Raw genomic sequence first — 57,292 nt, 5'->3', positions numbered from 1 at the left:
AGCAGGCGTCGTACCCCAGTCCTCATGCAGCTTCAGCGACGAAGCTCCACCCAAAACCATTTCCTCGAGTGCACCGGGAAGCGAGGCATTGCCCTTGCCGGCAAAGGCCAAGTTCATCGGAAAGGCGTCCGCCGCCTCGATCATCCGGGCGATATGCCAGGGGCCGGGCGTGCAGGTGGTGGCGAGCGTGCCGTGCGCCGGCCCGGTGCCGCCGCCGAGCATGCAGGTGATGCCCGACATCAGCGCCTCTTCGATCTGCTGCGGCGCAATGAAGTGGATATGGCTGTCCATGCCGCCGGCCGTGATGATCTTGCCTTCGGCGGCAATCGCTTCCGTGCCGGGTCCCACGATGATGTTGACGCCGGGCTGCATATCCGGATTGCCGGCCTTGCCGATGGCAACGATACGACCGTCCTTGAGGCCGATATCGGCCTTGACGATGCCCCAGGTGTCGACGATCAGCGCATTGGTGATGACGGTGTCGACGGCGCCGTTGGCGCGCGTCACCTGGCTCTGCCCCATGCCATCGCGAATGACCTTGCCGCCGCCGAACTTCACCTCTTCCCCATAGGTGGTGAAATCCTTCTCCACTTCGATGAACAACTCGGTGTCGGCAAGGCGCACTTTGTCGCCGGTGGTCGGCCCGAACATGTTGGCATAGGCAGCGCGGGAGATCTTGTAGGCCATCGTCTTTTTACCTCTGGAGCTCGGAAAATTGTATGTCTTTGGCTTAGGCCCTGTCTAGGTCGTCGCTGTCGTACGGTGGTCGCTCGATGTCTTGCTCGTACGGCTCGGGAAATCGGAGAGGCCACCCGGGAGCCGACGCATCGGAGCGCGCGAAGCTACGGTCCCGACAGCATCCCTATGCGTGCCGCCGGCCCTCAATTGCCCGGACCTTCCGCCAACTCCTTAAGCTCCTTCGTCCGCAGGCGGGTCATCGTCGCCTTGCAGCCGGACACCAGCATCGGCTCCATCGATCCGCCCCGCACCTGAAATCCCTCTGCCTCGCATTCGCCGTCGCGGTAGGCAATCCAGCCGCGCTGCCCCGCGAGCAGCGCTTTTTCGGCGCCTTTCATGTCGCCCTCAAGATCGGCATCAATTTGCTGCAATCCCGCGCGGGTCTTTTTGTATTGCGCGTTCAGCGCCACATCTGCCGTCTCGAAATCCTGCTGCGAGCAGATGTTCATATCCATTTGCGTCACTGAATTGCTGCAGTCCGGCGTGTCTTCCGCCAAGGCAACACCGTGGGCCATTCCCATCATCACGCCTGCCGCAGCCATCATCAGGATCGAACGCATCTGAAGTCCTCGGTTGCTTACGGGCTCACAGCTTGCCCATGACCAGCTGGCGGAAACCGTAGACCTCGCGCTTGCCGGACAGGGGAATGAGCGTCACCGACCGGGTCTGGCCCGGCTCGAACCGCACGGCGGTGCCGGCCGGGATGTCGAGGCGCATGCCCTGCGCCTTTTCCCGGTCGAAGTTGAGCCCGCCATTGGTCTCGGCGAAATGGTAGTGGCTGCCGACCTGCACCGGCCTGTCGCCGGTGTTCGACACATCGATCGAGACAGTCGGCGCGCCGGAGTTCAGTTCGATATCGCCGCTGGCGGCAATGATTTCACCGGGGATCATCGGATGTTCCTCTTCATGCGGCCTTGGGCGCACAGCCCTCGGCCTTCAAAACGCGTTTTGTCGAGGCCGGATTGGCCGCAAGCTTGGCCGCCGGCCGCACCGGGCGGCGCACCAGTTCACCGCCGCAGTTCGGGCAGATGCCGTTGAGCGTGCCCGAAGCGCAATCTGCGCAATAGGTGCACTCAAAACTGCACATCATGGCCTCCAGGCTATCCGGCGGCAGATCTCGATCGCAGCACTCGCAATTCGGCCTGAGCTCCAGCATGACAGCCTACCTAATCGGTTCGTGGACGGTCACGAGCTTCGTGCCATCGGGGAACGTCGCTTCGACCTGCACATCGTGGATCATCTCGGCGATGCCTTCCATCACCTGGTCACGACCGATGACATGGGCGCCGGCTGACATCAGGTCGGCAACGGACCGGCCGTCGCGGGCACCCTCGACGACGAAGTCGCTGATCAGCGCGATGGCTTCCGGATAGTTGAGCTTGACGCCCCGCTCCAGCCGGCGGCGCGCCACCATCGCAGCCATGGAAATCAACAGCTTGTCTTTTTCTCTCGGAGTGAGGTTCATCGTCTGCCTATTGCTTGAACTAGAGATTCCAGACTTTCGGCACTGGCGCGCCATTGCGCAAGGCCGAAATGATCGGGATGAGGATTTTTCTGAGCGCGAAGCCGTCCGATGCCGCAAGCCGGATGACCAGCTTGTCGTTCCACTGGCTGACCCCGCCATTATGCCCCTCCAGCATCGGCCGAACGGTCGACAAATAGCGTTCCGCAGAAGGTCCCGCGTAGAGAACGGTGACGAAAGCCACCTGCCCGCCCAGCACCGCCTGCTCCGCCGTGAGATCAGTCACATCGCCATCGAGCCTGAGATCCTCGGCATGGATCAGCCTGCCGCCCCGGCGCACCCGCCAGCGGTCCCGGAACAGCCCTGTTGCCATCGTCTCGCCCATCGCCTTGCGGCCGAGCAGAACGGCTTCGACGGCCAGGAATTCGGCGCTGTCGTCGAGTTCGACATCCAGCGTCCGCGACAGCGCCGCCCGATCGAACAGGATCGTTTCCTGCGGCAGCCAGTCGACCCGGGCCCCCGCGCCGACCTCGATCCGCGTCCTGATCTCGGCGACGCCCGCAGACGCCTTGTAGATCTTCTCGCAGGCCTGCGTCGTCACGTCGATCCGCGTCTGCGGCCGCGCCGTCACGCTCCAGTCCATGCGATCGCCGCCGGTCAGGCCGCCAGCCGTGTTGATGATGACCGCTTCCATCGAGCTATCGAAGGTATCAGGCAACCGGATCTTCGCAGCACCTTCCTGGAAGAATTCGGCCAGCCGCGTGCGACCGCCGATCCACTTGGCGGCCAACTGACCGCGTCCCTCGGCCCTTTGCGGCCTGGTGCTCGCTGCCATCGTCGTCATCCCGCCACTCCTGCGATCAGCTTATACAATAGCCGCCATTCAACCCCGCAAGCCTCTGAATGCAAGCTCTTTTTCGCGCCTCCACCATTCCCGGTGGTCACCGTCAGACCGTCAGGTGGCGCCGCGCCTCCGGCGTATCCAGCGTCTCAGCCAGCCCCTCATGCACGATCTCTCCCCGGTCCATGATGTAGACATAGTCGGCAAGCTCGCGGCAGAAATCGAGATATTGCTCGACCAGCAGGATCGCCATGCCGGTGGAATCGCGCAAGTACTGGATCGCCCGGCCGATATCCTTGATGATCGACGGCTGGATGCCTTCCGTCGGCTCGTCGAGCACGAGGATCTTCGGCCGCGTCACCAGCGCCCGGCCGATCGCCAGCTGCTGCTGCTGCCCGCCGGAGAGATCCCCGCCCCGCCGCGACAGCATGGATTTCAGCACCGGAAAAAGCTGGAAGATATCCTCCGGCACATGCCGCTCCCGGCGCGCCAGCGGCGCAAAGCCGGTCTCCAGATTTTCCTTCACCGTCAGCAGCGGAAAGATCTCGCGACCCTGCGGCACGTAGCCGATGCCCTGCTTGGCGCGGGCATAGGGGGCGAGGCCGTCGAGCTTGCGATCGTTGAAGCTGATGCTGCCGGCACTCAGCGCATGCTGGCCGGTGACGGCGCGCAGCAGCGAGCTCTTGCCGACGCCGTTGCGCCCGAGCACGCAGGTGATCTTGCCCATCTCGGCCTTGATCGAAATGCCCCGGAGTGCCTGGGCGGCGCCGTAATGGAGATTTGCGTTTTCGACGGTCAGCATGGTGCGGGTTCCTCATTCATCGGGGTAGGCTTACCCCCCTCTGTCAGCTGCGCTGACATCTCCCCCACAAGGGGGGAGATCATTCTTTTCCCTTTTGGGCCCAAAGCTCTCGACCAATCTCCCCCCTTGTGGGGGAGATGTCCCGGAGGGACAGAGGGGGGTCGGCGCCGCAAACTCGTATCCATCGCGGTCACCGCCCCAGATAATTCTCGATCACCTTCGGATCGCTGCTGACAAAATCGATCGAGCCTTCAGCCAGCACCGAGCCTTCGGCGAGGCACGTCACCTTGACGCCGAGATCGCGGATGAAGCCCATGTCGTGCTCGACCACGACCACCGACCGGGTCCTGGCGATTTCCTTCAGCAGGATCGCCGTCTCGGCGGTCTCCGCATCCGTCATCCCGGCCACCGGCTCGTCCACCAGCAGAAGCTTCGGCTCCTGCGCCAAAAGCATGCCGATCTCCAGCCACTGCTTCTGTCCGTGGCTGAGGTTGGCCGCCAGCTCGTCGCGCCGGCGATGCAGCCGGACGGTGTCGAGGATCTCGTTGATGCGGGCGCGGTCCGTCTCTGTCATACGGTAGAACAGCGTAGAGAACACGCCGCGACTGCGGTTCAGCGCCAGCTCGAGATTGTCCCAGACCGTGTGGCTCTCGAAAACAGTCGGCTTCTGGAACTTGCGGCCGATGCCGAGAAGCGCGATGTCGGCCTCGTCCTTCTTGGTGAGATCGACGGTGCCGTTGAAGAACACCTCGCCTGAATCGGGCCTGGTCTTGCCGGTGATGATGTCCATCATCGTCGTCTTGCCGGCACCGTTCGGGCCGATGATGGCCCTGAGTTCGCCGGGCTCGATCACCATCGACAGCGAATTGAGCGCCTTGAAGCCGTCGAAGGAAACCGAGACGTTGTTCAGATAGAGCATGCTGGTGGGTTTGCCGTCGGTGATCATGCTCTTACTCCGCTGCCTTCAGGGGTTCGTCGCTCTCGCCCTTTTCCGCCGCCACGGATGTGCGGCGCGATCTGCCGGCGCCGGTGCCGTAATGGGCGATGGTGCCGACGACGCCGCGCGGCAGGAACAGCGTCACGGCGACGAACAATCCGCCCAGCGCAAACAGCCAGACCTCGGGAAACAGGCCGGTAAAGATCGTCTTGCCGCCATTGACGAGGATCGCCCCGATGATCGGCCCGATCAGCGTCCCGCGCCCACCGACGGCGGTCCAGATGACCACTTCGATGGAATTGGCAGGCGCGAACTCGCCGGGATTGATGATGCCGACCTGCGGCACGTAGAGCGCACCGGCAATGCCCGCCATCATCGCCGAGACGACGAAGGTGAACAATTTGATGTTCTCGACACGGTAGCCTAGGAAGCGCGTCCGGCTTTCGGCATCGCGCACGCCGACCAACACCTTGCCGAATTTCGAGCGGACGATGCCGGACGAAATCAGCAGCGCCAGCGCCAGGAACAGGGCTGTCAGGGCAAACAGGGCAGCGCGGGTGCCATCGGCCTGGATATTGAAGCCGAGGATGTCCTTGAAGTCGGTCAGCCCGTTGTTGCCGCCAAAACCCATGTCGTTGCGGAAGAAGGCAAGCAGCAGCGCGTAGGTCATCGCCTGGGTGATGATCGACAGATAGACGCCGTTGACGCGGGAGCGGAAGGCGAACCAGCCGAACACATAGGCGAGCAAGCCGGGCACCAGCAGCACCATCAGCGCGGCAAACCAGAAATGATCGAACCCGTACCAGAACCACGGCAGCGCCTTATAGTTCAGGAACACCATGAAGTCGGGCAGGATGGGATTGCCGTAAGAACCGCGGGCGCCGATCTGGCGCATCAGGTACATGCCCATGGCATAGCCGCCGAGCGCGAAGAAGGCGCCGTGGCCGAGCGACAGGATGCCGCAAAAGCCCCAGACGAGATCGAGCGCCAGCGCCAGCAACGCATAGGTGAGATACTTGCCGAACAGCGACATGATGTAGGTCGGCACATGCAGCGCGCTCTGCGGGCTGGTCAGGAGGTTGGAGGCCGGGACCAGGATCGCCAGCGCGACCAGGATCAGGATGGCAATGATGATCTTACGGTCGAGAGACCGGAGCAGGAAGGCCGTTATCATGCTTCCACCGCCCTTCCTTTGAGTGCGAAGAGCCCACGCGGTCGCTTCTGGATGAACAGGATGATGAGGACGAGCACCAGGATCTTGCCGAGCACGGCACCGGCATAGGGCTCGAGGAACTTATTGAGGATGCCGAGCGACATGGCCCCGACCAGCGTTCCCCAGAGATTGCCGACCCCACCGAAGACGACGACCATGAAGCTGTCGATGATGTAGGCCTGGCCGAGGTTCGGCGAGACATTGTCGATCTGGCTGAGCGCGACGCCCGCCATGCCGGCGACGCCGGAGCCGAGCGCGAAGGTGAAGGCATCGACCCAGGCGGTGCGGATGCCCATCGACGAGGCCATGCGGCGGTTCTGGGTGACGGCCCGCATCTGCAGACCGAAAGCCGAACGCTTGAGGAGAAGCAGCAGCGCGAAAAACACCACCAGCGCAAAGACGATGATCCACAGCCGGTTCCAGGTGATGTCGAGGCCACCGAGATCGAAGGAGCCGGACATCCAGGAGGGATTACGAACCTCGCGGTTGGTCGGGCCGAAGATGGAGCGGATCGTCTGCTGCAGGATGAGCGAGATGCCCCAGGTGGCAAGCAGCGTCTCGAGCGGCCGCTTGTAGAGGAAGCGGATGACCGTGCGCTCGATCAGGAAGCCGACGGCGCCCGTGAACAGGAAAGCGGCGGGCACGGCGAAGGCCAGCGAATAATCCGCCAGTCCCGGTGCATAGCGGGTGATCGCCTCCTGCACGACATAGGTCGTGTAGGCGCCGAGCATGACCATTTCGCCATGCGCCATGTTGACGACGCCCATGACACCGAAGGTGATGGAAAGGCCGATGGCAGCCAGCATCAGCACCGAACTCAGCGACAACCCGTACCAGATGTTCTGCGCGACATCCCAGAGCGCCAGCGTGTCCTTGATGGAATCCATGTCCTTCTGGATGGCAGGCTGCAGGTCTGCGGGCGCCGTCTGCAGCGCCGCCGTCAGGATGGTCAGCGCCTCGCGGTCGCCGCGCGCCGCAATCGTGTCGATGGCCGCCTTCTTGTCCTCCGGGCTCGCGTCGGTCTTCAGCAGCACGACAGCGCGCGCCGCCTCCATGGTCTTCTTGACCTCGGCATCCTTTTCCTCGGCAAGAGCCGAATTCAGGAGATCGATATTGCTCGGATCGGCATCCTTCAGCATGCCCTCGGCCGCTGCGAGCCGCGCGGCGCGATCCGGGCTCAGCAGCGTCAACTGGCCGATCGAGGCGCTGATGACGCCGCGCAGCGAATTGTTAACCTTGACCTTGACCATCGTGTCCGGATCGATGTCGGCGACGGCTTCGCCAGTGATCGGGTCGGAAAAGGTCGGGGCGTCGTCCGTGCCACCCTGCAGCAGGACGGGACCGCCATCGGCGTTGACGAACAGCAGACCGTCGCTCAGTTCCTTGAGGATCTTGCCGACATGCGGATCCTTGGAGGCAACCAGCGCCTTGATCGCCGCTTCGCGTTCCGGAAAGTCGCCGACGCCGAGCGCGTCGACCAGCGGGTGGACCGCATCTTCCGCCTTCAGCACGGTCGAAAAAGCCGGCAGGGCGAGGCAGAGGGTCAATAGGAAAATCTTGATGGCGCGATACATCGGCTCTTTCGCCTCGGTTATCGTAAACCTACGGGCCGGTTAGGCCAGGCGGAGGTTTGTTTTCTAGTGTCGTTGCAGCGTCTCTGCCGTCATCCTCGGGCCTCATCGCTGCGGTCATCCTCGGGGCATGGTCGCTGCGGTCATCCTCGGGGTGCCGTCGCTGCGATCAGCCTTGGGGCACCGCCTCTGTCGTCATCCTCGGGCTTGACCCGAGGATCCAACCCAGTCGAGAGGCCGCAGATGCTCGGGACAAGCCCGAGCATGACGCCGGAGAGGTTTAGGCAAAATCTTGGCCGGTGATGCCCGGGGATATGACCTCCCGGGCATCAATTGCCTTACATGCCCTTGCCGCCGCACTTGCCGGTGGCAACGTTGAAGTTGCCGCAGGACATCGGCTTGCGCCAATCGGAGATCAGGTCCTTGGAGTCGGGCAGGTAATCGGACCATTCGTCGCCGACCACGGCCGGCGTCTGCTGGACGATGTCGAACTGGCCGTTGCCCTGGATTTCGCCGATCAGCACAGGCTTGGTGATGTGGTGGTTCGGCATGACGGTGGCATAGCCGCCCGACAGGTTTGGAACGGTCGTGCCGATGATCGTATCAAGGACCTTGTCGGTGTCGGTCGAGCCGGCAGCCTGAACAGCCTTAACCCAGGCGTTGAAGCCGATATAGGCCGCTTCCATCGGGTCGTTGGTGACGCGCTTGTCGTTCTTGGTGTAGGCATGCCACTGCTTGATGAAAGCCTTGTTGGCAGGCGTTTCAACGGATTCGAAGTAGTTCCAGGCAGCGAGATGGCCGACCAGCGGCTTGGTGTCGAGACCGGCCAGTTCTTCTTCGCCGACCGAGAAGGCGATGACCGGGATGTCGGTTGCCTTGATGCCCTTGTTGCCGAGTTCCTTGTAGAAAGGCACGTTGGCGTCGCCGTTGATCGTCGAGACGACGGCGGTCTTCTTGCCGGCCGAACCGAAGTCCTTGATCTTCGACACTTCGGTCTGCCAATCGGAGAAGCCGAACGGCGTGTAGTTGGTCATGATGTCTTCTTTCGGAATACCCTTGGAGATCAGGTAAGCCTCGAGAATTTTGTTGGTCGTGCGCGGATAGACGTAGTCGGTGCCTTCGAGAACGAAGCGCTTTACGCCTTCCTTCTGCATCAGGTAATCGACGGCAGGAATGGCCTGCTGGTTCGGCGCGGCGCCGGTGTAGATGATGTTGCGCGAGGATTCTTCGCCTTCATACTGGACCGGGTAGAAGAGCAGCGAATTTAGCTCTTCGAAGACAGGCAGGACCGACTTGCGCGACGAGGACGTCCAGCAGCCGAACACGGCCGAAACCTTGTCCTTCTGGATCAGTTCGCGGGCCTTTTCGGCAAATAGCGGCCAGTCCGAGGCGGGATCGACGACGACGGCTTCGAGCTTCTTGCCGAGAAGGCCGCCCTTCTTGTTCTGCTCGTCGATGAGCATCAGCATGGCATCCTTGAGGGTGGTCTCGGAGATGGCCATGGTGCCGGAAAGCGAATGAAGAATGCCAACCTTGATCGTATCGTCCGCAGCATAGGCGGCGCTGGAGACCAAAGCCGACGTCGACAGGACGGCGCCGAGAACGGCACCCGTGACGTAGTTCTTGAAATTCATTGTTTTATCCCCTCTTCGAATTTTTACAACAGCAGCGGGAAACCGCTGTTAACTGTTGCTTAAGGGACTATGGTTTGCCGCGCTGCAAAACCGTATACGCAATTTGACGTAGGTCTCGGGGCGAAACGTGCATCCGGCCCGTGCTGGCGCTTTAAGGCCGGCAATGACCGTGTTAGCTAGGTCAGCAGGCAATCGCAGAGGACGTCGAGCAAGGCATGGCCGCACGGCAACGTATCATCCCGGTCAGGCGCGAATACAACCGCTGGGTGGCCAACCAGACGCTTGAGGACTATGCCCTTCGCTTCACGGCGAAAAGCGCCCGGCAATTCTCCTCGGCGCGCATCTCGCAGACCGCGATCGGCGCCATCTCCTTCCTGGCGCTGGAGGCGATCGGCGGCGCCATCACGCTCTCCTACGGCACGACCAACGCCTTCTACGCCATCATCGTCGCCAGCCTCGTCATGCTCGGCATCGGCCTGCCGATCAGCCGCTACGCCATCCGCCACGGCGTCGATATCGACCTACTCACCCGCGGCGCCAGCTTCGGCTATATCGGCTCGACCGTCACCTCGCTGATCTATGCCAGCTTCACCTTCATGCTGTTTGCCATCGAGGCGTCGATCATGTCCGGCGCGCTGGAGCTGACGCTCGGGATTCCGCTGTGGATCGGCTATATCATCAGTGCCTGCATGGTCATTCCGCTGGTGACCCATGGCGTGCGCCTGATCAGCCGCTTCCAGCTTCTGACGCAGCCGTTCTGGATCGTCCTCAACGTCCTGCCCTTCATCTTCATTGCCTTTTCCGATTGGGAGAAATTCGACATCTGGCGGGCCTTTGCCGGCCTCGACCGGCCGTCCGCTGCGGCCGGAAGCGGTGCGCCCTTCGACCTCATCGATTTTGGCGCGGCCTCGGCCGTCATTCTGGCGCTGATCTCGCAGATCGGCGAGCAGGCCGACTTCCTGCGCTTCCTGCCGCCCGAGGGCCATCGCAAGCTGCGCCACCGGCTGGCCATCTTCCTTGCCGGCCCAGGCTGGGTCATCATCGGCGCGCCAAAGCTGCTCGCCGGCTCCTTCCTCGTGGTTCTGACACTGAGCGCCGGCGTGCCCGCCGACCGAGCCGCAGACCCGGCGCAGATGTACCTCACCGCCTTCGGCTACATGATCCCCTGGCACAATGCCGCGCTGCTGCTGATGGCCGCCTTCGTCATGGTCTCGCAGCTGAAGATCAACGTCATGAATGCCTATGCCGGCTCGCTCGCCTGGTCGAACTTCTTCTCGCGCCTGACCCACAGCCATCCCGGCCGCGTCATCTGGCTGGTGTTCAACGTCGCGATCGCCCTGCTCCTCATGGAGCTCGGCATCTACAAGCTGCTGGAAGAGACGCTCGGCATCTTCTCGATCATCTCGATGGCCTGGCTCTGCACCATCTCGGCAGATCTGTTCATCAACAAGCCGCTCGGTCTCGCCCCAGAAGGCATCGAGTTCAAACGCGCCCACCTGTACGATATCAATCCGGTCGGCCTCGGCGCCATGACGCTGTCGGCCGGCATCGCGCTCATGGCCCATTTCGGCCTGTTCGGTGCGGTCGCGGCCTCGCTCGCCCCCTACATCACCCTGATCGTCGCGCTGATCGCCTCGCCGGCCATCGCCTGGGCGACGAAGGGCAAATACTATCTGGCGCGCAAGCCGCGACACAGCTGGAAGAACCTGACCGATATCACTTGCTCGATCTGCGAACATCCGTTCGAGCCTGAAGACATGGCCTGGTGCCCCGCCTATGCGGCGCCGATCTGCTCGCTATGCTGCTCGCTCGACAGCCGCTGCCACGACATGTGCAAGCCCAACGCCCATCTCAACGCCCAGATCGGCACCGTCGCCCGCGCCGTTCTGCCGAAGACTGTTATCGCCAAGCTGACGACCCGGCTCGGCCGCTACGGCATCGCCGTCGTGCTGGCGCTGGGGGCGGTCGGCGTCATCCTCGCGCTCATCGCCCATCAGGTGGCGTCGGCCTCGCCGGAAACGGCCGAGGTCGTCAACCGCACCATCCTCATCGTCTTCTTCGTCTTCGCCGTCATTGCCGGCGTCGTCTGCTGGTTCTACGTGCTCGCCCATGACAGCCGGGTCGTGGCGGAGGAGGAATCGTCGCGGCAGAACACGCTGCTCCTAAAGGAAATCGCCGCCCACAAGAAGACCGACGCAGCACTGCAGACGGCCAAGGAGACGGCCGAGAGCGCCAACCGCGCCAAGAGCCGCTACGTCGTCGGCCTCAGCCACGAATTGCGCACGCCGCTCAACGCCGTGCTCGGCTACGCACAGATCCTAGAGCGCGACGAAACCATCCCGGCGCCGCGCCAGTCGTCCATCCGCGTCATCCGCCGCAGCGCCGAGCATCTGTCAGGCCTGATCGACGGGCTGCTCGATATCTCGAAAATCGAGGCCGGCCGGCTGCAGGTCTATTCGAACGAGATCAACATCCGCGATTTCCTCGATCAGATCATCGACATGTTCCGGCCGCAGGCACAGGCCAAGGGCCTGAGCTTCATCCACGAGCGCGCCGCCGCCCTGCCGGACTACGTCCGCACCGACGAGAAGCGTCTGCGCCAGATCCTCGTCAACCTCCTCTCCAACGCCATCAAGTTCACCGACGAAGGCACCGTGCGCTTCGACGTCGCCTATCGCAGCCAGGTGGCGACCTTCTCGCTGTCAGATACCGGTCGCGGCATTGCCGAGAAGGACCTCTCTCGCATCTACGAACCCTTCCAGCGCGGAGAAGCCGAGACTGTCCGCCCCATGCCCGGCCTCGGCCTCGGCCTGACGATCACCCAGCTTTTGACCAACACGCTCGGCGGCGAGATATCGGTGACCAGCGAGAAGGATGTCGGCTCGACTTTCAAGGTGCGGCTGATGCTGTCGGCGGTGCAGCGACAGATGAAGCCGGTGCCGCAGGAGCGCAAGATTATCGGCTACGACGGCACACGCCGGACGATCGTCGTCGTCGACGACAATGAGGACCACCGCGAGCTGATGCGCGAGATCCTGGCGCCGCTCGATTTCGTCGTCTTGACCGCCGTCAGCGGGCCGGACTGCCTGACGCTGATCGAGGGCATCAAGCCGGATCTTTTCCTGGTCGATATCTCCATGCCCGGCATGAACGGCTGGCAGCTGGTGGCAAGGCTGCGCGAAAGCGGCCAGGCAGGGCCCATCCTGATGCTCTCCGCCAATATCGGCGACGGCACGGTAGGCCGGGAAGCGAGCGGGGGGCACGACGATGCCATCTCGAAGCCGGTCGACATCCGCCAGCTCCGCGACCGGCTGGCCCTGCATCTCGGCCTCAAATGGATCTATGCCGATACCGTCGCGGCCCCCGTCGTGAAGGCGTCGCTGCCGATGAAGAGCCCCGGCCCCGACCCGATCGCGGAGTTGATAAGCCTCGCCGAAATCGGCTATATCAGGGGCATAGAGGCAAAGCTTGCCGACCTCGCCAAGGTTGACGACAACCAACCCTTCATCGATGCGCTGCGGGTCTACGTCCAGGCCTTCGATCTCAGTGGCTTCGTGGCGTTCCTGCGAGACTTCGACACCGAAAAGGTAGAACCGATTGGCTGATCCCGCCCTGCCCCGCGACATTGTCCTGCTGGTGGACGACTCGCCGGAAGCCCTCGGATTCCTCACCGACGCGCTGGAGCAATCCGGCTTTTCCGTGCTGATCGCCACCTCCGGACAGGCAGCGCTTTCCATCGTCGAGCGCATCACGCCCGACCTCATCCTACTCGACGCTGTCATGCCTGACATGGATGGCTTCGAGACGTGCCGTCGGCTGAAGGCAAACGCGGGCATCTCGCAGGTGCCCGTCATCTTCATGACCGGCCTGACAGAGACAGAGCATGTGGTCCACGCGCTCGAGTCAGGCGGCGTCGACTATCTGACCAAGCCGATCAACATCGACGAGCTGCGCGCCCGCATCCGCGTCCACCTGCGCAATGCCCGCTCGGCGCAGAGCGCCAGGGTGGCGCTGGATGCGGCAGGCCGGCATTTGCTGGCCGTCCGGGGCGACGGCAGCATCCACTGGTCGACGCCCCAGGCGACGCGGCTGGTCAACGCCGCCACCGGCAGCGACGACGGCCTCGACATCGTCGTCGCCGAGATTGCCGCCTTCATGCAGAAGGCCGGCCGCCCGCTTGCCGCCCGCGACAATCTTCTGTCCATCAGCAATAGCGGACACGCGGCGCTGCAACTCGCCTTCCTCGGCACGATCGGCCCGGACGAGCACCTGTTCCGCCTGACGGCCGCAAGGCAGCACGCCGACGACAGCATGCTGCGCCAGCATTTTTCCCTGACCCAGCGGGAATCCGAGGTGCTGCTCTGGATCGCCAAGGGCAAGGCCAATCGCGACATCGGCGAGATCCTCGGCCTCTCCGCCCGCACCGTGAACAAGCACCTCGAACAGATCTACGTCAAACTCGGCGTCGAAAACCGCGCCTCCGCCGCCGTCAAGGCGGCGCATGTGCTGCGCGAGATATAGCACGCCGCTTACGGCCACCATTTTGGAAGGAAGGATTAGCACGATGAACAACCGTGTCGTTCTCTCTGGCTGCTCTGGCGGCGGCAAGTCGACCCTGCTCGCCGAACTTCAGCGTCTCGGCCACGGCGTCATTGAGGAGCCGGGCCGGAAGATCGTCATCGAGGAGCGACAGGGCGACGGAAGAGCCTTGCCCTGGGTCGATCTTGCGGCATTTGCACAGCGCGCGATGATGATGGCCAAGCAGGACTGGAGCATGGCGCGTGACCTCAACGGCTGGGTGTTTTTCGACCGTGGCCTTGTGGATGCTGCCGCAGCGCTGGAACATGCAACCGGCGAGGACGCGCTTTCGTCCCTTACTGACGGCTGGCGCTACCATCACCGGGTTTTCCTGACGCCTCCTTGGCCGGAAATCTTTCATAACGACGCAGACCGCCAGCATGCATTTGCCGATGCATTGGCGGAATACGAGCGGCTACTGAGCGCCTATTCAAAGCTCGGCTACGAAGTCATCGTCCTGCCGCGGTTATCGGTGGCAGAGCGTGTCCGCTTCGTGTTGGAGGCGCTGTCCCAAACCGGCAACAGGACATCACCCATTTAAAACGAAAGAAGCCCGGTGATTAACCGGGCTTCCCATGTCGTGACTTATACCTGCAGGCTTACATGCCCTGCGGGAAGTAGCTGATCTTGCCGTCCGGACCCTTCTTCCATTCGTACATGATGTAGCCTGGGATCTTCGGGTCGCCCTTGGCGTCGAAAGAGATGTCGCCGAGAGCGGTCGGGAACGGACCCTTTTCCTTGAGAGCCTTGGCAACAGCTTCAGCGTCGGTCGAACCAGCGGCCTTGGCGCCGGCAGCGATCGTCTGAACAGCTGCGTAGGAATAGAGCGTGTATGCTTCCGGGTTGAAGCCGGCGGCCTTGAACTTGGCAACCAGGTCCTTGTTGGCAGGGTTCAGGGTCGGATCAGGGCCGAAGGTGTTGAGCGTGCCGATGACGGCGTCGCCAGCGATCGAAGCCAGTTCGTTCGACACGATACCGTCGCCCGAAACGAGCGTCGCCTTGACGCCCTGGTCGGCAGCCTGACGGATGATCAGGCCGGCTTCCGTGTGCAGACCGCCCCAATAGATGATCGAGACGCCGGCTTCCTTCATCTTGGCGATGAGGGCCGAGAAGTCCTTGTCGCCGACGTTGATGCCTTCGTACATGGCTTCCGTGACGCCACCGGCGTTCATGGCCTTCTTGGTTTCATCGGCGAGACCCTGACCATAAGGAGTCTTGTCGTGAATGATGGCGATCTTCTTGTCCTTGAAGTGCTCGACGAGGTAGGCGCCGGCAACGCCGCCCTGCTGGTCGTCACGGCCGCAGGTGCGGAAGGTGTTCCACAGGCCACGTTCGGTGAACTTCGGGTTGGTCGCGGCAGGGGTGATTTCGAGGATGCCGTTTTCAGCGTAGACTTCGGAAGCCGGGATGGAAACGCCCGAGTTGAAGTGACCGACAACGTACTTGACGCCATCAGCTACGAACTTGTTGGCAACCGAGATGCCCTGCTTCGGATCGGAAACGTCGTCGCCAAGTTCAATCTTGATCTTTTCGCCGTTGATGCCGCCGGCAGCATTGATATCAGCGGCTGCCTGTTCGGCACCCTTCTGGAGCTGCGCGCCGAAAGCTGCGTTCGGACCGGTCAGGGGACCGCCGACGCCGATGATGATATCGGCCCGAGCAGCGCCGCTGAAAGCGACGAGCGCTGTCAGGGCCACTGCGGAAAGAAGAGACTTCTTCATATTATAACTCCCAATTTTTGAGCGGGGACCGATCGAAGACCCAACGCAGTACCCACCTATTCCGCGTCGGGGAAGCTGTTCCACACGGGCAATTCATGCCCAGTTTCAACGGGCTGTCAATCTTTGTCCTTCCACGAAAACGCGGAAGTTCGTTCATACAGCCAGTAATAGTTATTCACCATCTGGTTCGTCCGGCGATAGCGGAAGCCGGCGAGCGAGACGATCAGCAGAACGACGAAATCGATCCCGAAAAACAAGGGGCTCAGCATCGGTCCGTCGAAGAGAGCATGGTGGAGGAACTGCATCACCCAGGCGAGCAGAAAGGTATAAGCGATCACCAGGCCATAGCCATCCCAGTTCTCGGCGACAGCCCTGCCGGCCCGCGATGCGGTCCACAGGCCGATCAGGAAAACGAGTGCGCGGATGATCATGCGAACACCGGTGTCAGGCTCGAAGAAAAGTCCCTGCATCTTAAAACTCCCTTCTATCGGCTCAATGCCGCCCGCCTTCGAGATAGGCCGCGCGGACTTCGGGATTGGCGAGCAGTTCCCTGCCGGAACCGCTCATCGTCACCTTACCGTTGACCATCACATAGGCGCGATGTGAAAGCTTCAGGGCTGCAAATGCGTTCTGCTCGACCAGGAACACCGTCAGGCCTTCCTTCTCGTTCAACTGCTTGATCGTCTCGAAGATGCCCTTGACGATCAGCGGTGCAAGGCCGAGCGACGGCTCGTCCAGCAGCAGCAGTTTTGGGCGGGCCATCAGCGCACGGCCGATCGACAGCATCTGCTGCTCACCGCCCGACAGCGTGCCGCCGCGCTGGGCGTGGCGTTCCTTCAGGCGCGGAAACATCGTGAAGATCTTCTCGACGTCTTCCTTGAAGTATTTGAGATCGTCGAGGCCGGCACCCATCTGGAGGTTTTCCATGACGGTCATGCGCGGAAAGATGCGACGTCCTTCCGGCGACTGGGCGATGCGCAGCCTGGCAATCTCATGCATAGGCAGCTTGGTGATGTCGCGGCCTTCATAGATGATCGAGCCGGAGCGCGCCTGCGGGCTGCCGCAGATGGTCATCATCAGTGTCGACTTGCCGGCGCCATTGGCGCCGATCAGGCTGACGATCTCGCCGCTGTTGACGTGAACATCGACGCCGGAAAGCGCGCGGATGTTACCGTAATAGGTTTCGACGTTCTGGACGTGAAGCAAGGGTTGGGTTGTCATATTACTTGGCGCCCCCTTCGAGGTGCTCGACTTCGGCGATGACGTCTTCGACTTCGTCGTCCTCGACGCCGAGATAGGCGGCAATCACCTTCGGGTCGTTCTTGACGTGGTCTGGCGTGCCGTCGGAAATCTTCTGGCCGTATTCGAGGACGATGACGTGGTCGGAAATCTCCATCACCACGGACATGTCATGCTCGATGAGCAGGATCGACGTGCCCGTTTCGGAGCGAATCGCCCGCAGCAACGCATTCAGCACCGCCGATTCACGCGGATTGAGGCCGGCGGCCGGCTCGTCGAGGCAGAGAAGCTCCGGCTCCGTGCACATGGCGCGGGCAATCTCCAGGCGACGCTGCGCACCGTAGGGCAGATCGCCTGCAGGATCGTCTGCGCGGTCGATTAGGTCGGCCTTCTCGAGCCAGAAGCGCGCCAGTTCGATCGCGTTCTTGGCTTCCTTGGCGTAGCCGCCAATGCCGAGCAGACCGAGGATCGTGTAGCCCGACGCCTTCATCAGCTTGTTGTGCTGGGCGACAAGCAGGTTTTCGAGAACAGTCAGGCCCGAGAACAGCCGGATGTTCTGGAACGTGCGGGCAACCTTGGCTTCGCGGGTGATCCGGAAGTCCGGCAGCCGCTCGAGCTGGAAGGTCTTGCCGCTCTTCTGGTTCATGGTGATCATCCCCATCGTCGGCTTGTAGAAGCCGGTGATGCAGTTGAACACGGTGGTCTTGCCGGCACCGTTCGGGCCGATCAGCGCGGTGATATCGCCGCGCTTGGCCTCGAAGGAGAAGTCGTTGATGGCCATCAGGCCGCCGAACTTCATCGACAGGTGCTCGACCTTGAGAAGCGTATCGCTGGACAGGGTGCTCATCAGCCGTGTCCCTCCTTGGTAAAGCTGCCTGAAACCGATTTGCTCTCCTTGAGGAAGGCCGTCGGCGAACGGGACCCGACGAAGCCGCGCGGCTTGAAGAGCATGACGATGACCATGGCGAGACCGAAGAGCAGCATGCGGTAGAGTTCAGGGGTGAAGTCAGGCCCAAAGACAGCTTTCAGGAAGTCCAGTTCGCGCAGGATTTCCGTACCACCGACCATGACGACGGCAGCGATGGCAATCCCGGTCAAGGAGCCCATGCCGCCAAGGACGACGATGGCGAGAATGACTGCCGATTCCAGGAACACGAAGGATTCCGGCGAAACGAAGCCCTGGCGGGCGGCGAAGAACGACCCGGCGAAACCACCGAACATCGCACCGGTTGCAAAGGCCGTCAGCTTGGTCGTCACCGTGTTGATGCCGAGCGAGCGGCAGGCGATTTCGTCTTCGCGCAGCGCTTCCCAGGCACGGCCGATCGGCATGCGGCGCAGACGGATGGTGACATAGGCCGTCAGCATGCAAAGCGCCAGGATCAGATAGAAGAGGAAGATCTTGTAGTAGGCCGACGACATCGGCAGGTGGAAGATCTTGGCAAAGCCGTCGGCCGAGGCATCGAACTTGATGCCGAACAGCGTCGCCTTGGGAACGCCGGAGATACCGAACGTACCCTGGGTGACATCGGTCCAGTTGATCAGGACCAGGCGGATGATTTCGCCGAAGGCGAGCGTGACGATTGCCAGGTAGTCACCACGCAGGCGCAGCACCGGAAAGCCGAGAATAACGCCCCAAAGGGCGGCGAAAATGCCGGACAGCGGCAGCAGGAGCCAGAAGGACAGGCCGAAATGCGTTGACAGCAGCGCGTAGGAATAGGCGCCGACGGCATAGAAGGCGACATAACCGAGATCGAGCAGGCCGGCGAGGCCGACGACGATGTTGAGGCCCCAGGCGAGCATCACGTAGATCAGGATCTGGATGCCGAAATTGTCGACATAAAGCAGCGAGCCCTGCGCACCGACGATGCCGACGACGATCATCGGATAGAGGATCATCAGGATGAGCGCGAACTTCAGGAAATGCTTCTGAAGAAAGGTCTTGTCCGTCGAAATCTCCAGTTCGCCGGAGCGTGCCTTGCTGAGCTTGCGCTCGTCCAGGTGCGGGCGGAGAAAGACGATGACGGCAAAGCGGCCGATCGCGGCGATGGCGACGAAGATCGCCAGCAGGCCCCAGCGCTGAACGATGATCAGCTCGTTGTGGATGTTCTGGTCGGTCTTCAGGCCGATGTAGAGAACGAACATGCCGAACGAAATCAGCGCGGCAAAGAAGGCTTCGATGAGGCCTCTCCGGACGAGCCCGGAGGAGGTCTTGCCAGTCACGATGGTTGCATTGGACATATTCTTACACCTTCTCGACTTCAGGCCGTCCGAGGATACCCGTCGGCTTGAAGATCAGCACGAAGGCGAGGATCGCGAATGTCGCCACATCCTTGTAAGCAATGGTGAAATAGGCGGACCAGAGCGACTCGATAAGGCCGATCATCACGCCGCCAAGCACGGCGCCTGGAAGCGAACCGATGCCGCCGAGAACGGCTGCGGTAAAGGCCTTGACGCCGGGCGTGAAGCCGTCGGTGAAGGAGGCGACGCCGTAGTACATCAGGTACATCGTGCCGGCGACGGCAGCGAGTGCCGCGCCCATGATGAAGGTGATGGAAATCGTGCGGTCGACATTGATCCCGAGCAGAGCCGCCATCTTGCGGTCCTGCTCCGTGGCGCGCTGGGCGCGGCCGAGGGCCGTGAACTTGACGATGTACCAGAACACCGCCAGCAGCACCGCCGTGATGACGAGGATGAGGATCTGCTTCAGCGACACCGAGATGCCGGCAACCGTATAGACGTCACGCACCAGCGCCGGGATCGGCTTGTTGCGCGGGCCCTGGGCAACCTGGATGAAGTTCGACAGCACGATCGACATGCCGATCGCAGTGATCAGCGGCGCCAACCGGAAGGATCCACGCAGCGGCCGATAGGCGACGCGCTCGATGACCCAGTTCCAGAGGCTGACGACCAGCATGGCAACGACCATCATGATCAAGAGGATGACGGCAACGGGAAGCCCGATGAAGATGGATGTGAGAACCAGGTAGACGATGAGGGCGGCAAAGCCGCCGAGCATGAAGACATCGCCGTGGGCAAAGTTGATCATCCCGACAATGCCGTAAACCATCGTGTAGCCGATGGCGATCAGACCATAGATAGACCCTAGAGTCAGCCCGTTCAGGAGCTGCTGGATAAAGTACTCCATATATCTCTTTCCCCTGGACGCGAATTTACTGGCGCGTCTCTTATTGGTTAACGTTTGCCTGCAAAAGAGGCATCCATTCCTCGAAATCCATACTGCTTTCGACGCGAATGTGAAGACAAAAAGATGGGGCGCTGATAAATTCTTTTCAGAATGCCGGGAAATGGCGCATTTTAATCCACAGCTTGATCAAAAAAAGCACGCTCAGGCTGAAAAATTGCCAGTTGCGTGCGTAAAAGCATTTTAAGCTGAAAACATCTGAACAGAAAACGGGCCCCGCAGGGCCCGTAGACGTCCAGCCAATCGTTAACGATCAGGCGCGCATGCGCGCCCCGTCGGCGTCGTAAAGCGGCTGCGGTTGCAGCGTGGCCGGCAACAATTCGCCCAGCAGCTCGATCGCCCAGCCCTCAGTCTCGTCGGCGATCTCTTTCGGCACGTAACCGAGCGCCACTGAAACGCCGGAAGCATGGGCGAAACCGCCCGAAGTCACCCAGCCCTTGACCGTGCCATTGTGATAGATCGGCTCGTCGCCGATCACGTCGGCATCCCTGGCGAACAGGATGAAGGTCTTGAGACGCAGCGTGCCGCCCTCCGCCTTCTCCTTGGCAGCCGCCTGCTTGCCGATGAAGTCGGCCTCCTTCGACAAGGCTACAAAGCGTCCAAGGCCCGCTTCATAAGGCCCATAAAGCGGCCGGTACTCGCGCGACCAGCTGCCATAGGACTTGTCGAGCCTGAGCGCATTGAGGGCGCGTAGGCCGAACAGCTTGATGCCGAAGTCGCGACCTGCCTGCATCAGCAAGTCGAACAAATAGCCCTGGTATTCCGGTTTCATCCATAGCTCGTAACCGAGGTCGCCTGTGTAAGATACGCGGCCGACGATGGCCGGCGCCATGCCGATATCCATGTGACGGATTTCCATGAACGGGAAAGCCGCGCTGGACAGATCCTGATGGGTGAGCTTTTCCAGCAGCTTTCGGGCATTGGGTCCGGCGATGGACAGGCCGAGCAGCGACAGGCCGAGCGCCTTCAGGTCGACAGAACCGTCCCCGGGCAAATGATCCTCGAACCAGCGCATGTGGTAGGATTCGGCGATCCCGGAGCCGATCAGCAGGAAATCCCCCTCCCCGAGCTTGGCCAGCGTGAAATCGCCGATCAGCTTGGCGTCGTCCTTCAGCATCGGCGCCAGCGTCATGCGACCGGTGGCCGGCATGCGGCAGGTGAGCAGTCCGTCGAGCCAGGCTTCGGCTCCCTTGCCCTTGACGGTATATTTGGCAAAGCCGGAGGTTTCCATCAGGCCGACGCTGTCGCGTACCGCCTTTGCTTCGGCGCCCACGACGTCGAAGTCGTTCGAGCGGCGCCAGGAGAAGGCGTCTTCCTCGCCCTCAGGCGCAAACCACAGCGCCTGCTCCAGCCCGTAGGAGGCGCCGAAGATACCGCCGGCCGCCTTCAGCCTGTCGTAGATCGGTGTCGTCAGCAGCGGCCGGCCGGCCGGCAGTTCCTCGTTGGGATAGCGGATCGAGAAGCGGCGCTGGTAGTTTTCGCGGACCTTGGCATTGGTATAGGCGAGCGTCGCATAGTCGCCGTAGCGCGACACATCCATGGCAAAGACATCGAAGCCCGGGTCGCCGTAGATCATCCAGTTGGCGAGCGCCAGGCCGACGCCGCCGCCCTGGCTGAAACCGGCCATGACAGCGCAGGCCGACCAGTAGTTGGTCATGCCGCGCACCGGCCCGACCAGCGGATTGCCATCCGGCGAGAAGGTGAAGGGGCCATTGATGATCTTCTTGATGCCGGCATTGTTGAAGGCCGGAAAATGGCGGAAGCCGACTTCGAGCTCGGGCGTGATCCGCGCTATATCCTCGGCCAGCAGCTCGTGGCCGAAATCCCAGGGCGTGTTCAGCGGCGACCACGGCCGGCAGGCCTTCTCATAGGTGCCCATCAGCATGCCCTGCCGTTCCTGGCGCAGATAGATCTCGCCATCGAAATCGACGCAATGCATCAGTTCCTTGCCGGTGGCGGCATTGAAGTCGGTGACTTCCTTCATGTCCTCGGTGATGAGGTACATATGTTCCATGGCAAGAACCGGCAGCTCGAGGCCGACCATGCGGCCGACCTCGCGGGCCCAGAGGCCGCCGCAGTTGACGACATGCTCGGCGATGATCTCGCCCTGGTTGGTGATCACCCGCCAGGAGCCGTCCTCGCGCTGGACAAGGTCTTCCACCTTGGTGTGCAGGTAGATATCGGCGCCGTTCTTCTTGGCCGATTTCGCATAGGCATGCGTCGTGCCATAGGGATCGAGATGGCCTTCGACCGGATCGTAGAGGGCGCCGACGAATTGGTCGGGGTCGAGGAGCGGCATCATCTCATGCGCTTCCTTCGGCGACAGCAACGTCGCCTCCAGCCCGTTGTAGCGTCCCTTGGCGAGGATCGACTTCAGCCAGTCGAAGCGCTGCGGCGTGGCCGCCAGCATCAGGCCCGAGGTCATGTGCAGGCCGACGTCCTGGCCGGAATACTCCTGGATCTCCTTGTAGAGCTCGACCGTGTATTTCTGCAGCTTGGCGACATTCGGATCACCGTTGATGGTGTGCATGCCACCGGCGGCGTGCCAGGTCGAACCCGAGGTCAGTTCCGAGCGCTCGAGCAGGACCACGTCGGTCCAGCCAAACTTCGTCAGGTGATAGAGCACGGAACACCCGACGACCCCGCCCCCGATGACGACGACCTTCGTATGGCTTTTCATGGAAAATCTCCGGTTCTGGGGCTTTGCAACGGCCAGGCGGTGGCCGCGCGGTAGATTGAAATCCGTCTGTCAGCGTAGAAACAATTGCCGGTCTCCAACAGTCCGGTCTGCGAAATGAAATGTCGCTCCGGTTATATTTTTCATTCCGATAACGTCATGGATTTACGGCCGGGCGAACGACTCAAGACCACTGTCCGCCGCCAGCGAAAAACGGTGGGGCCAGACACGTCACTCAATCGCGGTCAGGCGCGCCCAGCGGGAAATAGTGCCGGAACGGCCGCGCCTCGTCTACCGCGCGCACAACGGACGGGCGGGCCAGCAGCCGGGCGCGATAGGCTCGTAGAAGAGGGAACTCCTCGGGGATCGGATGCGTCCAGTCGGCGTAGAACAGGAACGGCGCAGCCGCGCAGTCGGCCATCGTAAACTCCGCGCCAGTCGCCCAGATGCGGCCGCCAAGCGCCCCTTCGAGCCAGGCATAGGCGCGACCGAGCCTCTCGCGGGCAAGCGCCAGCCCGTCCTCGGGCGTCATGGCGATCCGTTTCAAGGCCGCTTCGACCGCAACCTGCATCGCGTCCATGACATAGAGGTCGAAGAAGCGATCGAGAAAACGCACCTCCAGCGCCGCCATCGGATCGGCGGGAAGCAGGCGCACCGGTCCCGGATAGGCCAGCTGCAGATACTCGATGATGATGCTGGTCTCGAAGACCGCCCGTTCGCCATCCAGAAGCAGCGGAAACTTGGCCATCGGCCAGCGCTTCAGCCATTCGGCGGTGTGCTGCGGATGATCGGGCGAGATGCAGCGGAACTCGAAAGGCGTGCCGACCTCGTAGAGCGCGATCAGCGCCTTCTGGGTATAGGAGGAAAACGGGTGGCCGTAGAGTGCAAGCGACATGGCGAGGTCCCCAACTCAACCACCGGTCTACCAAAAACCGTTGCGGGGCGCTATTGCGAAAACCCTGTCGTCATGGCGAATTCGCGCCCCATCTCGACCAGTTCCTCGAAGACCGGTCCCGCGAAGGAGCGCATGACCGCGATCTCGAACACGTCGACACCGGTGCGCGCCAGATTGGCGCTGACATGGCAGCAGAGCATGGTGCCGGACTGGCCGACGGCAAAGACATCCGGATGCAGGTCGACGGACACGCACTTGGCAAGGATCCGGCGGACATTCGGCCCGGAGAGACGCAGCAGCGTCCGCCCGTCACCCTGCTCGAAGAACGACAGGCGCCCGGCATCGAGCATCGCAAAATCGCGAGAAAGGCTATCCGCACCGGATGTTTCCGACACCACCAGCCATTCGGCGGGTCCGACCTTGCGCACCGAGACATCGGGCATCGCCTTCAGCGCCGCCAGCGCCCAGCCCTCGTGGCCGTTGTGAGCGAGAACGGAGAAGATGGCGGCATGCCGTATGATCGACAGGTGGTCGGCATTCGGCTGGGCGCGGAAGCCGGCAACCTGGTCTTCCAGCACGTGGCGGCGGGTGAAGGCAACACTCATGGTCCGCTCCTCAAACATGCAGTTTCTGGGCTTCGGGATCGACGAAAACCGGGCTGCAAACTTCCGCGAGGAATTCGTCGCCGCGCAGGCGGTCCCAGACAACCACCTTCTCGCCGATCCGTTCGCGACCCGACTTCAGCAAGGCGAGCGCGATGGAATGGCCGAGAACGGGCGAGAAGCACGCCGAGGAGACATGGCCCTGGTCATGGGCCGTCGAGGGCGCAGCGCCTTCCTTGAGGATATGCGCGCCGGCCTTGATCTCCTTTTCAGGATCGACCGGCTTCAGCCCGACGAGTTGCCCACGATCCGCCGCGGTCAGCCCGAAGCGCGTCGACAGTCGCTTGCCGATGAAATCGGCCTTCTGCGTCGACAGCATCCGCCCGAGGCCGACGTCATCGGGTGTGGTTCGGCCATCCAGCTCGTTATGGGTGACGTGCCCCTTCTCGATGCGCAGCACATTGAGCGCTTCGACGCCGTATGCGCAGATGTCATGCGCCTTTCCAGCCTCCATCACCGCGTCGGCTACAGCTTCGCCGTAGCCGGTGGGCACAGCGAGCTCGAAGGCGAGTTCGCCTGAGAAGGAGATGCGAAACAGCCGCGCCTTCAATCCACCCTTCAGCGTGACGCTTCTCGCGGAAAGGAATGGGAAGGCCTCGTTGGAAATATCGTCCTCGACCAGTTGCTCCAGCACCAGCCGCGCCTTGGGCCCGGCAATCGACATCTGCGCCCACTGGTCCGACGAGGACACGAAGCGAACGTCGAGATCGGGCCAGAGAGCCTGCGCGCAGAATTCCATATGGGTCATGACCTCGCCGGCGTAGGCCGTCGTCGTCGTCACGAAGAAATGGTTTTCAGCGAGCCGACTGGTGGTGCCGTCGTCATAGACGAAACCGTCTTCCCGCAGCATCAACCCGTAGCGGGCCTTTCCGACGGGAAGCTTGAGGAAGGCGTTGCTATAGATCCTGTTGAGAAATTCGGCCGCATCCTTGCCGAACACCTCGATCTTGCCGAGCGTCGAGACATCGCAGATGCCGACATTGGCGCGAACGTTCAGCACCTCGCGGTCGACGCTTTCGCGCCAGGTCTTTTCACCGGCCCTCGGAAACCACGAAGAGCGGTACCAGGCGCCAGCCTCGACGAAGATGGCGCCGTTCTTCTTGGCCCAACCATGCAGCGGCGATTGCCTCACCGGACGCGCATGTTTTCCGCGCGCCGTCCCGGCCATCGCGCCGAAGGAGACGGGCGTGTAGAAGGGCCGGAATGTCGTGGTCCCGACGGCAGCCGGGCTGACGCCGCGCATGCCGGCAATGATGCCGACGGCGTTGACATTGCCGAGCTTGCCCTGGTCGGTCGCCATGCCGTTGGTGGTGTAGCGCTTGGCATGCTCGATGTGGCCAAAACCCTCCCGCAGTGCCAGGCCCATGTCCTTGGCATGCACGTCGTTCTGGAAATCGATGAACGCCTTGTCCCTGGCGCCCGCCATGTGCCAGGCCGCCGCGAAGGACGGATCGTATTCGCCCTCGACCTCAGGCATGTCGAACGCCTGGGAGACGAAGCCGAGGCTCTCGACGACGGCGGCAGCCTTCGCCGCGCCATCGGCAAGGCAACCCGCAACGCTGTCGATGCCGGCGGCAGAGCCGGCGACCGCCAGTTCCGCCGCGTCCGATGGCGCCATGAACGCCTGCCGCTCGTCGGACCAGACCGGCTTTGCGCCGCGCTGACAGGCGAGATGGATGATCGGCGACCAGCCACCCGACATCGCCAGCGCATCGCAGCCGATGAACTCGTCCAGCCCGCCACGGTCGGCGATCAGCCCTTCGATCCGGTACTTACCTTTGGTGGCGACGACCGTGCCACCATGAATGACCCGCACGCCGGCCGGCGCGACATCCGAAGTCACAGACCGGGTGTCGATGATCGCTGCGATCTCGACACCCTTTTCGTGCAGGTCCTGCGCCGTGCGGTAACCGGAGCCGCCATTAGTGAAGACGGCGACCTTCTGGCCGATGGCGACACCGTAGCGGTTGAGATAGCTGCGCGCAGCACCCGCCATCATGACGCCGGGCCGGTCGTTGCCGCCGAACACCAGTGGCCGTTCCTCCGCCCCGGTGGCAACGATGGCGCGCTTGGCAACGATGCGCCACAGACGTTCGACCGGCAGATCGGCGGAGGGAACGGCGATATGCTTCTGCACCTTTTCCACCGCGCCGAAGACATTGTCGTCGTACCAGCCGAAAACGGTGGTGCGGGGCATCAGCGTGACGTTCGGGAGGGCGGCGAGCTCGTCGAGCACAGTTTTGACGAACAGGTCGGCGCTCGTGCCCCCGACCGAGAGTTTTTCCGACAGCAGCGAGCCGCCGAGGCGAAAACCTTCGTCGGCAAGGATGACACGCAACCCGGCGCGCGCGGCGGTGCGGGCGGCCATCAGGCCGGTCGGGCCGGCACCGACCACCAGCAGGTCGCAATGGGCCCAGGATTTCTCATAGCGATCCGGATCGGCCTGCATGACGGCGCGGCCGAGACCGGCTGCCCTACGTATGATCGGCTCGTAGACCTTTTCCCAGAAGGCGGCGGGCCACATGAAGGTCTTGTAGTAGAAGCCGGCGCCCAGAAACGGCGACAGCAGGCTGTTGAGCGAACCGATATCATGCTTCAGCGACGGCCAGCGGTTCTGGCTGACGGCGTCGAGCCCGTGATAGAGCTCGGCGACGGTGGCGCGCGTATTCGGCTCCGTGCGGCCGTCCTTGCCGATCGTCACCAGCGCGTTCGGCTCGGCCGAGCCGGCGGTGACGATGCCGCGCGGGCGGTGATACTTGAAGCTGCGGCCGACCAGCATCTGGTCGTTGGCGAGCAGCGCCGAAGCCAGCGTATCGCCGCCCAGCCCCTGCAGCCGCTTGCCGTCGAAGGTGAAGCCAAGGGAAGCGTTGCGGTCGATGATCCCGCCGGAGGAAACTCGATAGGCCGTCATTCGGCGTTCTCCCGGGCGGCAGTGGCAACGTCTCTGACGGAAAAGACCTCGTGCGTGACATTGCTGCGGTCGACCACCAGCCAGCGGCGGCAGCCGGAGGCGTGATGCCAGTGCTCCTGGTAGCGCCCGCGCGGATTGTCGCGAATATAGACGTAGCGGTTCCATTCCTCGTCGGAAGCCGTCGCGGACGGCCGCGAGATCGAAGCGTCGCCGCGAATGTAGAACTCTTCCTTGGGTCGGATGCCGCAATGCGGGCAGTGGATCAAGCTTGCCATCGTGTTCTTGCCCTCAATGCAGGTTCGGCTGCGGGCCCTTGCCGCCTTCGTCGATCTCGAAGCCGTGGGCGAAGCGGTCGAGGCGCAACAGCCGGCTGACATCGTGGGATTCGTTCCTGGCGATCAGATGGGCAAAGCAGAAGCCCGAGGCCGGCGTCGCCTTGAACCCACCGTAGCACCAGCCGCAGTTCAGATAGAGATTGTCGATCGGCGTCCGGTCGATGATCGGCGAGCCGTCCATGCTCATGTCCATGATGCCACCCCAGGCGCGCAGCACGCGGACGCGCGACAGGCCGGGGATCAGCGCCACCCCCTCCTCCAGCGTATGCTCGACCGTCGCCAGATTGCCGCGCTGGGCATAGGAGCTGTAGCCATCGATATCGGCGCCGAAGACGAGGCCGCCCTTGTCCGACTGCGAGATGTAGAAGTGGCCGGCACCATAGGTGATGACATTGTCGATGACCGGCTTCAGCCCTTCCGAGACGAAAGCCTGCAGCACATGGCTTTCGATCGGCAGGTCGAGATCGGCCATGCGACCAAGCGTCGAAGTGTTGCCGGCCGCCGCCAGCGCCAGCTTGTTGCAGCCGATGAACCCGCGCGTCGTCTCGACGCCGGTCACCACGCCGTTCTCGCGGCGGATACCGGTGACCTCGCACTGCTGGATCAGATCGACGCCGCGTGTATCGGCGCCCCGGGCATAACCCCAGGCGACGGCATCGTGACGGGCGGTGCCGCCGCGCTTTTGCAAGAGGCCGCCGAGGATCGGGAAGCGGGCGTGATCGTAATTGAGATAGGGCATCATCTTGCGGACCTGCTCGCGGTCGAGCAACTCGGCGTCGACGCCGTGCATGCGCATGGCATTGCCGCGCCGTGCATAGGCGTCGCGCTGGCCGTCGGAGTGAAACAGATTGACGATGCCGCGCTGCGACACCATCGCATTGTAGTTGAAGTCCTGCTCCAGGCCTTCCCACAGCTTCATCGACATTTCGTAGAACGGCTCGTTGCCGGGCAGCAGGTAATTCGACCGGATGATCGTCGTGTTGCGGCCGACATTGCCGGAGCCGATATAGCTCTTCTCCAGCACCGCGACATTGGTGATGCCGTGCTCCTTGGCAAGATAATAGGCCGTCGCCAGCCCATGACCGCCGCCGCCGACGATGATCACATCATAATGCGGCTTCGGCTCCGGCGTCCGCCACACCGGCTTCCAGTCACGGTTGCCGGAAAATGCCTGCTTCAAGATGTTCAGTGCTGAATAGCGCATGCCATGTCCCAAACTCGACCCGGAGCGACATTCGCATATGCAACAGAAACGACAAGCCCATAAAGGACCCGAAATGACCTGAGGAGGACATCCGTCAGGCTTTTTCCCGGCCAGGGATTTTCCTATGGGTGGGACAGAAGAAACGGGTGCCTGCCGGACACTATTTGAGGCGCGACGAGTGAGCGTCGCCAACTATGCAAAAAGACGCAAATGCTGCGCCGAAGCCGGTCCCTGCTCGACAAAAGCCGGGCGACCTCAAATTTTTCCCGTGCCGCAATTCGAAATCTGCTAAGCGCTATCCGCAGGACAGGGAGCTATGGAAGGAAGACGATGCTTGCTGCGTTTGAACAGGCCGCGATCGAGGCTGGTAAGGCCATCATGGCGGTCTATCGATCAGGCTGCGAAGTCTCGCAAAAGCTGGACCTGTCGCCGGTCACTGTGGCAGACGAGCGGGCTGAGGTGATCATTCTCGAGCATCTCTCACGGCATTTCCCAGATATTCCGGTCATCGCGGAGGAATCGGTCGAGGCAGGCCGCATTCCCGAAATCGGCAGCGCTCCCTTTTTTCTGGTGGACCCGCTCGATGGCACGCGGGAGTTCATCGACCACCGTGACGAGTTTACGGTCAATATTGCCTATATCGTCGATGGAAAACCCGTGGCCGGCATCGTTTACGCCCCGGCTCTCGGCGTTGCCTTCACCGGTGAAAACAATGCGGCGGAGAAGCTGGTGGTGAATGCCGACTTCACGATCGGCAGCCGCGCACCGATCAAGGTTCGCGCCTGCGGCGACACCAAGCTGGCGCTTGCCAGCCGTTGCCACGGAAACGCGCGCACCGATGCCTTCCTCGCCGCCAACGCCATCACCGCCTGCACGACGATCGGCTCCTCCCTTAAATTTTGCCTGCTTGCCGAAGGCAAGGCGGACGTCTATCCCCGTTTTTCGCGCACCATGGAATGGGATACCGCAGCCGGAGATGCCGTGCTTCGCGCGGCCGGCGGCATCACGGTCACCCTCGACGGCCTGCCCCTATCCTATGGCAAGCGCCAACAATCCGACGACAGCGATTTTGCCAATCCAGACTTCATCTGCTGGGGAAAACAGACGCTCGCCGGGGGATAAACCGTCGGGAAAACGCAACAAAAACAATAAAAGCAAGCCTATTTCATCCCCATCGTCCTGACCGCCCTTAGACTGGCAGCCACGACGGCCGGCGCCGCCCGACAGCGCCCGCCCAACCCGTGGGAGATGCCTATGTCAGACGAAACCCTAAACCTTGCCCTTCCCTACATCCTGCCTTCCCAGGCGCAGAAACATGTAACCCACAACGAAGCGCTGCAGCGCCTGGATGCCACTGTCCAGTTGGTCTTCGTCGCGCAGTTGACCGCACCACCCGATCCGGCCGTCGAAGGCGCCTGCTATCTCATTGGCTCTTCAGCCACGGGCGCATGGTCCGGCAAGTCGGGACAGGTTGCCTTCCGGCAGGACGGTGCATGGCTGTACATTCTGCCGAAACCAGGCTGGCGCGCCTGGTTCCAGTCCGATAGCCGACTTCGCGTTTATCAGGCCGGCGCCTGGGCCGAGTTGAGCCTACCCGCCGATGGCGCAATCTCTTCGCTCGGCATCAACACCACCGCAGACCATACCAACCGGCTTGCCGTCAGCGCGACCGCCACACTCTTCAACAATGTCGGCAACGGCCATCAGATCAAGGTCAACAAAGCGTCCCTCAGCGACACCGCCTCGCTCCTGTTCCAGACCAATTGGTCGGGCCGGGCGGAAATGGGATTGGCCGGCAATGACAGCTTCTCCATCAAGGTCAGTCCCGATGGCGGCAGCTGGCAGACAGGATTGTCCGTCTCGCCGCTCGGTATTGTCGACATGCCGCAGCAACCGGCTGTTCGCGCCTCGCTCGCCATCGGCGCCCTGACGCCTGCAACGGGGAGCCAGACCGGCTTTAGCCAATTGAGCGCTGTTCGCGGTGGCTTTGCGCTCGGCTCCAGCCTTGGTGGCAGCCTCGGCAATCGGCTGGTGGTGCCCGCTGCAGGTCTATATCTGCTGTCGATCGGTTGCAGCATCGTGACATCGAGCAGCCATTCCGTCGCCCTGATGGCAAATGCCATCACCACCCTGGTCACCGCCGCAAGCCAGGCAAGCAGCAGCGCGTTTCGCCACAGCGCCATTGGCCTGGCGTCGCTCTCTGCCGGCGATGTATTGACTCTGCTCCATACTGGCACGGCCCAATATGATTTCGGAGCGGGCAAAACGGAAATCATTGCTGTGCGACTTTAGCGACTCATCGGACGGGCCGGCGGCAAAGCAGTCGCCGACCCCGCGCCAAATCGCTACCAATGCCCGGACGACAGCAAAACGCTAGGGCGCCATTCGTTGACCTATGCGTCAATCTCTGAGATTTCCGGTGGATGCCATTGAAAAATAGAAAATATTTTTGAAGATCGGCATCGAGGAAAAGGGCGGGCCTTAACAATTTAGAGACCTCGAATAGGCCCGGAAAACCGCCGTTTTCAGCCAGGATCAGGCGGAAAAGCGACATCCCGACGGGCGGAAAACCGCTCCGCAAATCACCGGTCCGGGCCGCTAAGTAAAATTGTTATCAAAGTGTTACTAACAGCTTAGTCAATTTTTAAATGTGGCAAGATACAGTCCTGGAAGTGGTCTTGAGTGTGTGTAGAGAGTCCAATGACCGAAATGATACGTCCCAGGGTAAAGTATGTCATCGGCCCCGATGGTAGCCCCCTTACGATTGCAGACCTGCCTCCGCCCAACACGCGGCGCTGGGTTATCCGTCGTAAAGCAGAGGTTGTCGCGGCAGTGCGCGGTGGCCTGTTGAGCCTGGAAGAAGCTTGCGACCGCTATACGCTGACGGTTGAAGAATTCCTGTCCTGGCAGTCGTCCATCAGCAGCCATGGTCTTGCCGGACTGCGCACCACGCGCATCCAGCAATATCGCCACTGATCCTGGCCATAACCATCAATTCTATTCTTTCGGGCCTTGTTCCTTCCTCAACAGGAAATGAAGAAGGCCCGAAATGACTGCCGAACCGGCATAGAACCAGATCCCCGCTTGCGTGAAGGCGCTGGCAAGCCCGCTGCTCTTGGCAGCCGTTATGACGATTGCGACCAGCAGCACATCCATCATCGACCAGCGCGACAGGTGCGGCAGCACGCGCACGACCAGACCGCCGCTACGGCGGCCCTCCCCGCTGGAAGTTGCCTCGATCGCCAGTGCGAACAGCTTCAGGCTCGGCAAGACGACCGAGACCAGAGCCACTACCATTGCCAGCAGGACATCCCCGCTTTGCCAGAGGGATGAGATGATCGACAGCAGAGACGGCGTGTCGCTGAAGACATACAGACGATCGAAGCGGACAAGCGGCAGCACCAGTCCCATGGCCAGGCAAAATGGGGATGCGACCAGCAGGATCGCCCTGAAACTATGTCCATTCATGATCGCTTTCCCTCGCCGCGTGGGGCCGCAGGGATAGCCTGAACATGACCCGACGCGCAACGGCCGCGTCCCGGCAGAGCCGAACCCATTTCGACATCGCGCGGAGGGAAACACCTTAGCGGTGAAAACGAGGCGTAAGGACCCGCAGGCCGCTGCTTTGCTCAACAAACTGCGATGGATCAAACGCCAAAAACCGTGCATGGCTGGCCCTCTGGCCAGTCATGCACGGCTCTTCGCAAGGCGTTCCTCGCAAACAGGACCGGAGGGATTAGGCCCGGGCTCTGGTGCCGCCGTCGCGCTCCTCGAGCGCTGCGGCCTTGGCATATTCGGCCTGCATCTCCTCGAGAGCGCTTTCCAATGCCTCCTCCTGCGACCGCAGTTCTCGGATCGAGACCTGAAGATTGTCCGCCCGCTGGCGAGCGGCCTTGGCAAAGGTGGGATAGGCGAAGTGGTTGGGATCGGAGATCCCCGACTTTTTCTCTTCGAGAACAATCTGGCTTTCCAGATCTTTGGTCATTCGGTCGAATTCGGCCGTCATCATCTGCAATTGCTGCAATTGACGGCGCTTTTCGTTCACCTGGAACTCTTTCAGACGAACTAGGCTCTCACGTGACTTCATACGCATTACTCCCGTGTTGCGAGACCCCGGATCTCTACGCATTACCCGCCCACGACGATATGAATCGGTATGGGACAAAAAAATTCCGGCGGCGTTAACAAAAACCTACCTTTGGTAACCTTTCGTTTACGGGCATCGTTAATTATAGGCGCTATCATTTAAGGGTCGGTAAATGCCGTCGGCCAAATCGGGACAATGGCATTGTTGATTCAAAAGAATCAGTTGGCAGATTTTCTTGATGTAAAAGTTAAGGAAATCAAAATGCTGATTTACATGCAAAATCAGGGAAGTGAGAAAAATATTTAATAAAGTCGATACAGCTTGCCAGAAGGAATCAGAATTTGTTAACCATTCCGTGGCAGCTTTCAAATCAGGCAGTGGTTGAATCGGTATCGCGTAGGAGGCTTTCGACCTTTCGGCGGCGGTAAAGGGGAATATTATGCGGGTTTTACTCATTGAAGACGATAGCGCGACAGCGCAGAGCATCGAATTGATGCTCAAGTCTGAAAGCTTCAACGTCTACACGACCGACCTCGGTGAAGAGGGCGTGGATCTTGGCAAGCTTTATGACTACGATATTATTTTGCTCGATCTGAACCTTCCAGACATGTCTGGCTACGAAGTGCTTCGTACGCTGCGTCTGTCGAAGGTCAAGACACCGATCCTGATCCTCTCCGGCATGGCCGGTATCGAGGACAAGGTTCGCGGGCTCGGCTTCGGTGCCGACGACTACATGACAAAGCCTTTCCACAAGGACGAACTGGTCGCTCGCATCCACGCGATCGTCCGTCGGTCCAAGGGTCACGCCCAGTCGGTCATCTCGACTGGCGAACTGATCGTCAACCTCGACGCCAAGACCGTCGAAGTCGGTGGCCAGCGCGTGCATCTGACCGGCAAGGAATACCAGATGCTGGAGCTGCTTTCGCTCCGCAAGGGCACGACGCTAACCAAGGAAATGTTCCTGAACCATCTCTATGGCGGCATGGACGAACCGGAACTGAAGATCATTGACGTCTTCATCTGCAAACTTCGCAAGAAGTTGGCAAATGCAGCCGGTGGCGCGAACTATATCGAAACTGTCTGGGGCCGCGGCTACGTGCTGCGCGAACCGGAAATCAGCAGCTACGCCGAAAGCGCCTGATCGACCCGACCGTAACCGTCCACTGCCAAGCATTGAAAAATCCCGCCTCGTGCGAACGAGGCGGGATTTTGTTGGTTGGCGTTTGGAATGGGCGGAGGTTGGCCTTCCCTCTACGAAGATCAGGCGGCGACGGCGCGATTGCCGAAAACGGCGGTCAGGATCTTGCGGTCGAAGGGTTTCAGCAGGAAATCCGTCGCCCCTGCCCGCTTGCCGGCCATCAGCTTTTTGAGATCGGCCTCGACCACGCAGTAATAGATCTTCACGTCCTTGCCCTCAGGCATGGCGCGGATCGCTGCAATCAGGCCGAGAGCACCCTCCATGCCGGCATCGACAATCATATAATGCGGCAAGCCGGTCTGAAACCGGCTCAGAGCTTCCGAGGCATTCGATGCCTCGCTGACGAGGAAATCGAGCTCTGATAGAATCCTCATGCCGACCTTGCGCACGACATCAGATGTGTCCGCGATCATGAACCTCTGCATGAAAACTCCTTTGCTATACCAACGCCGGATGAACTCGTCGTCACAGCGCAGGATAGAGGGTGGTCGCTGAAGAAAGCGTTACCTGCAACCACGCCGCGTCATGATGCCGAGCGCATTTCGGCGACGTAGGTGATGTCCTCGCCGTTTGCCGTGTAGGTGATATCCATGCCGCTCTCGTCGGCGAGGAGAACCGTGTAGTAGGGCTGGACGGAATGGGCGTCGATGGCTTCCTCAACCACGCCGTTGCAGATCTCGGCGAACTTTGCCGGCACCCGCATCAGCTTGCCTTTGACGACGAGCGTGAATTTGGCATCGAATTCGGGATTTTCGAGCGTCACGTCGATTGTGCCGCCGCGCGGGATCGACGCATAAGCGACCAGGAAGAGGTTGAGCAGCAATTTGACGCGGTTCTTGGCAACGATGGCCCGTGGCCCGTTCCAGACGACCGTCGCCTTCTTCTCGGCTTCGGCAAAATCCTTGGCTGCGCGCTCGGCTTCACCGGTATCGATGGACGCGCCGACGGAGCCGGAGGCGCCGAAGGCGATGCGGGCGAACTTCAGGCGAACCGAAGCATTGAGCGCACTGGTGCGGATGAGGTCCATGGCGTCAGCGTCGGCGCCGCCTTCATCGAGCAATTCCAGGCCGTTATTGATCGCGCCGACGGGCGAGATCACGTCATGGCAAACGCGGCTACACAGGAGCGCGGCCAGATCCGGTCCATTCAGCGTCAGATTCGGATTCCTTGACATTCATTGTCTCCTATATGCCGGGCGAGGTTCATACCTGACATTGGCACGGCAAGTTTGCACGGGGATTACCAGTCGCGGCATCTCTTGCGCCATAAAGACACCATAGTTGGTAAACCGATTGTTAAGAGGATCGACGCAAAATGCGTTCCAAGCCGGGCGCGCGCGTGTCGCCCACTGAGAAGAACGGATGAGCCTATGCGCAATCAATTCCTCCGCCGACTGATCGACCTCAGCATGGTCACCGCATTTGCGGTCCTCGCCTGCGTTTTGATGCCGATGCGCGGTGCGATGGCGGCACCCAACAGCGGTCAGTACACGGTCCAGGAGATCATCGACGCCGGCCACTCCTTCTTCGGCTCGACCAGCGGCGGCCTCGCCAAGGTCGTCGAAACCGCCTTCGAACGCTACGGCCTGCCGAACGGCTACATTCTCGGCCAAGAGGGCTCCGGTGCCTTCATCGCCGGCCTGACCTATGGCGAGGGCCAACTCAACACCAAGAATGCCGGCGAGCACTCGCTCTATTGGCAGGGCCCGTCGCTCGGTTTCGATTATGGCGGCCAGGGCACCCGCGTCATGATGCTGGTCTATAATCTCAACAACACCGACGCCATCTACACCCGCTTCGGCGGCATCAGCGGCCAGGCTTTCGTGATCGCCGGCGTCGGCATGACGGCGCTGAAAAACAACGACATCGTCGTAGTACCCATCCGCACCGGCATCGGGGCACGGCTCGGCCTCAACCTTGGCTACCTCAAGGTGACGCCTCAGCCGACCTGGAATCCCTTCTAAGTTATCTGCTCAACCTCGCGTATTAACCGCGCCCCGAGTTCGCGCTTGCTCAGCAGCGGGCTTCCTGCTTAATTTCCGGCATCCACTTTATGCCCCAGTACAGGTGATGGCCGCGCCGTGATACAATTCGCCCTTCTGTTTGGATTAGGCTTTCTGACGGCGGTCCTGATCGCGTGCATGGTGGCACCCGCCATCCATCGCCGCATCGTCTGGTTCACCGAAAAGCGCCTGCGCGCCACCATGCCGCTCAGCGTCCAGGAGGTGCGTGCCCAGAAGGACATGGCGCGCGCGCTTTACGCGGCGGAAAATGCAAAGACAGAGCAAGCCCTCGCCAAGGAACGCGGCAAGAGCATCGCACTGCAACTGGCGCAAGAGACGTTGAAGCGGGAAGCCGGCAGACTGTCTTCGGAAAACGAGCAACTGCACGCCCAGATCGACGAGATGAGCGTCGAAGCAGGCGATTTGCGCTCCCGACTGCGACGCGAGGAGGCGGCGATCAGCCAGCTGAAGTCCGGTCTTCGCCAGTCCGAGCAAGCGCATTCCGAAAAGGAACACGATCTCGACGGCCTGCGCAAACGCATCGACAGGATGGTCGTCGACGCGGATAATATGAAGATCGACCTGGCGGCGCGGGAAGCGGAAATGGAAAGCCTGCGCATGCGCTTCAATGGCCTGCGGACCGAGCGCGATGCCCTGCGCACCGACCTTGAAGCCATGACCCGGCGGGCAAAGGATGCGGAAATCCGTCTTGGCCAGGAAGAGGAAAAGGGGATGCGGCTGGACGAGAAACTCAACAGGGAAGTCGCTGCCAACGCCGACAAGCAGGCGCTGATCGATCGTCGCAGCGAAGAGCTTTCGCGACTGAGGGAAAAAATGAAGGCATCGTCTGAAGGTGGACGGGGAGAAAAGTCGTCCAGGCGTGGAGCCAGACCAGCCAAAGCGACCGAGTTGTCGAGCGAGGCTTTGCTCACCGCGTCTCTGCCGGGCAATGAAGCCTCGGACGCCGAAACCACCGGGGAGACCGCCGTGCCCGATACCGAAGAGGATCTTGCGCGTCTCAGCGAAGAGGCCCGCAACCGCAGTACGGCGCTTTCCGACAGGCTGCTGAAATCACGCTCGACCAGCCAGGATGCTGCGCTGCGCGAAGAGATCGCTGCCATCGCTGCCAACATGGTAGCCCTGACGGCCATCAAGGAGGGCGAGCAATCGCCGATCCGCAGCTTGCTCGGCGCCAACCCGGACAAGGGCAGCGGAGAGCGCCGAAGCCTGGCGGATCGTGCCTCGGATCTGCTGGAGAAACCGCCGGTCTAATTGGGTCTTAACGTTCAAAGGCTGGCTTGCGGCTCGACGGAGCCGCAAGCACCTTCCTGTGTCATCGCCAATCTATCGGCTTGCGATCTGCCGCAGAAGTTTACAGAGCGCAGCGAGCCCGGCGTCAGCCGTCGATCCCATCTGCTTGCAGCGGGTCACCATGAGCTTCTGCCGAGAAGGCGACATGCCTTGGAAGGCTATGGCTGCTCGCCGGGTTGCAGCCGCATTGCCAAGGCCGCTGTTGCCCGGCCCCGTCGACGCGCCAAGACCGCCGCCGAGGCCGGATCCAATGCCGGACCCCGTGCCTGAACCCGATCCGGATGCGCCGCTGCCTGCATTGCCTCCGCCTGTGTTGCCGCCGCCGACTGAGCCTGTCGAGCCGCCATCCGTGCCTCCTCGGCCCCCACCGATGGATGCGCCAACGCCCGCGCTGACACCGCTTCCACCACCGACAGAGGCGCCGACCCCTGCGCTGATACCGCCGCCGCCACCGACAGAGGCGCCGGCCCCTGCGTTGACGCCGCTACCGCCACCAAGCGAAGCACCGGCTCCGGCATTGACACCCTGGGATCCTCCCACGGATGCCCCTGCTCCAGCATTCACGCCGCCGGTACCGCCAGCGGAAGCGCCGACACCCGCGTTCACGCCGCGGGAGCCCCCGAGGCTAGCACCGACGCCGGCGTTCACCCCGCGGCTACCGCCGAGAGACGCTCCCACGCCAACGCCCAGGCCTCGCCCCCCGCCGACGGAAACACCGCCGCCGAGGCCAAGCCCGCTCCTTGCCTGTTGTGCATCGGCATGGCTGGTCAAGATTGCTGCCGATAAGGCGACAGAAAGCGATAAGATTCTGGTCTGCATAATATCCTCCTCAATCTGTTGACCGGCGACGAATGTCGGCCGGCAGGATTTCGAGGAGCGCGCGCACCTTTATTTTCGTGGAGAAATGGAATTGTTTCCGTACCCCACAAAAAAACAACGTGGGTTTTCGGCGAAAGTTTCAGATAGAGGTCTCTATCGGAGGTTGGTTGGTCCGTATGACTAACGGACGGTTACCAAGCCCTCGAACTGAGCTATAATGAGACGCTTTCCCTCTTCTGGGCGCACAAACTGCTCCCACACAAGCTGTTTAGATCCGCCCAGCCGCCGATGCCATGGCGAACAAGGCGATACCGGTCGCTGTCGCGACATTAAGACTGTCCAGCCCTGGCGCTTGTGGGATGCGCGCCGTGCCGAAGCGCGACAGGATCGTCTCCGGCAATCCCGCCCCCTCCGTTCCGACCACCAAAGCCAGTCGCGAGGCCGGCGGCACCGCACCGATCGGCGTTTCTCCGCGCGGCGACAGTCCCCAGATGGCAAATCCGCGACCGGTCAGCGCATCGAGGATGGCGCGGTCCGAACCGGCGCGGCAGTAGGGCAAGGTCAGCACCGAACCAACGGAAACCCTCAGCGCCTTGCGATACAGCGGATCGCAACTGGTCTCGTCCAGCAGCAGACAGTCCGCACCGAAGGCTGCGGCATTGCGGAACATCGATCCGACATTATCGTGATTGGAAATCCCGCAGCCGACCAGCACCATTGCCTTCGGCGGCAGTCCGTCGATGAAGCTTTCCAGTTGGTCAACCGACACCCGCCGACCGAGCGCAAGCACGCCCCTGTGCAGGTGAAAGCCGACGACGGCATCGAGAACGGCGGCATCGGCGACATAGACCGGCACGTCTTCGGGCAGCGCATCGATGATGGACGCAAGACCGGCGGCGCGATTGCGCAACAGGAGAACCTTCTCGGCGACGAAGCCGCGCCCTGCCGCATGGGCGTCGGCCAGAAGCCGCAGCACGACGGTGCCCTCGGCGATGAACCGGCTCTCACGTCCGGTCAGATCCCGCTCGCGAATATCGCGAAATTCGGCGATGCGCGGATCATCGGCATCCTCGATAAGGGTCAGCCGGCTATCGTTCATCATCTATCCTGTCAGGGTGCCGGCAGCGACACGGTCGCCACGATGCGTCCAACGCCATAGTCATAAACGATCGCCTGCCGCTGCCCCTCGCCGTTGACGCCGTAGAACAGCATCTGGTTGCCCGAAAGACTGACCGACTGCACGGCAAACCCATTGGGCAATCCGACAGATGACGAGACCGGCGCATCGGAAGGCACGCCCGTGGTGGTCGTGGTGCGGGCAGCCGGCCGCATCGCCTTGTAGACAACGGCACCGAAGACCGCCATAAGGCTCACCACCATGACGGTGCCTGATACGATCATCAGACGAACCATCTTGCGCCGCACCTTTTCCATTGCCGGATCGAGAGGCTTTTCGTCCTGGTCGTCTGGCTTGAGACTTGTCATGAATACGTCCTGTTCTTGATCGCGCCGGAGAATGCGTTTGAACGACCCCTTTAAAGAAGCCGATGCCATTAGCAAAGTGCTGATCGCCGATGAAGCAGCGGAAGGTCGCCTCGATGCCTGGCTGACCGCCCAACTCGGGGAAGAGGTATCGCGCAGCCGCGTCAAAGCGCTGATCAAGAATGGCGCGGTGCTGCGCAACGGCGAGCCGATGACCGATCCGCAGCGCAAGGTCCGCCCCGGCGAACGGTTCGATATCACAATGCCCGAGCCGGAAGATCCCACACCGCAGGGCGAAGACATTCCGCTCGACGTACTCTACGAAGACGATGACCTGATCGTCATCGCCAAGCCTGCCGGCCTTGTCGTCCACCCGGGTGCCGGCAACTGGACCGGCACGCTGGTCAACGCGCTCATCCACCATTGCGGCGACAGCCTTTCGGGGATCGGCGGAGTCCGTAGGCCCGGCATCGTTCACCGGCTCGACAAGGACACGACCGGTGTCATGGTCGTCGCCAAGAACGACATCGCCCACCGCCATCTCTCGCTTCAATTCGCCGACCACGGCCGGACCATGCCGCTCGAGCGCGCCTACCGCGCCATCGTCTGGGGCCGCCCGCGCCAACTCACCGGTACCATCGATGCGCCGCTTGGCCGCTCGACCGGCGACCGCACCAAGCGGGCCGTGCAGAAGCCGGACCGCGAGGATTCCGACGAGGCGATCACCCATTACACCGTGCTCGAGCGCTTTCACGAACTGCCGGATGCAACGGCGCTGGCATCGCTGGTCGACTGCCGCCTGGAAACCGGACGCACCCACCAGATCCGCGTCCACATGGCCCATATCGGCCACCCGCTGCTCGGCGACACTGTTTATGGGGCAGGATTCCGGACCAAGGCCAACCTTCTTCCCGACGCGCAGAAGGATATCGTCGGCCGCTTCTCGCGCCAGGCACTGCACGCCTATCTGCTGCAGTTCGAGCACCCGCGCACCGGCGAAATCCTGCACTTCGAGGCCCCGCTCCCAGACGACATGCTGGAACTTGCGGAAGCCCTGCGGAGTTAGCTGGGCGCTGGACTTGGCATCGATATAAGCGTATAAATAGCGTCATTGTTCGCGGTTTAAGTGAAATTGCGGGCAGGCAGCTGGATCTTTGCCGCTAACGTCAACAATCAGCGGCTTATGGGGCGCATCGCTCTGGTCACAGCTGCGTGACCCCATCCTTGAATCCCGGTTTCGACATACTTATCTTTAACTGGACTTAGTGCGGGGTCTGACCGAACCGCACGTGCCGACCCGCTTTTAGGGCACGCGATGTGCCGTTTTGAGGGGCCGGTTTGCAACAGGAGGGTGCTTCATGGCCCGCAATAATTTGCCATCTATTACCGCCGGCGAAACCGGCCTCAACCGCTATCTTGACGAGATCCGCAAGTTCCCGATGCTGGAACCGCAGGAAGAATACATGCTTGCCAAGCGCTACGCCGAGCATGCGGACCGCCAGGCCGCGCATCGGCTTGTAACGAGCCATCTTCGACTGGTGGCCAAGATCGCCATGGGCTATCGCGGCTACGGCCTGCCGATCGGCGAAGTCGTCTCCGAAGGCAATGTCGGCCTGATGCAGGCGGTCAAGAAATTCGACCCCGAGCGCGGCTTCCGCCTGGCGACCTATGCCATGTGGTGGATCAAGGCCTCGATCCAGGAATACATCCTGCGGTCCTGGTCGCTGGTGAAGATGGGCACGACCGCCAACCAGAAGCGGCTGTTCTTCAACCTGCGCCGCCTCAAGGGCAAGATCCAGGCAATCGACGAAGGCGATCTGAAGCCCGACCAGGTAACCGAGATCGCCACCACGCTGAAGGTGTCCGAGGAGGAGGTCATCTCGATGAACCGCCGCCTCTCCGGCGATGCGTCTCTGAATGCACCGATCAAGGCAGCCGAAGGCGAAGGTGGCCAGTGGCAGGACTGGCTGGTCGACAACCACGAAAGCCAGGAAGCCGTGCTGATCGAGCAGGACGAACTCGAAACCCGCCGCCGGATGCTGGCACGGGCCATGAGCGTTCTGAACGACCGCGAACGCCGCATCTTCGAGGCACGCCGCCTGTCGGAAGACGCAGTGACGCTCGAAGACCTGTCGTCTGAGTTCGACATCAGCCGCGAACGTGTCCGCCAGATCGAGGTTCGCGCCTTTGAAAAGGTCCAGGAAGCCGTCCGCAAGGACGCTTTGGATCGCGCCAAGGGATTGCGGGTCGTCGAGGCGACGGCTTAACCTCGAGCGCTCTGACGACAGCTTCGAGCACTCAACAAAAAGGCGGGTCCCAGTGGCCCGCCTTTTCTTTGTCTAATGCAACTGCATCGCCTACTGACCGTTGGATGGCCCGGCGATCGCCGCCCATTCGCCGATCACCTTGTTGAAGGCGTCGGTGCCGGTGTCGCCCTTGTCCATGGTCAGCAGCGCACGACGACCATTCCGGTAGGTGACCGGAATGTCGATCCATTTGCGGCTCCGCAAAAGGTCGAGATTGGTCTTGCGGGCATCCGGGAAGTCGTTCAGCGCCACCATGTGGAAATCGTCGGTGATCTTGGCGGGTACACCAATCAACGGATCGCCCCTGTCCTGTTCGGTCGCCTTCATCGCCACCCGCTGCACGCTGTCGATGGCACCGCCCTCGAAATTCGGCGGCAGGGAGAAGACGAGTTCGATGAGATGGCTGGCTGGCAGGGACGGATCGGTATTGCGCTTGAAGGTGACAAGCGCCGTCATCCCGCGCTCGGGAACATTGATGCTACCCTGGACTGCCGGTGAAGGCTTGCCATCGTCGCCCTTGTCTTCCTGAACGCTCCACGTGACCGTTCCCTCGATAGCGGTCGGCGATGTCTGGCCGAGACGCTCCTCGTAGAGGAACATTTTCTGCGGCGAACCGACGGTGGCCGTCTGTGTCGCAACCGGCGGCGTCGCGGAGGGCACGTTTGCGGTCGGCGACGGCACCGCGGCCGGCGGTGTTGTGGCTGCGTCCGGCGCCGCGCTTGCGGGCGCCGGTGTCGGCGATGGCGTGGCCGGCGCAGCGTCAGCGGCGGGAGCTCCGGCAGCAGGCGGCGGCGTGCTTGCCGCGACATTCTGCTGCGCGATCGACTTGCCTTCGGCAGCGACGGGGCCACCGGGAACGGGCGGCACGCCGGCATCGACCTCTGTGCCATCCGCCATCAGGCGCTGGGTGAACTTGGTGTTGACGGTGTTGCCGTCATTGTCGGGCGCCACAGCGGTGGCAGCAGGCGCCGATGCCGTCTGCGGCGCTGTCGACGGCTTGGATGTATCCGGGGTGCCCGCTGCCGGCGTCGTGCTTGCAGGCGTGGTGGCGGCCGGTGCTGTCGCCGACTTGTCGACGGCAGCCGTGTCTTTGGTCGCGGAACTGACGAGACCGGCGACCATCTGGTTGAGGGCATCGCGATTCGACCAGGCGGCATAGCCGGCACCGCCGACGACGGCAACGCCAATGAGGCTCAAGAGGATGCCCTTGGCGCCAAACCGCTGGCGCCGGGGCTCCATGCGATAGCTCTTGCCCTGCAGCCCGGCGACGCTGACCTGTCCGAGATCGGACGGGGTGGGATCGCCGAAATCCGTTTCGGCGGCAAATTTCTCGTAGCCGGAAAGCTCCTTGATCTCGTTCCAGCCATCGGCCGGCGCCGGCTTGGCAGCCGGTTTTGCCGGCGTGCCGTGGACGTCGGAAAACAGGTCCACATCGTCGAAATCGCCAGCGGGGATCGGAAGGACCGGCTTGGCCGGCGCAACACTCTCCGACTTCACAGGCGGCAGTTCGTCGAAGGTCGCGGCATCCCAGGCGAATGGCTCCGCTGCCTCGGGCATTCTTGCAGCCGGATGCTCATTGGCCGTGAAGCCGACGTCCGGCGGATAACGAACCGGGATGGCGGCAGGGCCAGGATGGGTTGGATCGAGCGGCTCGGCGGCGACGGGCATGGACCAGGAATGATCCGGCTCGCCACGGGCATCGACCTCCGGAGTGGCCACTTCCGCCCACACATCGTCGAAATGCGCGGCGCGATCGGCATAGACCGGATCGCTATGGGTTTCGCTTATGAAGTGATCCGGCACCAAGGCAGCAGCGACTTCAGGTGCCGGCTCGTGGGTCCGCCCGTATTCCTCGTCGGCAGGATGCGAAATTTCCTGCTCCGGCTCGTGCCGAGGCCATACGTCTTCGACCGGACTGCTGACGACGGAGGCCGACGGCTCGCGATAACGCTCATGGTCAGGAACGTCGTAGAGATGCTCCTGGACTTCCACAGGCTCGGGCTGCACATCAGGCTTTGGCGCCCAGTCGTCCTCTTCTCGCCAGGTATCGTCGGCGCTGGGAGACGGTGCTTCCGCATGGTAGGCCGGTTCGACCTCGACATGCGCGGGCTGTTCCTGTGCAGCCGGCTCCGGCACGTATTCCGGCGTCGGATTTTGCACCGGTTCATAGGCAGGTGCCGGCTCTGGGGCATGCTCCGGCTCATATGCGTGCGCCGGTTCCGGGGCATGCTCCGGCTCTGGGGCACGCTCAGGTTCCGCAACGTGCTCGGGTTCTGCAATCGGCTCGGGTTCAGGCTCGGAAACCTGCTGCGGCTCTGGCGCGTGGTAGGGTTCGGCTGACGGCGCGTAGGCTTCTGTCGCTTCGCCAACCACCTCGTTGACCGGCTCAAGACCGGCTTCGGCGTGCTCGGCCTCGACATCCCTGATAGCAGCTTCGAGTTTTTCCAGCTGGCGTTGCAGCATAGTCTCGGGCGGACGCGGCTTCATGCTTTCCAGCTGGCGCTGCACGGCACCCCGGGCGCGGGCATAAACCTTCACCCGCATCTCGGGTGTATTGTCAGACAGGCCATCTACGGCACGTCGGATGACTGCTACAAAATCCGCCATCAGTACTTTCTCGTGATGTCCAGCAGGGAAGCCGAACAGCTTTTTATCGTTGGCGCGACATTAATCCTCAAACGGATCAGTCACAAGTATGGTGTCGTCGCGCTCCGGGCTGGTCGAAAGCAGGGCCACCGGCGCACCGATCAGCTCCTCCACCTGGCGTACATATTTGATTGCCTGGGCCGGCAGGTCAGCCCATTTGCGGGCCCCAACGGTCGATTCTTTCCAACCCTCAAGCGTAATGTAAACCGGCTCCACCCGTGCTTGCGCACCCTGGCTGGCCGGCAAATGATCGATCTGCTCGCCGTCGAGCATGTACCCGACGCATATCTTCAATTCTTCCAGTCCGTCCAGCACATCGAGCTTGGTCAGCGCGATGCCTGTAATGCCGTTGGTGGCAACCGACTGGCGAACCAGTGCCGCGTCGAACCATCCACAACGACGTTTACGCCCGGTAACTGTGCCAAATTCATGACCTTTTTCCCCAAGAAACTGACCGATCTCATCTTTCAGCTCTGTCGGGAACGGGCCTTCGCCGACGCGGGTCGTGTAGGCCTTGGTGATCCCGAGGATATAGCCCAGCGATCCGGGGCCCATACCCGAGCCTGCAGACGCCTGGCCTGCGACGGTGTTGGACGAGGTCACGAAGGGATAGGTGCCATGGTCAATGTCGAGCAGCGAGCCCTGGGCGCCTTCGAACAGGATGCGTGCGCCGCGACGGCGCTCCTTGTCGAGCAGCAACCAGACGGTTTCACGGAACGGCAGTACGCGGTCGGCGACCGATGTCAACTCTTCCATGATCGTCTCATGGGAGACTTCGGCAACGCCGAGGCCACGACGCAGCGCATTGTGATGCGTCAGGATACGATCGACCTTGGATGGCAGGCTCTCGAGATCGGCGAGATCCATAAAGCGGATCGAACGGCGGCCTACCTTGTCTTCGTAGGCAGGACCAATGCCGCGGCGCGTGGTGCCGATCTTGGTGCCGCTGTTGGTGGCGGCATCCTCGCGCAGCGCGTCGAGTTCGCGGTGCAGCGACAGAATGAGAGTGGCATTGTCGGCCACGCGCAGGTTTTCCGGGGTGATCTTGACGCCTTGCACGGCCAGACGATCGATTTCGGCGAGCAGCGCGTGGGGGTCGACGACGACGCCATTGCCGATGACGCCCATCTTGCCCGGACGCACGACGCCGGAGGGGAGCAGCGACAGCTTGTAGCTGGTGCCGTCGATGACGAGCGTATGGCCGGCATTGTGGCCGCCCTGGAAGCGGACAACGATATCCGCGCGCTCGGAAAGCCAATCGACAATCTTGCCCTTGCCTTCGTCACCCCATTGCGAACCGATCACGACCACGTTCGTCATTTGTCTCTTCCTGCTTCCTGCGCGGATATGCGCCTTGCCAAACCCGCGCATCTATAAAGCGTTGCTTTTCGGAAAGCGACCCCGTTGTCGGCGAAGTTGGCGCTTTTGCAGGGCAAATCAAGCGGGATCGGTCAGGCGAGGCAATGGAATGGCCGTCGGCTATCCGCGCTTGAGCCCCCCAACGCCAAAACTTGGGCTTTGTCGGCGAGGCGATGTTGCGTTCAAGAGGAAACAGTGCCGTGCCTAGGCGGCTGTCAACCAAGGTAATCCGCTAGGAGCGGATAGCCGGCATATGTCTTTCAGGAACACCGCGTCTTGGGACACGGATGGAGAAATGCCGCTGTTACGCGGACTTCCTGAACGGTCCCGCCTGCGAGGTTTGCAGCCCGAGCGCGTGCAGCATTTCCGCAAGCTTGACGGCAGCGGCAACGCCGTCGATGACCGGCACGCCGTGCTCCAGGCTAAGCTGATGCGCAAGATCTGCCATGCCCGCGCAGCCAAGCACGATCGCATCGACATCATCATCGGAAAGCGCCGTTGCGATTTCGGCCGATATGGTGCGGCAGGCATCGGAACCCGGCCGTTCGAGTTCGAGAACTGGAACTTCCGAGGCCCTCACCCGCGCACAGCGTCCGCCAAATCCATAGGTGGCGATATTGTCTTGGATAACGGGAACGGACACCGATAGCGTCGTTACCACGCTGAACCGGCTGCCTACCAGCGTCGCCGCGTGGAACGCAGCCTCGCCGATGCCGATGACCGGCCGCCGCGTCCGCTGCCGGGCTTGGTAAAGCCCGGTGTCGTCGAAGCAGGCGATGATGATGGCGTCGAATGGCTCCTTCTCGGCCTCCTCGATCTCCGAAAAAAGGCCGGGCAGCGCCGCCTCTCCATCCGCCGGCCCCTGGATACTGGCCGGACCGATTATCGGGTTGCGCGCCACGACTTCGGTGCCGGAAGCGGCAACCTTGCCCGCAGCGATGCCGATCTTCTGTGTCATCGACGCCGTTGTGTTCGGATTGATAATCAGAATGCGCACGCCGTCAGACCCCCTTGCCGGCGTCCGACCCGAGCGCGGCGCGGCGGCGGCTGACCAAGAAGCCGATACCGACTGCGGATAGGATGACCGTGAAGGAGAACAGCGTCGTGACGGTACCGAGCGCGTAGAGAACGGGCGTGGTGACGTTGGTGGTCATGCCGTAGATCTCGAGCGGCAGCGTGTTGAATGAGCCCGACGTCATCAGCGTACGGGCGAATTCGTCGTAGGAGAGCGAGAAGCCGAACAACCCGACGCCGATCAGGCTGGGCGCGATCATCGGCAGCACGACATGGCGGAAGGTCTGCCAGGAGCTGGCCCCGAGATCCCGCGCCGCTTCCTCGTAGGACGGCGAAAAGCGATTGAAGACGGCAAACATGATCAGCACGCCGAAGGGCAGCGTCCAGGTCAGGTGCGCACCGAAGGCGGACGAATACCAGGCCGGCGCAAAGCCGAGCTGCTGGAACACGACGCCGATGCCGAGCGAGATGATGATCGATGGCACCACCAGGCTGGCGACCGTGCCATAGAAAACCAGCGAGGCGCCACGGAACTTGCGCCTGAAGGCAAGGCCCGCCAGCAGCGACACGACCACCGTCACCACCATCACCATCAGCTCGAGGAAGAACGACCGCTGGAAGGCCGCGCCGAAATCGCCGACCGACTGCTTTTCAAACAGGTTGACGAACCAGTGGAAGGACACGCCGTTCAGCGGAAACGTCAGGCCGCCATCCGGCCCCTGGAAGGACAGGATGAAGATCGCCGAAAACGGGCCGTATAGAAACAGCACGAACAGGGCGAAGAAGGCGGAGAGGACGTAGAATTCGAGCGGGCGTTTCTCGGTGTTCATCTCAAAGCTCCTTGCGGATGTCGACGACGCGCAGGATGGCGGCAACCATCAGCAGCACCAGGACCAGCAGCACGACGGCATTGGCGGCGGCGGCCGGATATTGCAGCAGCGACATCTGGTTCTTCATCATCAGCGCCACCGAGGCGCTCTGACCGCCGGACATCACCTGCACGGTAGAGAAGTCGGCCATGACGAGCGTCACGACGAAGATCGAGCCGATGGCAATGCCGGGCTTGGCGAGCGGGATGACCACGTTCCAGAGGATCTGCCATCCGGTGGCGCCGGCATCGCGGGCCGCCTCGAACAGCGATCGGTCGATGCGCATCAGCGTGTTGAAGATCGGCGTCACCATGAACAGGGTGTAGAGATGCACCATCGCAAGGATCACGGCGAAATCGGAATAGAGCAGCCACTCGATCGGCTGAGGAATGATGCCGGCGTCGAGGAGCGCCGAGTTGATCAGCCCGTTACGGCCCAGCACCGGGATCCAGGAAATCATCCGGATGATGTTGGAGGTGAGGAACGGCACCGTGCAGATCAGGAAAAGGACCATCTGCGTCGACGACTTGCGGATGTGGAAGGCGAGGTAATAGGCGACCCAGAAACCGATGAACAGGGTGATGGCCCAGACGATCAGCATATATTCGATCGTGTGCAGATAGGTCTTCCACGTCACCCAGGAGCCGAGCGTGTCCGTGTAGTTGGTCGACAGCAGTGCCGGATAGATGCCGGCGAAATCATAGTCCCAGAAGCTGACGACCGCGATCATCAGGATCGGCAGGATGAAGAAGAAGCCGAGAATGGCCAGCAGCGGCAGCGCCTGCAGATAGGACAGCAGGCCGAGCGGTATCGTCAGGCGGCGTTTTTGCGGCTTGTCGAGCTGTGTCGTTGCTGATGCCATTCTACGGTATCTCCGGTTGCGCAGTACTGAGTTGGGCCGGCAACAGCCTCCTCCCTCATCCCTGTGCTCGTCACAGGGATCCAGCCACGGCGCGTCTGCGCCGTGAATGACCCGCGCCGTCGAGCGGCAGAGTCTTTCGCGCCCACAGACGTGGTCGCACTGGATTCCTGTGACGAGCACAGGAATGAGGGATGAGAGTGCAGCGCTCAACCCGACTTGCCAATTCGAGGGGGCATGCCAACTGATGCCCCCTACTCTGATGCCGCCCTCTCCCCGAAGGGAGAAGGCGAAACCCTTAGGCAGCGATGAACTCGTTCCAGCGCTTCACCATGTAGCGGTCTTCGTCCATGACCGAGTTCCAGCAGGCAACGTGGCCCATGCGCTCTTCGAACGAGCCGCCGTCGCGAACTGCTCCGGCCTTCTCCATGACCTTGCCTTCCGGCGACATGATATCGCCCTGGGCCGGCTTGCCTTCGATCCAGTAGCCCCATTCGTCTGCTGTCATGAAGTTCTTGGCGGTATCCATGCAGGCGGAGTAGTAGCCCTGACGGTTGAGATAGCCGCCGACCCAGCCGGACGTGTACCAGTTGATGTATTCGTAAGCAGCGTCGAGCTCGGCGCCCTTCAGGTGCTTGGCAAGGCCGAGACCGCCGCCCCAGGAGCGATAGCCTTCCTTCAGCGGCTGGAACTTGCAGGCGATGCCCTTGGAGCGGACGGCGGCAACGGCCGGCGACCACATCGACTGGATGACGACTTCGCCCGAGGCCATCAGGTTGACGCTCTCGTCGAAGGACTTCCAGAAGGCGCGGAACTGGCCGGCCTGCTTGGTCTTGATCAGGAAATCGATCGTCTTGTCGATCTCGGCCTTGGTCATGTTGCCCTTGTCGGCATATTTCAGCTGACCGGAGGCTTCCATGATCATCGCGGCGTCCATGATGCCGATCGACGGGATGTTGAGGATAGACGTCTTGCCCTTGAAGGCCGGATCGAGGATGTCGGCCCAGGAGGTGATGTCGCGGCCGACGAGGTCGGGGCGGATGCCCAGCGTGTCGGCGTTGTAGATGGTCGGAACCATCGTCATCCATTCGGTCGGCGTCTTCGAGAACTTCTTGGAGTCCTGGCTGTCGACGAAGCCGACGGTGTGTGGCGCCGTGCCCTGTGCGATGACACTATCGGGCTTCAGCTTGCCGTCGATGAACAACGGCACGATCTTGTCGAAATACTTGAGCTTCTTGGTGTTCATCGGCTGCATCACGCCGGCCGGATATACCTTCTTGGCGATCCAGTATTCGATGTCGGCGATGTCGTAGGAATTCGGCTGGGTGACGGCGCGCTGGGCGGCAGCGTCGGAATCCGTGGCCGTCATCTGCAGGGTAATGCCGAGATCGGCCTTGCACTTGTCGGCGATGGCATTGAGGTTCGACACGCCGGTGCCGAACTGGCGCAGCGTGATCGGGTTCTGCGCCCAGATGGTCGGGAAGCCGGTGACGAGGCCGGAGCCGACGACGGCGCCGAGCCCGGCAGCGCCGGTCTTCAACAGGTTACGACGGGAAATTCCCTTGGCAGGCGTGGTAGACTTTGTGTCCTTGGTCATGCTCAGTTCCCCTTTTTGATGGTTGATGGATCAGCCGCGCCCGAGGAGGACAGCGTCCTCCAGGGCCCAGCTCAGTGACAGTGCATCGCCGACCGAGACCGGCTTGGCGAAATAATCGGTGTCGCGCACGATGGCGGTGAAATCCTCGCTGCCGGCGCCGATGACGGTGATCTTCACCGAGGCACCGCGATATTCGACATTCGAAGCGATGCCGTTGAAGCCGAGACCCTTCTGCGATGGCTCGGCAAGGCGAACGCGATCGGTGCGGATACCGATATCCAGCGGCGCTCCGACCTCTGCCTGTCCGCGAACGGAAAAAGTCTGCCCCTCCGGCGCCTCGAGCGTCACGACGCCGTCGTCGCTCTGCGTCGCGCGGCCCGAGAGCACATTATGGTCGCCCATGAAGCGGGCAACGAAGGCGGTCGCCGGGCGCTCGAAAACCTCGCGGGCGGAGGCGGCCTGCTCGATGCGGCCATTGTTCATCACCACGATCAGATCGGAGAGCGCCATCGCCTCCTCCTGGCTGTGGGTGACGTGAACGAAGCTGATGCCGAGCGTTTTCTGCAGCTTCTTCAACTCGGCGCGCATGCGGATCTTGAGGAACGGATCGAGCGCCGACAGGGGCTCGTCGAGCAGCAGCACTTCGGGATCGGTGATCAGCGCGCGGGCAAGCGCCACGCGCTGCTGCTGGCCGCCGGACAGCTGCGCCGGACGCCGTGTCGCATAGGGCTGCATCTGCATCAGCGTCAGCATTTCCATCGCCTTGGCCTGACGCGCCGCCTTGTCGACACCCTTCATCTTCAGGCTGAAGGCAACGTTGTCGATGAGATCGAGATGCGGAAACAGCGCATAGCTCTGGAACATCATTGCCGTGCCGCGCTCGGCCGGCCGTGCATGGGTGATCTGGCTTTCCGAAAGAACGATATCGCCGCTCGATACGGTCTCGTGGCCGGCGGCCATGCGCAGCGTCGAGGACTTGCCGCAACCGGATGGCCCGAGCAGGCAGCAATAGGTACCCGCCGGCACTTTCAGGTCGATCTCCTCGACTGCTGTGGTGCCGCCGTAGCGCTTGGTCAGCCTGATAAGTTCTAGATCGCCCTTAGCCATCGGCCCCTCTTCAACTTCTTCTGGGAAGAGAGTTTGCAAGGCGCATGCCAGATCGTCTGACATCGTTAATCTATTGATATCGCTAGAGTCAGAGATTTAAAGGCAGCTTGGTCATTTGGAAGCTGCCCATTTTATGGATGCGACCAAAGCAGCAAATGCACACAACGTAAGCAAAGATTGTATACAAAACACCCTTGGTTTTGCACGCAACAATCGACTATACTCAGCGTAAGATTAACGCGCAGACACAGCACCGCACCATGACTGAAAGATCCTCCAGGGCCAGGTCGGCAGGTCAGCCGCCGGTGCACCAGTCTCCTGTTTATCTCGGTATCCGCAATGCCATCCTCGGCCACAGCGTCGCGCCCGGAATGAAATTGCCGGAAGATGAGCTCGGCGAAATCTACTCCGTCAGCCGCACCGTCGTCCGAGCGGCGTTACAGGCACTGGCGCTCGACCATCTGGTGACGCTCGAGCCCAATCGCGGCGCCTTCGTCGCCAAGCCGACGCGGCTGGAGGCCCGGGAGGTCTTCGAAGCCAGGGCGCTTCTCGAGCCGAAGGTCGCCGCTATGGCTGCCGAGATTGCCAAGCCCGCCGATATCGCGCTGCTTGAGCGCCACATCGCCGAGGAACATGCGGCCGTCGCCGCAGGACGCGACGGCGAGGCCGTTCAGCTGTCCGGTCAGTTCCATGTGGCGATCGCCGAGATCGCCAATCATTCCATTTACACCGATTTCGTCCGCCGGCTGTGCTCGCGCTCGTCGCTGATCGTCGCTCTCTACTGGCGTCGCAGGGATGCCATCTGCGAGCACCATGCCCACCATGAGCTGGTCAACGCCATCGCCAAGCACAAGCCGAAGGATGCCTCGGAACTGATGGTCAGCCATCTGGTCGACCTGTTCTCGGGCCTCGACCTCTCGGAACGCCAGCAAGTCTCCCGCCGCCTCTCGGATATTCTGAAAAGCTAAGGGGAATGGCGGGCCCTAGTGGTCGTTCGCCAGAGGCGCATAGGCCGCCGGATTGACTGAGCCAGGCCGCCCCTCCAGCGATAGCCTTGCGGCTCTGGCCGGCGTCTCGCTGATGACAGCACCGCGCTTGATAACGAATAGGCGGGTGGCGCGCATGCGGATCGCTTCGATTGCATCTTGCGCCTGCAGCACGACGAGATCGCCGTTGCAGCCGACCTCCAGCCCATAGCCCTCCAGCCCCATCAGCTTTGCCGGATTTTTGGTGACCGCGTCGAAGCAGAAACGCATGGCCTCGCGGGCCGAAAGCTGCCCGACATGCAGCCCCATATGGGCGACATCGAGCATGTCGCCGCTGCCAAGCGAATACCAGGGGTCCATGCAGCAATCCTGGCCGAACGAAACGCTAATGCCGTGCTCGCGCATCTCCTTGACGCGCGTCATGCCACGCCGCTTCGGATAGCTGTCGTGCCGCCCCTGCAGCATGATGTTGATCAGCGGATTGGCCACCACCTGCAGATCCGCCTCGGCAATCAGCGGCAGCAGCTTGGACACATAATAATTGTCCATCGAATGCATCGAGGTGAGGTGCGAGCCCGTGACCCTTCCCTGCATTCCGAGCCGCTGCGTCTCGTAGGCCAGCGTTTCCACATGCCGCGACAACGGATCGTCGGTCTCGTCGCAGTGCAGGTCGACCGGCAGACCGCGTTTTGCGGCGATCTCGCAGAGCGCCCTGACCGAGCGCGCGCCATCTTCCATTGTCCGCTCGAAATGCGGAATGCCGCCTACGATATCGACGCCGAGATCGAGTGCCCGCTCGAGATTGGCGGCCGCCGTTGGCGAGCGATAATATCCATCCTGGGGGAAGGCCACGAGTTGCAGATCGAGATAGGGCGCGACTGCCTTCTTCACATGCAGAAGGGCCTCGACCGCCAACAGCCTGTCGTCGCAGATATCGACATGGGTGCGGACTGCAAGCAGCCCCTGCGAGACTGCGAGATCGCAATAACGCAGCGCCCGCTCGACCACGGCCTCCTGCGTCAACAGCGGCTTGAGTTCGCCCCAGAGCGCAATGCCTTCCAAAAGCGTGCCCGAGGCATTCAGCCGCGGCAGGCCGAGCGACAGGGTCGCGTCCATGTGAAAGTGGCAATCGACGAAGGGGCTGGAGACCAGCTGGCCGCCGGCATCGATTTCCCGCCCGGCGCTCGCCGCGATGGCAGGCTCGATCGCCGCGATCTTGCCGTCGGCAATAGCGATATCGATGTTCTTGCGACCATCGGCGAGCGTGGCATTTCGGATAAGCAGATCGAAGGTCATGGTTCGGTCCCTGTCTCAATGGGCCATCAGGCCCTCTTTGCCCGAACTTAACACGACGACAGCACCTGCCAACCGCCGATCACGGTTTTCCATATTGAAGACATTGAAGCGGCCGTCAGATTTCGGCAGGTACCGCCGTAGACGCAAGCGCCATGGCATATAGGCGGCAATGCCAAGGCTGTGTATAAGCGCTGCAATTGACGATCACTCGCTCCGGGAAAGCCGGCGGCCGGAGGATGGCACCTTCCGGCGTCGCGCCAGTTTCGGTCGATGCAAGGACAAGGGTCTGACATGCGCTATCTGATCACCGGCACCGGCGGCTTCATTGGCTTCCATCTTGCCAGGCGGCTCCTCGACGAGGGCAATTTCGTCGTCGGCTTCGATGGCATGACGCCCTATTACGACGTGGCACTGAAGGAGAAGAGGCACGCCATTCTCTCGCGCTCCAACGGCTTCAAGCCCGTGATCGCCATGCTGGAAGACAAGGCGGCGCTTGAGCGCGCGGCCGATCTGGCCGAACCCGACGTCATCATCCATCTCGCAGCCCAGGCCGGCGTTCGCTACAGCCTGGAGAACCCGAAGTCCTACGTCGATTCGAACGTCACCGGCTCGTTCAACATCCTCGAGCTTGCCCGCGCCATCAAGCCCAAACATCTTCTGCTGGCTTCGACTTCATCGGTCTACGGCGCCAACGAAAAGATGCCCTTTGCCGAAAGCGACAAGGCGGACGAGCAGATGACCATCTATGCCGCCACCAAGAAGTCGATGGAGCTGATGGCGCATAGCTACGCCCATCTCTTCGACATTCCGACCACGGCATTCCGCTTCTTTACCGTCTACGGTCCCTGGGGCCGACCGGACATGGCCTTGTTCAAGTTCGTCGACGCGATCCGCAACGACCGCCCCATCGAGATCTATGGCGAAGGCCGGATGAGCCGCGACTTCACCTATATCGATGATCTGGTGGAAGCGATCGTCCGCCTGGTGCAGGTGGCGCCATCGGAGAGCAACCGCGTCGTCTCGGAGACCGTTGTCGATTCGCTGTCGCGCACCGCCCCCTTCCGCATCGTCAACATCGGCGGCGGCGCGCCGGTCGAGCTGATGCATTATGTCGAGACGATCGAGGCTGCACTCGGCAAGCCGGCCATCCGCAAGATGCTGCCGATGCAGCCAGGCGACGTGCACCGCACCTATGCCGAGCCTGGCCTGCTCGTCGCCCTGACCGGATACAAGCCGGAACTCCGCGTCGAGGAAGGCGTGCGGCGCTTCGTCGAATGGTATCTGGAAAACTACGACTGAGCAGCGAGGCTGCAATCAGCCGGCCGTGTGATAGTTGCGGTCGAAATAGACGAGCCCCTGCCCGCCGTCACGACGGCGGATGGCTTCCACTTCGCACATCAGCACCTCGTGGGTCCCGACATCGGCGCGCTGGGCAATACGGCAATCGAAGGAGACGAGCGCGTCTTCGAGCGCCGGCGAGCCGGTGACCAATTCGGACCAATCGGCGGCGGCGAAGCGTTCGGCCACCGGCGTCTTGCCGCCGAACAGGCGTGACAGCTCCTGATGGTCCTGAGACAGCACGTTTACGCAGAGAACGCCGTTGGCCGCGACAGCCGGGTAGACCGAGGCATTGCGATTGAGGCAGACCAGCAGCGTTGGCGGGCTGTCGGTGACGCTGCAGACCGCCGTTGCCGCAAAACCGGCAAGGCCGCCGGGACCATTGCTGGTCACAATGTTGACCGCCGCAGCCATGCGCGCCATCGCATCGCGGTAAGTCAGCCGCAGCGCCTCCACATCGTCCACGGGAATGGCATTGTCAGTGGCTACCGATGTCTTCATGTTCATCCCCGTATTATCAAATTCGATGCGACCGCAAACTAGACGCGGAAACCACCGCTCTCAAGCAACCGCATTTCGCACAACCATGCACCTGAGGTAATGCATTTCCGGTAAAGTCTAGCAGCGCAACCGGATTATCGCGAAAATTATTGCGCAGCAGCATTTGCAAGTGGTGAACGAACGCTCGACCATTCCTTAGGTAAGCCTGACCACCTCAGGCGCGCGGTTGCGTCGCACCTCGATAAAGATGTGACCGAACAAGGCGAGAAGCACGATCGGCCCTCCGAGCATGGTCGCGCGCGAAGGCACCTCGGCGAAGAAGATCCAGACCCAGAGCGGCGTCAACGGCACTTCGAGGGCCGTCAGCAGACTTGCATCGGCGGCCGGAACGAGGCGGGAGCCGAAGGTGTAGAGACTGAGACCGAGGGCATTTTGGATGAGGCCAAACGCGATTATCAGGCCGACATCGGCACCAGCAACTTCAGAAGGAGAGGCGAACCAGAAACAGACGAGGGAACAGAGCCAGCCGGAAGCGGCCATCGCCGGGAGCATCGGCACATCGCGATGTCGCCGCATGACGACGGCGAGGCCCGCGACGGTGACCGTCATGATCGCTGCAAGTCCGCGCCCAAACCAGCTCCCGCCTCCACCGCTGTCGCCGCTCAGCATGACGAGCACACCTGCCAGCGCCACCCCGGCGGCCGCCATCGTCGAGAGGCTGGGACGCTCGCGGATGAACAGGAAGGCGACACCCGCAGTGACGAACGGCACCGTCGCATAGATCACCATCGCGTCGGCGACCGAGGTATAATAGATCGAGCCGATGCCGCTGATCATCGCGGCCGTCGAGAAAAACGTTGCCGCAAATGAAGGCCCCCTCATCGCGCCGATGATCCGCCAGGCGCGGCGGCGCTCGATCAACAGGAAGAGCGCGAAGACGCCGCTGCCCGAAACAATGCCCCGGTAGAACAGGATGGTCATCAGATCGGCATGGATGGCCCGCATGAACAGCCCGGAAGAGGACCAGGCGAGCGCCGATAGCGCGACATAGATGACGCCGACCCGATATTGATTCTGCTCGGCGACCGCCACCACATGCCTCCCCATATTTCAGACTTCAACTGTTAGCGGCCAAACCAACGGGCGACAAGGCGGCCCAGCGGCCTTCTGCGTCGTCACTGAAACAGCTGTCGGGATTTCAGCGATACCAGCGGCAACAAGGCACAAAGCCTCCATGTCCACGCAAGCCATTTCATGGTTTCATCCCGACGATTCGAGGAGAAGGCAATGAAGGCTTTGATCGCTGGGCTTTTGACATGCGGCTGCGTCAGCCTGGCCGATGCGCCGCTATGGCCGCCCGCCAGCGACTATATCAATGCGTCGGTCGATTGTCGCCAGACCAGCGACGCAGACCATTGCGAGAGCGCCAGGGAAAGCTGGACTGTCACCTTCAACGACGCGATTGCCGGAAAATATCGCGCCCAGACGGCTGTGGCCACCTGCCTCAGCACCGGCTGCGACGGCGCCATCAGGCCCGATCCTATGCTCGGCTGCGCCTGGCGCAAGGTGGCACTCGGCACTGCTAAGCGCGATGGAGAGGAAAAGGCCGCAGCAGAGCCCACGCCCTATTGCGGCCGGCCTTATCTGGACGAAGCCGGGCAACGGGCAGCAGCGGCCGAGGCCGAGGCTCTGGAGCAGATGCTGAGCGCCAAATAACGACGGAGATGATGCGGCGGTTGCACATCAGCACCTTTGCCCCTTCAAGCTTTGCGTCGTCGCGCGGCTGAAACGGGATCAGCGGATGCATCAGCACGGCTGCATCGAACAGATCGCCGGCCTCGATCAGCACATTGGCGAGGATATTGGCGCCATTCGAAAAGCCGAGGCCGAGGA

At 61.9% G+C, this 57,292-nt stretch carries 53 protein-coding genes and 2 pseudogenes (1 of these 55 cut by a window edge); 14 read left to right on the top strand and 41 right to left on the bottom strand.

From position 1 onward, the window contains the following. From ureC to urtA, 11 genes are all read right to left on the bottom strand, one after another. A protein-coding gene (gene ureC, locus VH564_RS08865; RefSeq protein ID WP_423339463.1) for an urease subunit alpha crosses the window boundary here: on the bottom strand, positions 1-687 show its start. 1,026 nt of this gene lie to the left of the window's left edge; 687 of the gene's 1,713 nt are visible here — the first part of the coding sequence; it begins with the start codon at positions 685-687; the stop codon falls past the left edge of the window. A 194-nt stretch (positions 688-881) separates the two neighbouring features. Then, entirely contained in the window at positions 882-1,298 is a 417-nt protein-coding gene (locus tag VH564_RS08860; protein WP_423339462.1) for a lysozyme inhibitor LprI family protein, read from the bottom strand. Positions 1,299-1,323: 25 nt separating this feature from the next. After that, complete coding sequence (locus VH564_RS08855) at positions 1,324-1,629, bottom strand: urease subunit beta (protein ID WP_423339461.1); 306 nt, start codon at positions 1,627-1,629, stop codon at positions 1,324-1,326. 13 nt (positions 1,630-1,642) lie between these two features. Continuing rightward, positions 1,643-1,894, bottom strand: a complete 252-nt coding sequence (locus tag VH564_RS08850; protein WP_423339460.1) for a DUF1272 domain-containing protein — start codon at positions 1,892-1,894, stop codon at positions 1,643-1,645. A 6-nt stretch (positions 1,895-1,900) separates the two neighbouring features. Continuing rightward, positions 1,901-2,203 (bottom strand): urease subunit gamma, encoded by a 303-nt coding sequence (locus tag VH564_RS08845; RefSeq protein ID WP_111222535.1) that lies wholly within the window; start codon positions 2,201-2,203, stop codon positions 1,901-1,903. 19 nt (positions 2,204-2,222) lie between these two features. Further along, on the bottom strand, positions 2,223-3,044 hold the full coding sequence (locus VH564_RS08840) for an urease accessory protein UreD (protein WP_423339459.1): 822 nt from the start codon (positions 3,042-3,044) through the stop codon (positions 2,223-2,225). 103 nt (positions 3,045-3,147) lie between these two features. Further along, positions 3,148-3,843 carry an urea ABC transporter ATP-binding subunit UrtE gene (urtE, locus tag VH564_RS08835; protein WP_423339458.1) on the bottom strand — a complete coding sequence of 232 codons (696 nt, stop codon included), beginning with the start codon at positions 3,841-3,843 and terminating at the stop codon, positions 3,148-3,150. 190 nt (positions 3,844-4,033) lie between these two features. After that, positions 4,034-4,789, bottom strand: coding sequence for an urea ABC transporter ATP-binding protein UrtD (urtD, locus tag VH564_RS08830; RefSeq protein ID WP_423339457.1), 756 nt, complete (start codon positions 4,787-4,789; stop codon positions 4,034-4,036). A 4-nt stretch (positions 4,790-4,793) separates the two neighbouring features. Then, positions 4,794-5,954, bottom strand: coding sequence for an urea ABC transporter permease subunit UrtC (gene urtC, locus VH564_RS08825; RefSeq protein WP_423339456.1), 1,161 nt, complete (start codon positions 5,952-5,954; stop codon positions 4,794-4,796). Next, entirely contained in the window at positions 5,951-7,567 is a 1,617-nt protein-coding gene (gene urtB / locus VH564_RS08820) for an urea ABC transporter permease subunit UrtB (RefSeq protein WP_423339455.1), read from the bottom strand. Before urtB ends, urtC begins: the two co-directional genes overlap by 4 nt. Before the next feature lie 335 nt (positions 7,568-7,902). Further along, complete coding sequence (urtA, locus tag VH564_RS08815) at positions 7,903-9,198, bottom strand: urea ABC transporter substrate-binding protein (protein ID WP_423339454.1); 1,296 nt, start codon at positions 9,196-9,198, stop codon at positions 7,903-7,905. A gap of 215 nt (positions 9,199-9,413) precedes the next feature. Between urtA and VH564_RS08810 the strand changes: the two genes are divergently transcribed. Genes VH564_RS08810 through VH564_RS08800 form a run of 3 tightly spaced genes read left to right on the top strand, consistent with a single transcriptional unit; the run spans position 9,414 to position 14,317 of the window. Further along, positions 9,414-12,803 (top strand): ATP-binding protein, encoded by a 3,390-nt coding sequence (locus VH564_RS08810; protein WP_423339453.1) that lies wholly within the window; start codon positions 9,414-9,416, stop codon positions 12,801-12,803. Beyond that, entirely contained in the window at positions 12,796-13,719 is a 924-nt protein-coding gene (locus VH564_RS08805; protein WP_423339452.1) for a response regulator, read from the top strand. Before VH564_RS08810 ends, VH564_RS08805 begins: the two co-directional genes overlap by 8 nt. Positions 13,720-13,762: 43 nt before the next feature. Next, positions 13,763-14,317 (top strand): AAA family ATPase, encoded by a 555-nt coding sequence (locus VH564_RS08800; protein WP_423339451.1) that lies wholly within the window; start codon positions 13,763-13,765, stop codon positions 14,315-14,317. Positions 14,318-14,375: 58 nt separating this feature from the next. On the opposite strand, the gene VH564_RS08795 is transcribed toward VH564_RS08800, so the two are convergent. The 12 genes from VH564_RS08795 to VH564_RS08740 form a co-directional block, all read right to left on the bottom strand. Next, on the bottom strand, positions 14,376-15,497 hold the full coding sequence (locus VH564_RS08795) for a branched-chain amino acid ABC transporter substrate-binding protein (RefSeq protein ID WP_423339450.1): 1,122 nt from the start codon (positions 15,495-15,497) through the stop codon (positions 14,376-14,378). A 116-nt stretch (positions 15,498-15,613) separates the two neighbouring features. Beyond that, on the bottom strand, positions 15,614-15,967 hold the full coding sequence (locus VH564_RS08790) for a DUF6867 family protein (RefSeq protein WP_423339449.1): 354 nt from the start codon (positions 15,965-15,967) through the stop codon (positions 15,614-15,616). 22 nt (positions 15,968-15,989) lie between these two features. Further along, positions 15,990-16,718, bottom strand: a complete 729-nt coding sequence (locus VH564_RS08785; RefSeq protein WP_423339448.1) for an ABC transporter ATP-binding protein — start codon at positions 16,716-16,718, stop codon at positions 15,990-15,992. A 1-nt stretch (position 16,719) separates the two neighbouring features. Then, positions 16,720-17,583, bottom strand: coding sequence for an ABC transporter ATP-binding protein (locus VH564_RS08780; RefSeq protein WP_423339447.1), 864 nt, complete (start codon positions 17,581-17,583; stop codon positions 16,720-16,722). Further along, entirely contained in the window at positions 17,583-18,974 is a 1,392-nt protein-coding gene (gene livM, locus VH564_RS08775) for a high-affinity branched-chain amino acid ABC transporter permease LivM (protein WP_423339446.1), read from the bottom strand. Before livM ends, VH564_RS08780 begins: the two co-directional genes overlap by 1 nt. A 4-nt stretch (positions 18,975-18,978) precedes the next feature. Next, entirely contained in the window at positions 18,979-19,881 is a 903-nt protein-coding gene (locus VH564_RS08770) for a branched-chain amino acid ABC transporter permease (RefSeq protein ID WP_423339445.1), read from the bottom strand. 310 nt (positions 19,882-20,191) lie between these two features. After that, positions 20,192-22,618: a GcvT family protein gene (locus tag VH564_RS08765; protein WP_423339444.1), complete on the bottom strand. Its 2,427-nt coding sequence runs from the start codon at positions 22,616-22,618 to the stop codon at positions 20,192-20,194. A gap of 232 nt (positions 22,619-22,850) precedes the next feature. Further along, a complete protein-coding gene (locus VH564_RS08760; protein WP_423339443.1) occupies positions 22,851-23,510 on the bottom strand; it encodes a glutathione S-transferase family protein in 660 nt (219 codons plus the stop codon). Positions 23,511-23,560: 50 nt separating this feature from the next. Beyond that, positions 23,561-24,115, bottom strand: coding sequence for a sarcosine oxidase subunit gamma (locus tag VH564_RS08755; RefSeq protein WP_423339442.1), 555 nt, complete (start codon positions 24,113-24,115; stop codon positions 23,561-23,563). Between the two features lie 10 nt (positions 24,116-24,125). Then, positions 24,126-27,083 carry a sarcosine oxidase subunit alpha family protein gene (locus VH564_RS08750; protein ID WP_423339441.1) on the bottom strand — a complete coding sequence of 986 codons (2,958 nt, stop codon included), beginning with the start codon at positions 27,081-27,083 and terminating at the stop codon, positions 24,126-24,128. After that, positions 27,080-27,358 (bottom strand): sarcosine oxidase subunit delta, encoded by a 279-nt coding sequence (locus VH564_RS08745; protein ID WP_423339440.1) that lies wholly within the window; start codon positions 27,356-27,358, stop codon positions 27,080-27,082. The genes VH564_RS08750 and VH564_RS08745 overlap by 4 nt, the downstream gene beginning before the upstream one ends. A 13-nt stretch (positions 27,359-27,371) precedes the next feature. Further along, a complete protein-coding gene (locus tag VH564_RS08740) occupies positions 27,372-28,622 on the bottom strand; it encodes a sarcosine oxidase subunit beta family protein (protein WP_423339439.1) in 1,251 nt (416 codons plus the stop codon). A gap of 330 nt (positions 28,623-28,952) precedes the next feature. On the opposite strand from VH564_RS08740, the gene cysQ reads away from it, so the two are divergent. The 3 genes from cysQ to VH564_RS08725 all read left to right on the top strand — a co-directional run bounded on the left by cysQ (position 28,953) and on the right by VH564_RS08725 (position 31,598). Then, on the top strand, positions 28,953-29,744 hold the full coding sequence (gene cysQ, locus VH564_RS08735; RefSeq protein ID WP_423339438.1) for a 3'(2'),5'-bisphosphate nucleotidase CysQ: 792 nt from the start codon (positions 28,953-28,955) through the stop codon (positions 29,742-29,744). A 132-nt stretch (positions 29,745-29,876) separates the two neighbouring features. Then, positions 29,877-30,914 carry a DUF2793 domain-containing protein gene (locus VH564_RS08730; RefSeq protein WP_423339437.1) on the top strand — a complete coding sequence of 346 codons (1,038 nt, stop codon included), beginning with the start codon at positions 29,877-29,879 and terminating at the stop codon, positions 30,912-30,914. A 408-nt stretch (positions 30,915-31,322) separates the two neighbouring features. Then, positions 31,323-31,598 carry a DUF1153 domain-containing protein gene (locus VH564_RS08725; RefSeq protein ID WP_111222512.1) on the top strand — a complete coding sequence of 92 codons (276 nt, stop codon included), beginning with the start codon at positions 31,323-31,325 and terminating at the stop codon, positions 31,596-31,598. Between the two features lie 21 nt (positions 31,599-31,619). Here VH564_RS08725 and VH564_RS08720 read toward each other — a convergent pair whose 3' ends face one another. Together VH564_RS08720 and VH564_RS08715 are read right to left on the bottom strand one after the other, a co-directional pair. Next, positions 31,620-32,090, bottom strand: coding sequence for a paraquat-inducible protein A (locus tag VH564_RS08720; RefSeq protein WP_423339436.1), 471 nt, complete (start codon positions 32,088-32,090; stop codon positions 31,620-31,622). 268 nt (positions 32,091-32,358) lie between these two features. Then, complete coding sequence (locus VH564_RS08715) at positions 32,359-32,709, bottom strand: flagellar export protein FliJ (protein WP_423339435.1); 351 nt, start codon at positions 32,707-32,709, stop codon at positions 32,359-32,361. Between the two features lie 439 nt (positions 32,710-33,148). Here VH564_RS08715 and ctrA point away from each other — a divergent pair, with 439 nt between their 5' ends. After that, positions 33,149-33,850 carry a response regulator transcription factor CtrA gene (gene ctrA / locus VH564_RS08710; protein WP_423339434.1) on the top strand — a complete coding sequence of 234 codons (702 nt, stop codon included), beginning with the start codon at positions 33,149-33,151 and terminating at the stop codon, positions 33,848-33,850. A 119-nt stretch (positions 33,851-33,969) separates the two neighbouring features. Here the strand turns inward: ctrA and VH564_RS08705 are convergent, their stop codons facing one another. Together VH564_RS08705 and chpT are read right to left on the bottom strand one after the other, a co-directional pair. After that, the gene (locus VH564_RS08705; RefSeq protein ID WP_423339433.1) at positions 33,970-34,332 is read right to left on the bottom strand and encodes a response regulator; all 363 of its coding nucleotides are present in this window, start codon (positions 34,330-34,332) and stop codon (positions 33,970-33,972) included. Between the two features lie 98 nt (positions 34,333-34,430). Then, entirely contained in the window at positions 34,431-35,081 is a 651-nt protein-coding gene (chpT, locus tag VH564_RS08700) for a histidine phosphotransferase ChpT (protein WP_423339432.1), read from the bottom strand. A gap of 270 nt (positions 35,082-35,351) precedes the next feature. Between chpT and VH564_RS08695 the strand changes: the two genes are divergently transcribed. Both VH564_RS08695 and VH564_RS08690 read left to right on the top strand, forming a co-directional pair. Next, positions 35,352-35,870 (top strand): DUF1134 domain-containing protein, encoded by a 519-nt coding sequence (locus VH564_RS08695; RefSeq protein WP_423339971.1) that lies wholly within the window; start codon positions 35,352-35,354, stop codon positions 35,868-35,870. A gap of 117 nt (positions 35,871-35,987) precedes the next feature. Beyond that, positions 35,988-37,181 carry a hypothetical protein gene (locus tag VH564_RS08690; RefSeq protein ID WP_423339431.1) on the top strand — a complete coding sequence of 398 codons (1,194 nt, stop codon included), beginning with the start codon at positions 35,988-35,990 and terminating at the stop codon, positions 37,179-37,181. 72 nt (positions 37,182-37,253) lie between these two features. Here the strand turns inward: VH564_RS08690 and VH564_RS08685 are convergent, their stop codons facing one another. From VH564_RS08685 to VH564_RS08675, 3 genes are all read right to left on the bottom strand, one after another. Continuing rightward, the gene (locus VH564_RS08685) at positions 37,254-38,039 is read right to left on the bottom strand and encodes a hypothetical protein (protein WP_423339430.1); all 786 of its coding nucleotides are present in this window, start codon (positions 38,037-38,039) and stop codon (positions 37,254-37,256) included. Positions 38,040-38,307: 268 nt separating this feature from the next. Next, positions 38,308-39,138 carry a TrmH family RNA methyltransferase gene (locus VH564_RS08680; protein WP_423339429.1) on the bottom strand — a complete coding sequence of 277 codons (831 nt, stop codon included), beginning with the start codon at positions 39,136-39,138 and terminating at the stop codon, positions 38,308-38,310. Positions 39,139-39,149: 11 nt separating this feature from the next. After that, positions 39,150-39,524 (bottom strand): hypothetical protein, encoded by a 375-nt coding sequence (locus VH564_RS08675; protein ID WP_423339428.1) that lies wholly within the window; start codon positions 39,522-39,524, stop codon positions 39,150-39,152. A 37-nt stretch (positions 39,525-39,561) separates the two neighbouring features. Here VH564_RS08675 and VH564_RS08670 point away from each other — a divergent pair, with 37 nt between their 5' ends. Continuing rightward, complete coding sequence (locus tag VH564_RS08670; protein WP_423339427.1) at positions 39,562-40,587, top strand: RluA family pseudouridine synthase; 1,026 nt, start codon at positions 39,562-39,564, stop codon at positions 40,585-40,587. A gap of 292 nt (positions 40,588-40,879) precedes the next feature. Then, on the top strand, positions 40,880-41,788 hold the full coding sequence (rpoH, locus tag VH564_RS08665; RefSeq protein WP_423339426.1) for an RNA polymerase sigma factor RpoH: 909 nt from the start codon (positions 40,880-40,882) through the stop codon (positions 41,786-41,788). Between the two features lie 90 nt (positions 41,789-41,878). Here the strand turns inward: rpoH and VH564_RS08660 are convergent, their stop codons facing one another. From VH564_RS08660 to VH564_RS08630, 7 genes and pseudogenes are all read right to left on the bottom strand, one after another. Beyond that, positions 41,879-44,434 carry a hypothetical protein gene (locus tag VH564_RS08660; protein ID WP_423339425.1) on the bottom strand — a complete coding sequence of 852 codons (2,556 nt, stop codon included), beginning with the start codon at positions 44,432-44,434 and terminating at the stop codon, positions 41,879-41,881. 60 nt (positions 44,435-44,494) lie between these two features. Then, on the bottom strand, positions 44,495-45,793 hold the full coding sequence (locus tag VH564_RS08655; RefSeq protein WP_423339424.1) for an adenylosuccinate synthase: 1,299 nt from the start codon (positions 45,791-45,793) through the stop codon (positions 44,495-44,497). Between the two features lie 343 nt (positions 45,794-46,136). Next, a complete protein-coding gene (locus VH564_RS08650; RefSeq protein WP_423339423.1) occupies positions 46,137-46,829 on the bottom strand; it encodes an aspartate/glutamate racemase family protein in 693 nt (230 codons plus the stop codon). A gap of 4 nt (positions 46,830-46,833) precedes the next feature. Further along, positions 46,834-47,676 carry an ABC transporter permease gene (locus VH564_RS08645; protein WP_423339422.1) on the bottom strand — a complete coding sequence of 281 codons (843 nt, stop codon included), beginning with the start codon at positions 47,674-47,676 and terminating at the stop codon, positions 46,834-46,836. Position 47,677: 1 nt separating this feature from the next. Then, positions 47,678-48,511, bottom strand: a pseudogene (locus VH564_RS08640) (ABC transporter permease); the annotation flags it as partial. 361 nt (positions 48,512-48,872) lie between these two features. Beyond that, positions 48,873-50,171, bottom strand: a complete 1,299-nt coding sequence (locus tag VH564_RS08635; protein WP_423339421.1) for an ABC transporter substrate-binding protein — start codon at positions 50,169-50,171, stop codon at positions 48,873-48,875. A gap of 30 nt (positions 50,172-50,201) precedes the next feature. After that, entirely contained in the window at positions 50,202-51,278 is a 1,077-nt protein-coding gene (locus VH564_RS08630) for an ABC transporter ATP-binding protein (protein ID WP_423339420.1), read from the bottom strand. Positions 51,279-51,538: 260 nt separating this feature from the next. Between VH564_RS08630 and VH564_RS08625 the strand changes: the two genes are divergently transcribed. Then, positions 51,539-52,246: a GntR family transcriptional regulator gene (locus VH564_RS08625; RefSeq protein WP_423339419.1), complete on the top strand. Its 708-nt coding sequence runs from the start codon at positions 51,539-51,541 to the stop codon at positions 52,244-52,246. Positions 52,247-52,261: 15 nt separating this feature from the next. Here VH564_RS08625 and VH564_RS08620 read toward each other — a convergent pair whose 3' ends face one another. After that, positions 52,262-53,560 carry an amidohydrolase family protein gene (locus VH564_RS08620; RefSeq protein WP_423339418.1) on the bottom strand — a complete coding sequence of 433 codons (1,299 nt, stop codon included), beginning with the start codon at positions 53,558-53,560 and terminating at the stop codon, positions 52,262-52,264. Positions 53,561-53,851: 291 nt separating this feature from the next. On the opposite strand from VH564_RS08620, the gene VH564_RS08615 reads away from it, so the two are divergent. After that, a complete protein-coding gene (locus VH564_RS08615; protein ID WP_423339417.1) occupies positions 53,852-54,859 on the top strand; it encodes an NAD-dependent epimerase in 1,008 nt (335 codons plus the stop codon). 15 nt (positions 54,860-54,874) lie between these two features. Here VH564_RS08615 and rutF read toward each other — a convergent pair whose 3' ends face one another. Further along, positions 54,875-55,399, bottom strand: coding sequence for an NADH-dependent FMN reductase RutF (gene rutF, locus VH564_RS08610; RefSeq protein ID WP_423339416.1), 525 nt, complete (start codon positions 55,397-55,399; stop codon positions 54,875-54,877). 195 nt (positions 55,400-55,594) lie between these two features. Further along, positions 55,595-56,491, bottom strand: a complete 897-nt coding sequence (locus VH564_RS08605; RefSeq protein WP_423339415.1) for a DMT family transporter — start codon at positions 56,489-56,491, stop codon at positions 55,595-55,597. Between the two features lie 195 nt (positions 56,492-56,686). On the opposite strand from VH564_RS08605, the gene VH564_RS08600 reads away from it, so the two are divergent. Then, positions 56,687-57,115, top strand: a complete 429-nt coding sequence (locus VH564_RS08600; protein WP_423340000.1) for a hypothetical protein — start codon at positions 56,687-56,689, stop codon at positions 57,113-57,115. A gap of 25 nt (positions 57,116-57,140) precedes the next feature. On the opposite strand, the pseudogene VH564_RS08595 reads toward VH564_RS08600, so the two are convergent. Next, positions 57,141-57,292: pseudogene (locus tag VH564_RS08595) on the bottom strand (alpha/beta hydrolase); the annotation flags it as partial.

This window comes from Rhizobium sp. HT1-10, assembly GCF_049472505.1.
GTDB lineage: Bacteria > Pseudomonadota > Alphaproteobacteria > Rhizobiales > Rhizobiaceae > Rhizobium.
The sequence above is the reverse complement of the archived record's forward strand: the minus strand, read 5'-3'. Positions and strand labels throughout refer to the sequence as shown.

Excerpts from the sequence above, each read along its gene's own strand:
- urtB (WP_423339455.1), bottom strand. The coding sequence starts at position 7,567 with ATGTATCGCGCCATCAAGATTTTCCTATTGACCCTCTGCCTCGCCCTG.
- VH564_RS08840 (WP_423339459.1), bottom strand. The coding sequence starts at position 3,044 with ATGACGACGATGGCAGCGAGCACCAGGCCGCAAAGGGCCGAGGGACGC.
- cysQ (WP_423339438.1), top strand. The coding sequence starts at position 28,953 with ATGCTTGCTGCGTTTGAACAGGCCGCGATCGAGGCTGGTAAGGCCATC.
- VH564_RS08685 (WP_423339430.1), bottom strand. The coding sequence starts at position 38,039 with ATGCAGACCAGAATCTTATCGCTTTCTGTCGCCTTATCGGCAGCAATC.
- VH564_RS08780 (WP_423339447.1), bottom strand. The coding sequence starts at position 17,583 with ATGAGCACCCTGTCCAGCGATACGCTTCTCAAGGTCGAGCACCTGTCG.
- VH564_RS08855 (WP_423339461.1), bottom strand. The coding sequence starts at position 1,629 with ATGATCCCCGGTGAAATCATTGCCGCCAGCGGCGATATCGAACTGAAC.
- VH564_RS08715 (WP_423339435.1), bottom strand. The coding sequence starts at position 32,709 with ATGAAGTCACGTGAGAGCCTAGTTCGTCTGAAAGAGTTCCAGGTGAAC.
- VH564_RS08720 (WP_423339436.1), bottom strand. The coding sequence starts at position 32,090 with ATGAATGGACATAGTTTCAGGGCGATCCTGCTGGTCGCATCCCCATTT.
- urtC (WP_423339456.1), bottom strand. The coding sequence starts at position 5,954 with ATGATAACGGCCTTCCTGCTCCGGTCTCTCGACCGTAAGATCATCATT.
- urtE (WP_423339458.1), bottom strand. The coding sequence starts at position 3,843 with ATGCTGACCGTCGAAAACGCAAATCTCCATTACGGCGCCGCCCAGGCA.
- VH564_RS08655 (WP_423339424.1), bottom strand. The coding sequence starts at position 45,793 with ATGACGAACGTGGTCGTGATCGGTTCGCAATGGGGTGACGAAGGCAAG.
- VH564_RS08760 (WP_423339443.1), bottom strand. The coding sequence starts at position 23,510 with ATGTCGCTTGCACTCTACGGCCACCCGTTTTCCTCCTATACCCAGAAG.
- VH564_RS08620 (WP_423339418.1), bottom strand. The coding sequence starts at position 53,560 with ATGACCTTCGATCTGCTTATCCGAAATGCCACGCTCGCCGATGGTCGC.
- urtD (WP_423339457.1), bottom strand. The coding sequence starts at position 4,789 with ATGATCACCGACGGCAAACCCACCAGCATGCTCTATCTGAACAACGTC.
- VH564_RS08765 (WP_423339444.1), bottom strand. The coding sequence starts at position 22,618 with ATGAAAAGCCATACGAAGGTCGTCGTCATCGGGGGCGGGGTCGTCGGG.
- VH564_RS08845 (WP_111222535.1), bottom strand. The coding sequence starts at position 2,203 with ATGAACCTCACTCCGAGAGAAAAAGACAAGCTGTTGATTTCCATGGCT.
- VH564_RS08800 (WP_423339451.1), top strand. The coding sequence starts at position 13,763 with ATGAACAACCGTGTCGTTCTCTCTGGCTGCTCTGGCGGCGGCAAGTCG.
- VH564_RS08695 (WP_423339971.1), top strand. The coding sequence starts at position 35,352 with ATGCCGATGCGCGGTGCGATGGCGGCACCCAACAGCGGTCAGTACACG.
- VH564_RS08705 (WP_423339433.1), bottom strand. The coding sequence starts at position 34,332 with ATGCAGAGGTTCATGATCGCGGACACATCTGATGTCGTGCGCAAGGTC.
- VH564_RS08615 (WP_423339417.1), top strand. The coding sequence starts at position 53,852 with ATGCGCTATCTGATCACCGGCACCGGCGGCTTCATTGGCTTCCATCTT.
- ctrA (WP_423339434.1), top strand. The coding sequence starts at position 33,149 with ATGCGGGTTTTACTCATTGAAGACGATAGCGCGACAGCGCAGAGCATC.
- rutF (WP_423339416.1), bottom strand. The coding sequence starts at position 55,399 with ATGAAGACATCGGTAGCCACTGACAATGCCATTCCCGTGGACGATGTG.
- urtA (WP_423339454.1), bottom strand. The coding sequence starts at position 9,198 with ATGAATTTCAAGAACTACGTCACGGGTGCCGTTCTCGGCGCCGTCCTG.
- VH564_RS08755 (WP_423339442.1), bottom strand. The coding sequence starts at position 24,115 with ATGAGTGTTGCCTTCACCCGCCGCCACGTGCTGGAAGACCAGGTTGCC.
- VH564_RS08810 (WP_423339453.1), top strand. The coding sequence starts at position 9,414 with ATGGCCGCACGGCAACGTATCATCCCGGTCAGGCGCGAATACAACCGC.
- VH564_RS08645 (WP_423339422.1), bottom strand. The coding sequence starts at position 47,676 with ATGAACACCGAGAAACGCCCGCTCGAATTCTACGTCCTCTCCGCCTTC.
- VH564_RS08740 (WP_423339439.1), bottom strand. The coding sequence starts at position 28,622 with ATGCGCTATTCAGCACTGAACATCTTGAAGCAGGCATTTTCCGGCAAC.
- VH564_RS08790 (WP_423339449.1), bottom strand. The coding sequence starts at position 15,967 with ATGCAGGGACTTTTCTTCGAGCCTGACACCGGTGTTCGCATGATCATC.
- livM (WP_423339446.1), bottom strand. The coding sequence starts at position 18,974 with ATGTCCAATGCAACCATCGTGACTGGCAAGACCTCCTCCGGGCTCGTC.
- VH564_RS08635 (WP_423339421.1), bottom strand. The coding sequence starts at position 50,171 with ATGACCAAGGACACAAAGTCTACCACGCCTGCCAAGGGAATTTCCCGT.
- rpoH (WP_423339426.1), top strand. The coding sequence starts at position 40,880 with ATGGCCCGCAATAATTTGCCATCTATTACCGCCGGCGAAACCGGCCTC.
- VH564_RS08600 (WP_423340000.1), top strand. The coding sequence starts at position 56,687 with ATGAAGGCTTTGATCGCTGGGCTTTTGACATGCGGCTGCGTCAGCCTG.
- VH564_RS08850 (WP_423339460.1), bottom strand. The coding sequence starts at position 1,894 with ATGCTGGAGCTCAGGCCGAATTGCGAGTGCTGCGATCGAGATCTGCCG.
- VH564_RS08770 (WP_423339445.1), bottom strand. The coding sequence starts at position 19,881 with ATGGAGTACTTTATCCAGCAGCTCCTGAACGGGCTGACTCTAGGGTCT.
- VH564_RS08675 (WP_423339428.1), bottom strand. The coding sequence starts at position 39,524 with ATGACAAGTCTCAAGCCAGACGACCAGGACGAAAAGCCTCTCGATCCG.
- VH564_RS08680 (WP_423339429.1), bottom strand. The coding sequence starts at position 39,138 with ATGAACGATAGCCGGCTGACCCTTATCGAGGATGCCGATGATCCGCGC.
- VH564_RS08725 (WP_111222512.1), top strand. The coding sequence starts at position 31,323 with ATGACCGAAATGATACGTCCCAGGGTAAAGTATGTCATCGGCCCCGAT.
- VH564_RS08745 (WP_423339440.1), bottom strand. The coding sequence starts at position 27,358 with ATGGCAAGCTTGATCCACTGCCCGCATTGCGGCATCCGACCCAAGGAA.
- VH564_RS08860 (WP_423339462.1), bottom strand. The coding sequence starts at position 1,298 with ATGCGTTCGATCCTGATGATGGCTGCGGCAGGCGTGATGATGGGAATG.
- VH564_RS08750 (WP_423339441.1), bottom strand. The coding sequence starts at position 27,083 with ATGACGGCCTATCGAGTTTCCTCCGGCGGGATCATCGACCGCAACGCT.
- VH564_RS08625 (WP_423339419.1), top strand. The coding sequence starts at position 51,539 with ATGACTGAAAGATCCTCCAGGGCCAGGTCGGCAGGTCAGCCGCCGGTG.
- VH564_RS08785 (WP_423339448.1), bottom strand. The coding sequence starts at position 16,718 with ATGACAACCCAACCCTTGCTTCACGTCCAGAACGTCGAAACCTATTAC.
- VH564_RS08730 (WP_423339437.1), top strand. The coding sequence starts at position 29,877 with ATGTCAGACGAAACCCTAAACCTTGCCCTTCCCTACATCCTGCCTTCC.
- VH564_RS08630 (WP_423339420.1), bottom strand. The coding sequence starts at position 51,278 with ATGGCTAAGGGCGATCTAGAACTTATCAGGCTGACCAAGCGCTACGGC.
- chpT (WP_423339432.1), bottom strand. The coding sequence starts at position 35,081 with ATGTCAAGGAATCCGAATCTGACGCTGAATGGACCGGATCTGGCCGCG.
- VH564_RS08795 (WP_423339450.1), bottom strand. The coding sequence starts at position 15,497 with ATGAAGAAGTCTCTTCTTTCCGCAGTGGCCCTGACAGCGCTCGTCGCT.
- VH564_RS08660 (WP_423339425.1), bottom strand. The coding sequence starts at position 44,434 with ATGGCGGATTTTGTAGCAGTCATCCGACGTGCCGTAGATGGCCTGTCT.